This window comes from Vogesella perlucida (genome assembly GCF_979366545.1).
The window spans coordinates 55,547-110,789 of record NZ_CEETRO010000004.1 but is presented as its reverse complement, the minus strand read 5'-3'; the positions used below and the strand labels follow the sequence as shown (position 1 = coordinate 110,789).

Genomic DNA, 55,243 nt, shown 5'->3' with positions numbered 1-55,243 from the left:
CAGGGGCCAACACGAGGAAGAAACATCTCGCCGGCGAGGGGCCGACACGATGCTTCGAGGGGCTAACACCACAAAAACCTTTCGGCTTGAGTGCAGTGCACAATTTAACGCAATTGCTCTAGATTGTCCATGGCTTTATTGGGGTATTAGCAATAAGTTCACTTATTGAATGATCGCCAAGCAACAGAAAAGCCCCGCCGCGTCACCACACGCTGCCTGCCATAACGCCCTCCACCGATGCATGCCCCGGCAAATCATCAAGCTCGCGGCCGGCTTTGTCTTAGCGCACAGCACTCGCAGGGGTTAGTTCTTCACCGGCCGTTTGGCCAGCATGCGCTGCAGGGTACGACGGTGCATGTTCAAAGCGCGGGCGGTGGCCGACACATTGCCGTCGTGCTCGGCCAACACACGCTGCAGGTGCTCCCAGCTCACGCGTTTGAGCGACATGGGCTGCGCGGTCACATCCTGCGCAGGGTTGGCCGCCACCTGGCCCAGCGCATTCAGGATGTCATCCACCCCGGCCGGCTTGGCCAGATAGTTCACCGCGCCCAGTTTCACCGCCTCTACCGCCGTGGCAATGCTGGCGTAGCCGGTGAGCACCAGCACGCGCGCTTGCGGTGCTTTTTCCAGCAGCTGCGGCAGCAGGCGCAGGCCGCTTTCTCCGGCCAGGTTCAGGTCCAGAATCACCTGTGGCGGTGGCGCCGCCATGACCTCGGCCAGCGCGGCGTCAGGGTTGGCCGCATGGCGCACGCTGTAGCCGCGCCGGGTGAGGCTGCGCGCCAGTACTCCGGCAAAAGCGGTGTCGTCATCAATAATCAGCAAGTCGTTCATGGTGTATCCAGTGGCAGGCGCAGGGTGGCGCGCACACCGCCCTGCGGGTCGTTATCCAGATTCAGTTCGCCGCCCAGGTGCGACAGCGTCACGTGCGACAGCATCACCCCCAGACCCAGGCCGGCGGGCTTGTTGCTGTCCAGCGGGGCCAGGCCGGCACGCGCCAGCTGCGCGTCGCTCAGGCTGCCACGGCGGTTGTGGATGTGCAGCGTGAGCCAGCCTGCGCTGCTGGCCACGGTCAGCTCCACCTCGCCGCCGCCGGCTTCGGCAGCGTTATTGAGCAGGTTGAAAAACGCCGGCCAGAAGCGCGGGTCGAACGCCACCAGCGGGCCACCCTGTAGCAGGCCATGACGCAGCAGTTTTACGTCCGGGCGGCTGGAGTACCAGCCCTGCAGGCGCTCGTCCAAAGCCTCGCACAGCGGCTGCGGGGCCGGTCGGCTTTCGGCACCGGCTTTCAGCCTGGCCAGCGCGTTACGGCATACCGCCAGCTGGCTGTGCATCAGCTGCAGGTCGTCGATCAGCGCGGGCGGCGTGGTGTAGCTGGCCAGCATGTCGTCGCACAGCAGGGTCAGCGTATTGAGCGGTGTGGACAGCGTATGCGCGGCACCGGCAGCCTGCACCCCCAGCGCCACCAGCTGCTCGTCGCGCAGCTGTGCCTCGCGTGCCACCGCCAGCGCCGCTTCGCGCTGCGACAGCTGCCAGGCCAGATAGGAGACAAAGCCGGTTAGCAGCGTGACGGACACGGCAAAGGTGATCCACATGCCCACCAAGTGCAGCTGGAAAGCATACGCGGCATCGCTACCGGCCAGCGGCCACGGCAAATGCCAGACAAACAGCAGGCCGTACGCCATCAGGCTGATGATGGCCAGCGCCCACGCCCGCGCGGGGGGCAATAACAAGGCACCAAACAAGACCGGCGGCAGGTAAAGCGAGGCCAAAGGGTTGGCCGCACCGCCGGTAAAGGCCAGCATTTCGGTGAGCACCACCATATCGGCCAGCAAGCCCAGGCTGATCAGGCTGCGGACCTGCCAGCCCTGCGCCGCCAGCCATGGCGTCGCCAAGTTCAGCAGCGCCAGCGTCAGCCAGGCTTGGCCCAGCAATAGCAGAGGCAGCACCAGGCCGGCCAGCTGGCCCAGTACGATCAGCAGCAACGCCGCCAGCAGCATGGCCCAGCGCAGCTGCAGCAGGCGCTGGTGAACCAGGTCGAGGTTGGCCGCAAACAGGGCCGGAAACACAGTAGGCATCATGGCGGCACTTTACCATCCGGCATGCCGGCCGGCGCAGGGCTGCGGCATTTTGTCGCGCCCCAAAAAGAAAGCCGCCCTCTTGGAGCAGGGCGGCATCAAGTGTTCTATTCGCAAGCAGGGGCGCCCCCCTGCCAGACACAATGTAGCGCACGGCAAGCGGTGGCGGAATGCGACACCTTGTCGCAGGGGCTAGAGCGCGGCGATCACCGCATCGCAGAAAGCCGCCGTGCCGGTGCTGCCGCCCAGGTCTGGCGTGCGTGTGCCGCTGGCCAGTACGCGCTGCACGGCTTGCTCCAGCTGCGTGGCAGCGGCAGGCAGCTGCCAGTGGTGGCGCAGCAGCAGGGCCAGCGACAGCAGGCTGGCGACCGGGTTGGCCACGCCCTGCCCGGCAATATCCGGCGCGCTGCCGTGTACCGGCTCGGCAATGGCCACGCCCTGCCCCAGGTTGAGCGACGCTGCCACGCCCAGCCCCCCGGCAAACGCGGCGGCCAAGTCCGACAAAATATCGCCGTACAGATTGGGTGCCAGCAACACGTCAAATGCCTGCGGTGCCTGCGCCAGCTTCAGGGCCGCGGTATCCACCAGCAGCTCGTCCATCGCCAGTTGCGGGTAGCGTGCCGCCACCTCGCGCGCGCAATCGCGAAACAGGCCATCGGTCAGCGGCAGGATATTGGCTTTGTGCACAATGGTGATGCGCTGGCGCCCGCTGGCCGCTGCCAGCGCAAAAGCGGTGTCGGCCACGCGCAGCGAGGCAGCGCGGGTAATGCGCTTGATGGCGGTAGCGGTGTGGCCATCGCTGTGCTCTTCCCCTACGTACAGGTCTTCGGTGTTCTCGCGCACGATCAGCATATCCAGCCCCGGCAAGCCACAGCCGGGCAGGCTCAGGGTTGGCCGCAGGTTGGCGTGGCAGCCCAGCAGACGGCGCAGCTGCACAATGGGCGAGCGGTAGCCCGCCACCGCCCGCGCCGGCGAGCTTACCGCGCCAAACAGCACCGCGCCGCAATCACGCGCAGCGGCCAATGTGGCATCCGGCAGCGCCGTGCCTTGTTGCTGAAAGGTGGCCCAGCCGGCGTCGGCTGTCACCGTTTGCAGCGCCGGCAGCATGTTCTGCAGCACGCGCACCGCCTGCGGCACCACCTCTTGGCCGATACCGTCACCCGCGATGACACACAGTTTCATCGTGCTTTCTCCCTGTTGTTGTTGCAGGGCAACATAGCGCGCAGCGTGTAGGCTGGCAACTACAAGCTGTCGGACACCCTGACAGCCCGATGAAACCTGCTTATCGAGAACTCATGTCATTATATAAATTGATTAATATCAAAAAATGCAATAAAGACAGAACCTTTCCGTCCAAGCAGTTATTTGCCAGCTGCGGTAGAATACCCGCTTGATGATTTTTGCCTGTATTCAAAGACAATCCACATGGCTACTCTTTCGACCGAAACCGTCCTGTCCGTCCATCACTGGAACGACACCCTGTTCAGCTTCACCTGCACCCGCGACCCGGGTCTGCGCTTCATCAACGGCCAGTTCGTGATGATCGGTCTGGAAGTGAACGGCAAACCCCTGATCCGCGCCTACTCCGTGGCCAGCGCCAACTGGGAAGAGCACCTGGAGTTCTACTCCATCAAAGTGCAAAACGGCCCGCTGACCTCGCGCCTGCAGCACCTGCAGCCGGGTGACAAGGTGGTGATCTCCGGCAAACCTACCGGCACCCTGGTACAGGACAACCTGCTGCCGAACGCCAAGCACCTGTTCCTGCTGGCGACCGGCACCGGCCTGGCGCCGTTCATGTCCATCATCAAGGACCCGGAAGTCTACGACCTGTACGACAAGATCTTCCTGATCCATGGCGTGCGCTGGGTCAGCGAGCTGGGCTACCACGACTACATCACCAAAGAGCTGACCGAGCACGAGTTCCTGGGCGAGATGATCAGCGAGAAGCTGGTGTACTACCCAACCGTGACCCGCGAGCCGTTCCGCAACCAGGGCCGCCTGACCGACCTGATCAAGAGCGGCGAGCTGGCCAAACAGCTGGGCATCCCGCAGCTGAACCCGGAAACCGACCGCGCCCTGCTGTGCGGCAGCCCGGCCATGCTGGAAGACACCTGCCACATTCTGGAAGACCTGGGTTTCAAGGAATCGCCACGCATGGGCGAGCCTGGCCACTTCGCGATCGAGCGCGCCTTCGTCGAGAAGTAAGCGCCGGCCGGCGGCCAACCCTGCACACCCCGCCACGGCGGTAATGCCAGTCAGTTAACGCTGACTGGCGTTTTTTGTTTAGGGGTTTGTTGCGTTGAAATGCGCTAGTGTGTCCGCTATGCAGACAATAATTAGATGCCGGTTCCGCCCGTGACCGAGCGAGGCAAGCGCAGCGTCGCGAGGGAATAAGACGGGAAAGGGGGCGGGTTGCCGCCCCCTTTTCATTCCCCCGCAACCCGGGGCTGCTCGAAACCCCGGTCAAAACGGCACGCCCCAGGCGCCGCCGAACTCGCATCGCTGAGCAAATCAGAGATTTGCACGCAGATCGCTAACGGCTCGGAGCTCAAACAAATCGGCGTCTTGCGCGTGCGAATCTTCGATTCGCTCAGCACAACCCTGGGGCGCACCATTTTGCCCGGCTCGCGCCAACGGGATGGGGCACTTCACTCACGTCCCGCTACTTGAAAAGCAAGCACATTCGCTTAACTGAATGGCATTACGCCACGGCGGGGTGTTTTGCTTTGTGCTGCCGCGGTCAGCCCGCCGGCACGCTGGCAGCGCCGTAGCCCTGCTGCGTGGCGACCCCAAGCAGGAAATCCACCACCGCCCGCACCCGTGCCGCGCGGTAGCGGTCGGCGTGGTAGACCAGCCAGCTGGTGCCCTGATAGCGCCCCAGCAGCTGCCAGGCCGGCAGCACCGCCACCAGCGTGCCGGCGGCCAGCGCCTGGCGGGCGGTAAAGTCCGGCAGGCTGGCGATACCCATGCCCCACTCCGCCGCCTCGCGCCGCATCTCGCTATGGTTGCTGGCGTAGCGGCCACGTACGTTTACCACCACGCGTTCGTTGTCGCGCACCGCGCACCACTCGTCGTCGCCAGCTTGCTCGGCTAGGTGCAGGCAGCTGTGGCGTACCAGCTCGGACGGGTGCTGCGGCGTGCCGTGCTCGGCCAGATAGGCCGGTGCCGCGTACAGCTTGGTGCGTACCACCATGAACGGCCGCGCCACGTAGCCAGCCGGTGGGTCGCCCAGGCGCAGCGCGATATCCACCCCGTCGGCAATCAGGTCGGCCGGCTGGTCGCTGACCTGCAACTCCAGCGTCAGCTGTGGATAAGTTTGCAAAAGCGCTGGTAGCTGTGGATGAATAATCTGCCGCAGCGCCGCCTTGGGTGCGGCCAACCTGACCCGCCCGGCCACGGTGCTGGCGTGGCGCGCGGCGCCATCACAGGCCGCCCGTGCCGCGTCGAGCATGCTGCGGGCGTGGCGTACCACCTCTTGCCCGCCGCTGGTCAGGCGCAAACGGCGCGTGCTGCGCTCCAGCAGCGTCAGCCCCAGCGCGGCCTCCAGCCGCGCCATCTGGCGGCTCACCGCTGATGGCGTACTCCCCTGCAGCCGCGCGGCCGCGCTGAATGACCCGGCCTCGACCACATCTACCAGCACCGCCAGGTCTGGCAGCAGCGGCAGCAGTTCATTTGTTCTCATGGCGCACAAATCCTTTGCCTGAACGGCCCATTATCAGCCTGTACGAACAGTTTCATACTGGGCCACACACAAGACAAGGAGAAATCATGCCCACCCGCCGCCCACTGCCGCCCGAGGGGCTGTTGCTGCTCACCGCCGTGATCTGGGGCAGCAGCTATAGCATGGTGAAAACCGCACTGGCCTACTACCCGGTGGCCGGCGTCATCGCCATCCGCTTTTTGCTGACCGCCGCCCTGCTGCTGCCCTACTGGCTGCGGCTGCCTGCGGTGCAGCGTGCCGCCACGGTGCGGGTGGCGCTGCCCACCAGCGTAGGCCTGCTGGCGATCTTTCTGGCCGAAACCGCCGGTGTGGCGCACACCAGTGCCGGCAAAGCGGCGTTTCTGGTGAGCCTGTGTCTGCTGCTGACGCCACCAGTGGAATGGCTATGGCTGGGCAAACGCCCGGCAGCCAAGCTGTGGCTGGCCGCCATCGTGTCACTGCTGGGTACCTGGCTGCTCACCGGCATGGCAGGCGGCGGGCTGAACGACGGCGACGCGCTGATGCTGTTGGCCGCACTGATCCGCGCCTTCCAGAGCTGCCTGGCCACGCGGCTGACGGCGGGCAAGAGCATCGACATGCTGGGGCTGACGGCGGTGCAAGGCTTGCTGGTGGGCGCTGCCGCGCTGGTGCTGGGCGTGCTGCAGCCAGGCGGGCTGCCCGGGCTGCCGCTACAGGCCGGCTTCTGGCTGCCGATGCTGTTTCTCACGCTGTGCTGCACGCTGTTTGCGTTCTGGGCGATGAACCACGCGCTGGCGGCCACCAGCCCCAGCAAGGTGGCCCTGCTGCTGGGTAGCGAGCCACTGTGGGGGGCGCTGTTTGCGGTGAGCTGGCTGGGCGAGCCACTGGCCGCCAGCGGCTGGCTGGGCGGGCTGATGATCGCCGGTGCGGCGCTATGGCTGGCGTGGCCGGCCAGGCAGCAGGCCGCCAGCTGAACAGTTGCGCAGGCTCAGTCCTGCACTGCCGGCAGCAGTGCCTGGCGTACGGTGTCTTCGTCCAGCGCGGCCGAGCACAGCTCGATGAAGCGGTAGGCGTAGCTGCGCAGGTAGTGGCCGCGGCGGATGGCGACGCGGGTGGTCTGGTGGCCGAACAGCGGCGTGCCTTCTACCACGCGGACCTGGCTGTCGCGCTGCGCGTCTACCGCCATGGAGGCGATGATGCCTACGCCCAGCTCCAGCTCCACGTAGGTCTTGATCACGTCGGCGTCCAGCGCGGCCATGACGATGTCCGGCGCCAGGCCGGCGTCGGCAAAGGCGCGGTCGATCTGCGCGCGGCCGGTAAAGCCCTGGTGGTAGGTGACGATGGGGTACTCGGCCAGGGTGTCCAGCGAGAGCGGCTGGCTGTGCAGCGGGTGCGCGGGCGGGGCGATGACGGCGTGGTGCCAGCTGTAGTAGGGGAAGGACACCAGTTCCGGCACTTCGGCCACGGCTTCGGTGGCGATGCCGATGTCGGCGTCGCCGGCCAGCAGCAGGCGTACCAGCTCGTCCGGGCTGGCCTGGTGCAGCACCAGGTGTACGCGCGGGAAGGCTTGCTTGAAGGCGGTGACGACTTTGGGCAGGGCGTAGCGGGCCTGGGTGTGGGTGGTGGCGATGGTGAGCTGGCCTTCGTCGCGCTGGCTGAATTGTTCGGCCAGGCGCTTGATGTTGCCGGCGTCCAGCAGCATGCGTTCGACGATGACGAGCAGCTCTTTGCCGGGGTCGGTCAGGCCCAGGAAGCGTTTGCCTTTGCGGATGAACAGCTCGACGGCCAGTTCGTCTTCCAGGTCTTTGATGTGTTTGGATACGCCGGATTGCGAGGTGAACAGCGCGTTGGCGACTTCGGTCAGGTTGAAGTTTTGCCGGACGGTTTCACGAATGATGCGAAGTTGCTGGAAGTTCATGCGGCACCTGCGGTGTCGGGTTGGGCAAACACGCGGACCTGGCGTGGTTGCAGGCGCACGGTCTGGCCTGCGGCCAACTGTGCCACAAGCGGGTTGGCTGCGTGTAGCTCTACGTCAAAGTGCTGGCCGGCTACGTCGGCCTGGCCTTCCAGCTCCACGCGGGTGAGCGCGCCCAGCGTCAGCACGCGGCTGATGCGGGCCGGGATGCCGCTGGCGTCCGCCTGCAGGATGATGTCCAGCTCGTGCGGGCGCACGAAGGCCACGACGTTGCCGTGCTCGGGCTGCGCGTCGCCGGTGAGGGTGCTGGCGCCTACGGCGATGCCGCCGGCGCTGCTGCTGCCTTCAAAGCGGTTGGCCGCACCCAGAAAGCCGTAGACAAACGGCGTGGCGGGCTGGCGGTAGACGTCGGCCGGGCTGCCGATCTGTTCGACGCGGCCGTGGTTCATCAGCACCACGCGGTCGGCCACTTCCAGTGCTTCTTCCTGGTCGTGGGTGACAAAGATGGAGGTGATGTGCAGCTCGTCGTGCAGGCGGCGCAGCCAGCGGCGCAGCTCTTTGCGCACTTTGGCGTCCAGCGCGCCGAACGGCTCGTCCAGCAGCAGCACGCGCGGCTCGACTGCCAGGGCGCGGGCCAGGGCAATGCGCTGGCGCTGGCCGCCGGACAGCTGCGCGGGAAAGCGGTCGGCCAGCCAGTCCAGCTGCACCAGGTTCAACAGCTCGTGCACTTTGCGCTTGATCTCGGCTTCGGACGGGCGTTGGCCGCGCGGTTTCATGCGCAGGCCGAAGGCGACGTTGTCGAACACGGTCATGTGGCGGAACAGCGCGTAGTGCTGGAACACAAAGCCTACCTGGCGCTCGCGCACGTGGGTGTCGGAGGCGTCTTCGCCGTCCAGCAGCACGCGGCCGCTGTCGGCTTGCTCCAGCCCGGCGATCACGCGCAGCAGCGTGGTCTTGCCGCAGCCGGACGGGCCCAGCAGGGCCACCAGCTCGCCGGCGGGGAAGTCCAGCGTCAGATTGTCCAGCGCGATGAAGCTGCCAAACGCTTTTTGAATGTTCTGTACCTGAATGCTCATGCTCTATTCCTCCACGCCCACGGTTTGGCTGGCGCGCCATTCCACCCAGCTTTTTACCGCCAGCGTTACCAGTGCCAGCAATGCCAGCAGGGAAGCCACGGCAAAGGCCGCAGCAAAGTTGTACTCGTTGTAAAGAATCTCGACGTGCAGCGGCAGGGTGTTGGTTTCGCCGCGGATATGGCCGGATACCACCGACACCGCGCCAAACTCGCCCATGGCGCGCGCGTTGCTCAGGATCACGCCGTACAGCAGCGCCCAGCGCACATTAGGCAGGGTCACGTACCAGAACACCTGCCAGCCGCGCGCGCCCAGCACCACGGCGGCTTCTTCTTCCTCGCGCCCTTGCGCCTGCAGCAGCGGGATCAGCTCGCGTGCCACAAACGGCACGGTGACAAAGATGGTGGCCAGCACGATGCCGGGCACGGCAAAGATCACCTTGATGTCGTGCTCGGCCAGCCACGGGCCAAACCAGCCGTGGCTGCTGAATACCAGCACGTAAATCAGGCCGGCGACCACTGGCGACACCGAGAACGGCAGGTCGATCAGCGTAATCAGCAGCTGCTTGCCGCGAAAGTCAAAGCGGGTAATGGCCCAGGCGGCGGCCACGCCGAACACCAGGTTCAGCGGTACCGAGATGGCCGCGGCCAACAGCGTGAGCTTTACCGCCGACAGCGCATCCGGCTCCACCAGCGCGGTGAGGTAAGTCTCCCAGCCCTTGGCCAGCGCCTCGACAAACACCACCACCAGCGGCAGCAGCAAAAAGACGGCAAAGAAGCTCAGCGCCACGGTGAGAATGGCCGCCTTCACCCACGGCGCCTCGCGCGTGGCCTGGCGGCTTTCCAGCAGCCCCGCCTTGTCGTGCTGTACAGACAGCGAAGAAACAGCCCCGGCCATCACGCACTCCTTCCGTTACGGCGTGCCTGCCACGCCTGCAAACCGTTAATCGCCAGCAGCAACAGGAACGACGCCACCAGCATCACACTGGCAATAGCGGTCGCACCGGCGTAGTCGTACTGCTCCAGCTTGCTGATGATCATCAGCGGGGTGATCTCCGACACCATCGGGATATTGCCCGCGATAAAGATCACCGAGCCGTACTCGCCCACCGCGCGGGCAAACGCCAGCGCAAAGCCGGTCATCAGCGCCGGCTGCAGCACCGGCAGAATCACGTGGCGGAAGGTTTGCCAGCGGTGCGCGCCCAGGCTGGTGGCGGCTTCCTCCAGCTCCGTTTCCATGTCCTCCAGCACCGGCTGCACCGTGCGCACCACAAACGGCAGGCCGATGAACACCAGTGCCACCAGCACCCCCAGCGGGCCAAACGCCACCTTGATGCCCAGCGGCTCCAGGTACTGGCCCAGCCAGCCGTTACCGGCGTACAGCGCGGTCAGCGCAATACCGGCCACCGCGGTAGGCAGCGCAAACGGCAAGTCCACCAGCGCATCCACCAGCTTCTTGCCGGGGAAGCGGTAGCGCACCAGCGCCCACGCCAGCAACAGGCCAAACACGGTATTAATGGCCGCGGCCAACAGCGCCATGCCAAAGCTCAGGCGGTACGACGCCAGCACGCGCGGCGCGGTGACGGCGTCCCAGAACGCCTCCAGCGGCATGCTGCTGGCGCGAATGAACACGGCTGACAGCGGAATCAGCACGATCAGCGACAGATAAGACAGCGTATAACCCAGCGACAAACCGAAGCCGGGCAGTACGCGTGGCAGCGTAGCGGCACGGCTCATGCGGCGTCTCCTTGCGTAGGGTGGTTCATGAGGCATCCTGTGGGCGATATAACTGCCCACAGGATATTGACCGCGCTGTTATTCCAGAAATAAGGATTTCTTCGTTGCTTATTCAATAACCAGAAAAGGTGATGAGGTGCTGTTGATATAAGCAAAAGTATGGAAAGCAGCCTTAGCACTCGCCGGCCAGCGGCTGCGCCGCCAGCACGGCCAGGGCGGCCAACAAGGGGGACAGCTCGGCCAGCACATCGTGGCCTTGCAGCAGATGCAGACGCGCCTGCCACGCTGCTGCCAGCGAGGCGGCTTGTGTGAGGCGGGGGTAACGGGCGTCGGGACGGTGGCAAACCACCAGGGCAGGAAACGCCAAGGCGCGCTCGTAGCGGGCATCGCCATCGGGTGAAAGCAGCAAGGCGGCGCGGCAACGTGCATCATCGCGCACCGCTTGCAGGGCGGGCAGGCAATAGCTGCCGTGCGCCAGCAAGATAAAAGGGGGTGTACTACCGGGAGGCAGGTGCAGCGGCAGCGATGGCGCAGGCGTCTCCTGCCCTGCTGCTGCCAGGGTACCATCCAGCAAAACACCCTGCCGGCGCGCCAGCGCCAGCAGGGTGTTGCCATCTGGCTGGCGACTATCCGCCAGTACCAGCAGAGGCAAGGATGGGGGCATTAGCGCACCTGGATCTGGTCGAATATGCCGCCATCGTCAAAGTGGGTTTTCTGTGCTTTAGTCCAGCCACCGAATACCTGATCGATGGTGAACAGCTTCACTTTGCTGAACTTGTCGGCGTACTTGGCAGCGACTTTGGCATCACGCGGGCGGTAGTAGTTGGCCGCTGCGATCTCCTGGCCTTCCGGGCTGTACAGGTACTGCAGGTAAGCCTCGGCCACTTTGCGGGTGCCACGCTTGTCTACCACTTTGTCCACCACGCTGACGGGTGGCTCGGCCAGAATCGACAGCGACGGGGTAACAATGTCGAACTTGTCCGGGCCCAGCTCTTTGGTAGCCAGGTAGGCTTCGTTTTCCCATGCCAGCAATACGTCACCAATGCCACGCTGGGTAAAGCTTACCAGCGAGCCGCGGGCGCCGGAGTCCAGCACCTTGACGTTCTGGAATACTTTCTTCACGAAATCCTTGGCCTTGGCGTCGTTACCACCCGGCTGTTTCAGTGCGTAGCCCCAGGCAGCCAGGTAGTTCCAGCGTGCGCCACCGGAGGTTTTCGGGTTCGGGGTGACCACTTCTACGCCCGGTTTGATCAGGTCGTTCCAGTCCTTGATGGCCTTGGGGTTGCCCTTGCGCACCAGGAACACGATGGTGGAGGTGTACGGTGCCGAGTTGTTCGGCAGACGTTTTTGCCAGGTCGGCGGAATCAACTTGGCTTCGGTATTCAGCGCATCCACATCGTAGCCCAGCGCCAGCGTCACCACGTCGGCTTCCAGGCCGTCAATCACGGCACGTGCCTGCTTGCCGGAACCACCATGCGACTGCTTGACGGTAACGGTTTCGCCAGTCTTGGCTTTCCACTGTTTGGCAAAGGCGGCGTTGAAGTCCTGGTACAGCTCGCGGGTCGGGTCGTAGGACACGTTGAGCAGGGTGACATCGGCCAGGGCATGGCCGGCCAGGGCAAACAGCAGCGTGGTAGCAGTAGCAAGGCGAGTAAGGCGCGTCATGGTGTATCCCCATCAATGAGAGTGCGATGGGGGAAATCTAGCCAAGGTGGCGGTCAGCCAGAACCAAGAAAAACTGCTTTGCTTATCAAACATTCTTCGATAAGCAATGCAGCTATCGACCTATCTGGCTGCCAGCAAGGCCGGGAGCGCCGCCATGCTGTCCAGGTAATGCACCGCCGCGATCTGGCCGCCTTGTAACGCCAGCACGGTAAGCTTGCCCGGCTCGCGCGGCAGCATGGCCACGTTGGCCGCATCGCGCGCCAGCCACACCGCAAACGGCAGCTCGCGCATGGCGGGCACGGCAAACAGCCGCGACACCAGCGCCGGCATGCGGCTGATGTCGGCCACGTACACCACACCGTGGCGCTGCGGCGGAGTGAGCTCGGCCAACACGGGGTGCAGCGCGTCGCTGGTGGCGCGATCGTGGCTGAACAGCAGCCAGCGCGTGTCGCTGCCCAGGGTGTGAGGCTTGTCGAACTGGTCGGCCAGCGCCAGCGGCGGCACGGCGTCCCCCACGGCAAGGTTGGCCGCAAAAGCGGCAGGGGTCAGCAACAGGCACAGCGACAACAAGGCAAACAAACGGCGCAGCATGGCAAGGGCTTTCAGATGAGAATATCTCTCATCATAACGCCAAGCCATACAGGCTGGCCATGCGCCATAGCGCGGCCAGCAGTGCCAGCCACATGGCTGGCGCACTGAACAAACCGCGCGGCAGCCAGTGGCGCGGGGCAAACCCCACGCCCCGCACCAGCGCCGACGACATGGCCCACATCAGCAGCATGGCGGCCGGGTGGTCTGCCACCCCGGCCGGGGTGGCCAGCCACTGCGGCTGCAGGCTGACACCCAGCATCAGCCCTACCCCCAGCAGCAAGGCCAGCGGGCGAATACCGGGGGCCTCAGACACCGCCCTGCTCCGGCGGGCCTGGCAGCACGCGGTCTTGCTCGTACTCGCCCCACATTGCGTTCAACACCCCCAGCAGCACAGCAAAGCCGATGCCCAGTACCCAGGCGAAATACCACATGATGTTTCCTTTCGATCCAGCGTTTTAATCCAGTGAATGGCACAGCTGCTTACCCGGCAGCGCAACAGGCTGGCACTGCCCGGCCAGCCAGGCAGCCACCGCCAGCAGCGGGTCGCGCTCCTGCGTTTGCGCCAGCGTGATGCCGGCTGCGGCCAACCTTTGCGCCAGGCCCAGCCCGCCACCTGCGGCCAGCAGAACATCGTAGCCGGCTAGCGGGTGGCCGTGCAGGCTGGCCTGACGCAGCATGGCGCTGGCCGGCTGCAGCAGCTGCTGTGGCTCGGCCAGGCCGCGGCTGTCCACCAGCACAAAGTGGGTGCACTTGCCGGGGTGGGCGCTCACATCGCGCCCGTTCTGGCAACACACGGCTATCTTCATGGTGGCGGCCTCAATAAGCGCTATGGCTGTTTTCACGCACATACGCGGCGGTAACCTTGCCGCCCATCACGCGGTACGCCCAGCGTGTGTACAGGATGATGATGGGCATGAAGATCACGGTGGCCCCCAGCATCAGGCCCAGGGTCAGCTGGCTGGACACGCTGTCCCACACCGTCAGGCTGGACGCCAAGTGGCTGGACGACGGCATGATGAAGGGGAACAGCGACATGCCGGCGGTGCCGATAACGCCGGCCAGCCCCAGTGCACTGGCCCAGAAACCGGCAAAGGTGCGGCCAACCCTGGCCAGCAGTACCGCGCCGATCAGGCCGGCGTAGCCCAGCAGCGGCAGCAATAGGGTGAGCGGCCAGCGCTGGTAATTGGCCAGCCAGGCACCGGCTTCACGCGCTACGGTCTTGGCAAGCGGGTCCGGCAGCGCACTGGTTTGTACCACCGAGGTGATGGCGTAGCCGTCTATGCCCTTGGCTAGCCAGACACCCGCCGCAGTGAAGCCCAGCAGCGCCACCAGTACACTGCCGTGCAGTGCGCGGCTGGCGCGGGCCTGGATATCGCCCTCGGTACGGTGCATCAGGTAGATGGCGCCGTGGGCGGTGATCATGGCGCTGGACACCACGCCGCACAGCAGGGCAAACGGGTTTAGCAGCGCCCAGAAACTGCCTTCGTAGTACGGCACCAGATTGTTATCGAAGTGGAACGGCACGCCCTGGAACAGGTTGCCAAAGGCCACGCCGAAGATCAGCGGCGGCACGAAACCGCCGATGAACAGGCCCCAGTCCCAGACATTGCGCCAGGTGGGGTGGTCGATCTTGCTGCGGTAGTCAAAACCCACCGGGCGAAAGAACAGCGCCCACAGCACGGCCAGCATCGCCCAGTAGAAGCCGCTGAATGCGGTGGCGTACACCAGTGGCCAGGCGGCAAAGATGGCACCGCCACCGGTGATGAACCATACCTGGTTGCCGTCCCAGTGCGGGCCCACGGTATTGATGACTACGCGGCGCTCTACGTCGCCCTTGCCGACAAAGGGCAGCAGCGTGCCCACGCCCATGTCGTGGCCGTCCATGATGGCGAAGCCGACCAGCAGCACGCCCACCAGCACCCACCAGATGATTTTCAGGGTTGTGTAATCCAGCATGATGACTCCTTAGTGAGCGGGGGCTTCGTTGGCGTAGCGGCCGGTACCCAGGCTGCCGGGGCCCTGGCGGGCAAAGCGCACCATCAGGTACATCTCCACGCACAGCAGCACGGTGTAGAAACCGACAAAACCGGCCAGCGAGCCGTACAGCGAGGCTTCAGACAAGGTGGACACCGACAGCCGCGTGGGCAGTACGCCGTAGATGGTCCACGGCTGGCGGCCATACTCGGCCACAAACCAGCCCACTTCGCAGGCAATCCACGGCAGCGGCAGGCTGTACAGGGCGAACTTCAGCAAGCGACGGTTGGCCGCAAAGCTGCCACGTATCGACGCCCACAGCGCCCAGCCAAACAGGCCTAGCATGGCCATGCCCAGTGCCACCATGAGGCGGAAGCTCCAGAACATCGGCGCCACTTTGGGGATGGTGTCGCGCGCGGCGGCATCGATCATCGCCGGGGTGGCTTGCGCCACATTGGCGCTGTATTTTTTCAGCAGCAGGCCAAAGCCCAGGTCGGCCTGGTGCGCTTTCAGCTGCGCCTGGGCGGCGGCGTCGTGGCGGTTGGTGCGCAGCGTGTCCAGCGCCACCACCGCCTGCTGGCCGGAGACGATGCGGGCACGGTTGGCTGCCACGATCTCGTGAATGCCGGGGATTTCCTTGCTCACCGAGCGGGTGCCGATCAGGCCCATGACCCACGGCACTTCGATGGCCCAGTCGTTTTTCATCTCGGCTTCGTTCGGCCAGGCAATCACGTTAAACGACGCCGGTGCCGGCTCGGTGTGCCACATGGCTTCCATGGCAGCCAGCTTGGTCTGCTGTGATTCGCCCACCGAATAGCCGGACTCGTCGCCCAGCACAATCACCGAGCACACGCTGGCAAAGCCGAATGCCGCAGCAATGCGAAAGCTCTTCTTGGCAAACTCCACGTCACGGCCGCGCAGCAGGTACCAGCTGGAAATCGACAACACAAACATGGCACCGGTCACATAGCCTGCCGACACGGTATGCACGAACTTGGCCTGCGCCACCGGGTTGAACACCACCGCCCAGAAGTCGGTCATTTCCATGCGCATGGTGTGGTAGCTGAACTCGGCACCTACCGGGTTCTGCATCCAGCCATTGGCAATGAGGATCCACAGCGCCGACAGGTTGGTACCAATGGCCATCAGCACGGTCACCAGCAAATGCTGCTTGCGCGACAGGCGGTCCCAGCCAAAGAAGAACAGGCCGATCATGGTGGATTCCAGAAAGAACGCCATCAGGCCTTCGATGGCCAGCGGGGCACCAAAAATATCGCCCACGTAGTGCGAGTAGTAGGCCCAGTTGGTACCAAACTGGAATTCCATGGTGATGCCAGTGGTCACCCCCAGCGCAAAATTGATGCCGAACAGCTTGCCCCAGAACTTGGTCATGTCCTGGTACACCTGCTTGCCGGTCATTACCCACACGGTTTCCATCATCACCAGCAGCCACACCATCCCCAGCGTGAGCGGCACAAACAGAAAGTGGTACATGGCTGTGGCGGCAAACTGCAGCCGCGACAAGTCCACAACATTATCGATCATGTTCTTCTCCTGATTGACGGGCGGCAGGTACCTGCGCGGCCATGGCATTGGCCATGGCTTGCGTGTCTACCTGTACCCGCAGCGGGGCGATGAAGGCGTGCCACAGTGCGTACAGCACCGCCAGTTTCAGCACCACCACCCATAACAATTCACGGCGCAAGCGTCGGTCTTCCGGTAACAAGATGCCGCCCTCCCTGAGCAAAAGCCGCCGGCAAGCCATGCCGGCAACAGGGTTAAAGTGTGCGCATGCGGCCAACATCACGGAATGTGACACGTTGCCGCAGCCTGCCCGCCTTACTGCAAGCGGCATGCCATGCCATAGCCGGTAAAAAGTGGTGTATACAGGCCTGTTAGCCGCATAATCCACGCATACCGTCATGTCAGGACTGACAAAAATGTCACCCATCCAGCCGCAATCCACGCTGGCCACCATCGCCGCCATGCTGGATGCCGTACCCGACCCGCGCATCGTCATCACCCCCGACTACCGCATTCGCCACGCCAACCCGGCCTACCGCGCCACCTATGGTGACGACGCCGTTGGCCGCGCCTGCTTCGCGGTGTCGCACGGCTACAGCCGGCCATGCAATGAAGAAGGGGAAAGCTGCCCGCTGCAAGCCACACTGGCCAGCGGCCAGCCCGAGCGCGTGCTGCACATCCACCGCACCCTGCACGGCGACGAGCACGTGGACGTGGAGCTGTCACCCATGTCAGATGTCAGCGGCTACCCGGTACTGTTTATCGAGAAGATGAAACCGCTGGCGCTGGCCAGCAGCCAGGCGGTGCCGGACCGCATGGTGGGCCGCAGTGCGGCGTTTCGCCGCATGCTGCTGCTGGCACAGCGCGCTGCGCCGTCGGGGGTGGCGGTGCTATTGCAGGGGGAGTCGGGTACAGGTAAAGAAGGCCTGGCGCGGGCGATTCACGATGGTGGTGGCGCGGCACGGCCCTTTGTGGCGGTAGACTGCGCCAGCCTGACGGAAACCCTGCTGGAGAGCGAGCTGTTCGGCTACGAGAAAGGCGCGTTCACCGGCGCCACGCAGCGCAAGCAGGGCCTGGTGGAAGCGGCCAACGGCGGCACGCTGTTTCTGGACGAAATCGGCGACTTGCCCCCCAGCCAGCAGGTGAAACTGCTGCGCCTGCTGGAAACCGGCACCTTCCGCCGCGTGGGCGGTATCAGCAGCATCCCGGCGCGCTTTCGGGTGATTGCCGCCACCCACCGCGACCTGGCGCACATGGTGCGCGAAGGCAGCTTCCGCGCCGACCTGTACTACCGGCTGGCGGTGTTTCCGCTGCGCCTGCCACCGCTGCGCGAACGGCAAGAAGACATCCCGCTGCTGGCCGAGGCGCTGCTGGCACGCGTTGCGCCAGGGCGCAGGCTGGTGCTGTCGGCAGACGCGCTGGCCTGGCTGCTACAGCATCCCTTCCCCGGCAATATCCGCGAGCTGCGTAATATGCTGGAACGCGCCAGCCTGCTGTGCGACGGTGACTGCATCCAGCCGGAACACCTGTGGCTGGATACGCTGGCGGCGCCTGCGGCCAACCCTGGTGCCGGTTTCCATAGCCCGCTGCTACCGCTGGCCGGGCTGGAACAGCGCTATCTGGCGTGGGCACTGGCCAGCCACCAGGGCGACCGCGCCAGCCTGGCCGTGGCACTGGGCATAACCGAACGCACGCTGTACCGCAAGCTGGCCACGCTGCAGCAGGGCAGCGCTGGCACGCCAGATGCTACGCCTTGAGGGCATACCTCCAAGTTTGCGTTCGCCCGCCATGACCCGGCGGGCATTTTTTTGCCTGACCCTGCCCGCTCAGCGCGGGTTGCGGCAGCGGGCAAACATATCCAGCGGGGCTTCGTACACGGCGGTTTTCACCCCCATCAGTCCCAGTACGCTATGGAACAGGTTGTCCTGGCTGTAGCGCTGCTGGCTGCCCTGCTGCAAACAAGCCTGCTGCATGCCGGCGGCCTGCTGCCAGGCCGGCGAGAACCACGCCACCATGGGGATGTGCTTTTGCGCGTCGGGTGCAAGCAGATACGGCGTGGCGTGCAAATACATATTGTTTTCGCCCAGCGATTCGCCATGATCGGACAGATAGATCATGCCGCCAGCCACGGCGGGCTCGGCTTGCAAGGCGGCGATGGTCTTGGCCAGGATGGCATCGGTGTACAGGATGGTGTTGTCAAAACCGTTGATGATGTCCTGCTGGCTGCACTTTTGCAGCTCGCTGGTGCGGCAGACCGGGGTAAAGCGCTCGTACTCTTTCGGGTAGCGCTTGTAATAGGCCGGGCCATGGCTGCCTTTCTGGTGCAGCACTATCACGGCATCGCCTTTGAGCGCCTTCAGCCGCTGCGGCAAGCCATCCAGCAAAATGTCGTCAAAACACTCGCCATCTGCACAGAAAGCCGGGTTCTTGTCGCCAAACACTATCTCCGTGGGCACGCGGTTACACACTTCTTTGCAGCCGGAATTATTATCGCGCCAGCTGACCTGTATGCCTGCCCGCTGCAGGATATCCAGCAGGTTCTCGCGGTGCTTGGCCTCGTCGGCGTCAAACTTTTCGCGCGGCAGGGACGAGAACATGCACGGCACGGAGATGGCAGTTTCGGTGCCGCAAGACCAGGTGTCGGGGTAGTTGATCAGGCCAGGGATGCGCGCCAGCTGCGGGTTGGTCTGGCGCGGGTAGCCATTGAGCGAAAAATGGTCGCCACGGGCGGTTTCCCCCACCACCAGCACCAGCACGCGCGGCTTGCTACCGGCGGGCCACGGCGCGGTACGGCTGGCATCCTCCCCTACTTTTTGCAACACAGCCGGCTTGGCGGTAACGCGCTTGATATACGAGCTAGTGGCTTGCAGGTAGTTGGTCGGGGTCAGTGCAAAGCGCAGCTCGCGGTTATTACGGAACAGCGAAGCAAAATCCTGATACCCCACCATGGCCACCGCCACCAGCACCCCGGCGCTCACCAGCAGCGCCACCACCCGGGCACCCAGCTCGCGCAGCGGCGGGCGGTACAGCACCGGTGTTTTCCACAACCAAAGGCTGGGCAGACCGCCCAGCAGCAAAACGGTGAGCACCATCTTGACCGTTAGCAGGTCGCGCACCTCGGCCCCGTCGGTTTGCATGGCGTTGCGCACCATATTCATGTCGATCAGCACACCGTACTGACTCATGAAATAACTCACGCCCGCCGTGGTCAACAGCAGGGCTGTCAGCAAGGGCTTGCCTACCCAGGGCCACACCAGCAGCTGCAGTAGCAGGCTGAAAAAGGCGGTGAGCAGCACAAATGCCAGGCCCAGCATCTTCACGCCATGGCCATCCAGCGGGCTGACGATGGCAAACAGGCGCTGCCAGAAGGGCATATTGAAAAACAACACTAGCAGCAAGGCCACGCCAGCCGCCAAAACCTCGGCGCGCAGGGGGCGAAATACGCTTGTTTTCATTTGTATTTTATTGATATTTCATATTGTGGGCAGCAGGATACCCAAGATCACGGCAGTGAAACAAATCAATCTTAAGTGCGGCTTACGCCACGCCAGAGCGGCCTGCTCTTTATGCCTGCCAGCGCGTCATTACGCCGTCACCAGACACACATCTTGCTGTCACATGCAGCACGCAGCATGGCGCTATCTGCTACGCCGGAGCGCACCATGAGCCACCGCTACCGCACTATCTGGCTATCTGATGTCCACTTGGGCACCAGTGGCTGCCAGGCCAGCTTTCTGCTGGATTTCCTCAAACACCACGAGTCGGACACGCTGTATCTGGTGGGCGACATCATCGATGGCTGGCAGCTGAAAAAATCCTGGGGCTGGAAGCAAAGCCATAACGATGTGGTGCAAAAGGTACTGCGCAAGGCGCGCAAGGGCACACAGGTCATCTACGTACCCGGCAACCACGACGAGGCGGCACGGCAATACTGCGGCCTGGACTTTGGCGGCATTGCCATTCGCCAGGAAGCCGAACACCTCACGGCAGATGGCAAACGCTTGCTGATCATCCATGGCGACGAGTTCGACGGCGTGATCCAGCACGTGAAATGGCTAGCCTATGTGGGCGACAGCCTGTACACGGTGATCCTGCACCTGAACCGCTACTACAACTGGCTGCGGCAAAAGCTGGGGCGGCCGTACTGGTCGCTCTCGCAATACCTGAAGCACAAGGTGAAGAACGCGGTGAACTTCATCAGCGACTTCGAGCAGATTCTGGCCGACGAAGCCCGCCGCCGTGGCTTTGACGGCGTGATCTGCGGCCACATCCACAAGGCCGAGGTCAAAGACATTGGCGGGGTAATCTACGGCAACTGCGGCGACTGGGTGGAAAGCCTGTCCGCACTGGTAGAACACGCCGACGGCCGGCTGGAAGTGGTGTACTGGACCAGCCAGGCCAGTGCCGCCGCCGTACCGGCCACGATCTCGGCCCAGCCGGTACGCGAAGGCACGCTGGAGGAGGCTGAAACATGCGCATCATGATCGTCACCGACGCCTGGTACCCGCAGGTTAACGGCGTGGTACGCAGCATAGTAGAAACCGTACGCGAGCTGCGGGCGCTGGGTCACCAGGTGGCCATGGTCACGCCGCAAGGCGGCGAACACGACGAGGGCGATGGTTTTCTTACCCTGCCCTGCCCCACCTACCCGGATATCCGCCTGTCGCTGCTGCCCTACCGCAAAACCGCCGCCCGCCTGGCCGAGTTTGCCCCGCACGCGGTGCACATTGCTACCGAAGGCCCGCTGGGCATGGCTGCTCGGCGCTGGTGCCGCCGCCGCGGCCAACCTTTCACCACCGCCTATCACACGCGCTTTCCCGAATACATCCACGCACGCACGCGGCTGCCGCTGGCCATCAGCTACGCCTGGATCCGCCGTTTTCACAACGCTGCGCAGGCGGTCATGGCGCCCACACCCGCCATCGTGGCCGACCTGAAAGCCCGTGGCTTTCACAATGTCGTGCTGTGGAGCCGCGGTGTAGACACCCTCACCTTCAGCCCCGGCGAGCGCGAGCGGCTGGACACGGCGCCACCGCGCTTTGTCTACGTTGGCCGCGTGGCGGTAGAAAAGAATATCGAGGCGTTTCTGCAGCTGGACCTGCCCGGCAGCAAATGGGTGGTCGGCGAAGGCCCGCAGCTGGCCGAGCTGCAGGCGCGCTACCCGGCGGTGCACTTTGCCGGTGTGTTCCCGCAGGCCGAGCTGGCACGCATCTACCGCGCAGCAGACGTATTTGTGTTCCCCAGCCGCACCGACACCTTTGGCCTGGTACTGCTGGAAGCCATGGCCTGCGGCACCCCGGTAGCGGCCTACCCGGTAGCCGGCCCGCTGGACGTGGTGGGCAATAGCGGTGGCGGCGTGCTGCACGACGACCTGAAAACCGCCTGCCTGCAAGCGTTGTCGCTAGACCGCCAACACGTGCGCCGTGTGGCAGAGGGCTTCTCCTGGGCCGCCGCCACGCTACAGTTTGAGGCACAGCTGCACGCCCGCCCGGTAGGAGAGCAGGAAGGCATGGCCTTTACCAGCGGCGGGCGCTAGCCGCATATGAAAAAACCGGCCACACCGGGTGGATACCCGGGTGAGCCGGCTTAAAGGTTGGCCGCAAAGGCTGGCCGCAGCGCTAGTACTCCAGCCCCAAGTTAAAGTAGCCGGTGAGCTGGCCTTGCTTGCCATGCCCCACGCCCATGAAAACCGGCCCCAGAATGGTATCGGCCCCCACAAATAGCGAGCCGGCAGGCAGCCAGCGGGTATCTTGCGCCAGCGGCAAGGTCGCCCATACCCGCCCGACCTCGGCCGATGCGCCCACGTACAAGCCGGAACCCAGCGCGGATGGCAGGCTGGACACCCGCCACGACACCATGCCACGGGCAAAAGCCATCTGGTGCCCCAGCAGCTCGCCGGGCTGATAGCCGGACACGTTACGGAATCCCCCCAGCTCGAACACTTCGGCCGCGTCGTTCTTGTCGCTGTAACCACCACGCAGGGTAAAACGCCAGCTGATATCGCGACGATCGGTGGTGACGGTATCGATCATGAACGACGCACTGGGTTGCGGGTTGGCGTCGTCGGTGCGGTGCAGCGGCTTGCGCGCTTCTAGCTGCACGGCAAAACCATTGCGTGGCCAGCGCGGGTTATCCAGCTGGTCCAGCACCAGCTTGCTGCGCAAACCTTGCTCACGGGACTTGGCGTCGCTCAGGTCCAGCATGCCGCCCAAACCGGTACCCAACGCCAGGCTGTCGCGGCTGGCGTACCAGCCATTACGCCACTCGCCCAGCTTGCCCAGGCTCAGGCCGGCATCCAGGTTAACGGTATTGGTCTGCCGGATCAGCTCTGCCGTGGGCTGGTGGCCATCGACATACAGGCTGTAGCGCTTCTCGCGCCGGCTACTGCCCAGGCTCAGGAAAACGGGCGAGTTGGCATTCAACGGCTGCTGCCACTCGGCGCGAAAGGTCGGCTCCTCGCCCAGTTTGGCCTCGCCCAGCAAGCTGCCACCGCGGCTATTGAGCCAGCTGCGTCTGAACTCGCCCAGCAAGGAAAAAGTCGCATCGCCCTGCGAACTGCTGCGCAGTTCCAGGCCGCCGCGCACGTAGTTTGGCCCGGTATGGCGCTCTTGCAGATGCACATCGGCCACGTGCTGGCCTTCCTGCTGGCGCAGCGTGTAGTCCAGCTTGTCCAGGTCGCCTTCAGCAAACACTTCGCCCAGTTTCTGGTGCAATGCACCCAACCCCAGGCGGCTGCCAATCGACAATTTTTGCTGCATGGCCTGCGGGTCGACAAAGTCAAAACTGCCGGCCACATTAATGCGGTCGATACGCGGGCGCTCACCCTGTGCCCGTGTCTGCTGCCAGGCGGCGTACTGGTCGGGGGGGCTGGCCAGGGCCGCCAGCTGGGGGGCAATGGCTCGTGCGGCCAACCTGCCTGCCTCGATGATCGCCGCGTTATCGCCAAAGTCGGCAGGCGACACGCCATCCAGCTGCGGGCGAATCAGGATATCCTGCGGCCCCAGCTTGGCCAGGGATTCGCGGCTGTTGCGCGCCACCATCAGGTAGGTGGTCTGGTCCAGCACATCCAGAAAGTTACCCAACTGCTCGCGCGCTACCGGCGGCGTACCCACGTCGATCACGATCAATACATCGGCGCAGCGGCCTTTCAGCTCTTCCACCGGCAGCTGGCGCGCCATGCCGCCATCTACCAGTATGCGATCGTCGGCCTCTACCGGTGCAAACATGCCCGGCACTGCCATGCTGGCACGCATGGCCAGGCTCAGGTCGCCACGGTCAAACACCACGGCATCACCGGTCTCCAGGTCGGTCGCCAGGGCGCGAAACGGAATGCTGAGCCGGTCAAAGCTGGCTTCGTTGCGGGCACGGGTCAGCTGGCGAATGAACAGGTCAATGCCCTGGGCGTTGATCGCCGCCTTGGGCAGCCGCCATTTGCCATCGCGAAAGCCCACGGTGAGGTCAAAGTAATTGCGGCTGTCGCTCTGCTTACGGTTGTACGGCACGTCCTGACGGCGCGGCCGGCCGGAGAGCAGGGTTTCCCAGTCGGCCTCGGCAAACTGCCGCTCCAGCTCGGCCAGCGGCTGCCCGCTGGCGTAAGCACCGCCGATCAGCGCCCCTGCCGAGGTGCCCGCCATACAAGCGATGGGGACATGTAACTTTTCCAGCTCCTGCAGCACGCCCAGGTGGGCAAAACCCCGGGCGCCGCCGCCGCCCAGTACCACCCCGATACGCGGTGCTACCGGCTCGGCAGCCCAGACCTGCAGGGTCTGCAGACAAAGCCAGGCGGCCAACAGTGCTTTCATCGTGCTTCTCATGGTGGTCAACGTACGCTGCGTACCAGAATATCCGGCTGGCGGCAGCTGCGGCGCTCGCTGGCCAGTACATCATCACCGCACGGCCGGCCCTGGCGGCCCTGCTTGTCGGTACACAGATAGATTTCTTTCAGGAAGCGGCCACCGCCGCTGCACGATACCGCCAGCGCACGCGTACCCAGCCAGGGGTTGGCCGCCTGCAGCTCGGTTTTCAGCTCGGTCAGGGTTTTACGCAGCGGCTGTACCGGTGCCTGATAGGCTGCTGGCACCACCAGCCGAGCTTTCAGTCCTGCAGCCAGCTGGTGATAGGCCGCCTGTCCCAAGCCACTGCAGGTGCCGTGCTTTTCCCACTCGTGGCGGTATAGCTTGCGGCTGGGGTACAAGCCGGCAAACTGCTGCTGCATGCCCTCATCAAAACGCTCGCGGCTGCAGTCTGCCGGGTAGCCGCGCTGGTACTGCGGCCACAGGCCATGCAAGACAAAACCATATTGGCGACTACACTGCTCGCGGTCGTCCGGACGCGCCGCGCAGTAATCGGGCGACCACGACAGGGCCATCACGTAATAGTCGAACTGCCCTGGCGTACCTGCCGCGTGGGCAGCGGGGGCAAGCAAGGCAGACAACAAGGCAATCAGGAAAACGCGCATGGGTAGCTCCGGCAGGCTGGGGCAAAGTGGCCCCTTGGGCAAGCCTACAGTGTAACGGCCTGCCCGCGTACCATGCCATCAGCTTGATGGCACGCGGGGCACAAAATCACGGGCACAAGGAGCAAGTGTAGGGGCATAATTGTGAAAAACACCTTAAACCCCATGATTTTTAAAGGAAAACCATAGAAATGCGTGCAAAACTTCGCAAGGCAGGCATGACGCTACTGGGCTTGTTTGCCCTGGGCGGCAGCCTGCTACTGGACTACTACCTGCCCGAATACGCCATTACCACCATTACCGGTGTAGAGGTCAAACTGGCGGACAAAGACGGCCCCATCAGCAAACAGAACCCGGCCGACCAGCCTGTACGCGATATGTACCTGATCTATACCCAGCACGCGATCGACGATGTACGCGTTTACCGCAACGAAGACACCGGCTGGGGCTGGCCGCTGTACTTCAAGTTTGATGCATCCGACGTACAAGCCACGGCACGGGCACTGGAAAACGCCCGCCAGCCCGCCCATATCTCGTCGTATGGCTGGCGCATCAATATGTTCTCGCTCTACCCCAATATCACCAGCATCCGCCTGGCACAGGCCGACGACAGCACCTGGAGCGCGATCCGCTGGCTGGCGTTTAGCCTGTGGGGTGTGCTGCTCATCCTGCTGGCACGGCTGACCTGGCGCTGGACCCGCCCGGTAGTCAAAGATAGCGACCTGATAAGCTAAGCGCTGCAAACCACGCCAACGCCACCAGCCGGCGTTGGCGACAGACATGAAAAAAGCCCCGCAAGCGGGGCTTTTTTTATTGCCAGCAAAATGGCAACCGATATTACATCGGCTGGATTTTGGTAGCTTGTGGGCCTTTTTGACCCATGCCGGATACGTAGCTTACTTTCTGACCTTCAGCCAGGGATTTGAAGCCGTTGCCCTGGATTTCGGAGAAGTGAGCGAACAGGTCGTTGCCGCCTGCGTCCGGAGTGATGAAGCCAAAGCCTTTTGCATCATTGAACCATTTAACGGTACCGGTTTCCATTTTGTCTTCCTTTTGAAAAAACGTAAAAAATTAGGCGAAATGCCTGTCAGCGAAATAATCAAGAAGGGACCGGATGAAACAATGGAGTACCGCTTTTGAAGTGGAACAACTCTGAACTTTGGATCAACTAGCTTGAAATCTTGCTTCAGCACGTTATACGCACTAAGCCTGTGCCCGGCAAGCGATTTCGGTTTTTTATTTTTGGCCACGGCCCGCTATGCATTTTAAAACCATACATCACGGGCCATGGCTGCAACACCTTTCGCCATGACACCCGCCACACGCCAGGGCAGGCTTACGCCAGTGTCAGCACCACCGGTGTGTGGTCGGACGGGCGCTCCCATTTGCGCGGGGTTTTGTCGATCACGCAGCCAGTGGCGCGCGACTTCAGGCTGTCGGTAATCAGGATATGGTCGATACGCACGCCCATATTGCGGCGGAACATCATGGCGCGGTAATCCCACCAGCTGTATTGCTTGTCTTCCTGGTTGAATAGCCGAAAGCTGTCCGACAAACCCATGCCAATCAGGCGGCGGAAGCTGTCGCGCTCTGGCGTAGTGCACAGCACCTGCTCGCGCCAGCCTTCCGGGTCGTATACATCGCGGTCTTCCGGGGCGATGTTGTAGTCGCCCAGCAGGGCAAAATCCGGATAGCGGGCCAGCTCGCTGGCCACGTAGCCTTCCAGTGCGGCCAACCAGCCCAGCTTGTACTGGTACTTGGGCGAATCCACTGCCTCGCCATTCACGAAATAGGCACAGATCACGCGGACACCATCAATGGTGGCGGCAATCACGCGGCGCTGCTCGTCTTCATAGCCAGGGATGCCCTGCACCACATCACTGATGGTGCGGCCATTTTTTACCAGGATGGCCACACCGTTATAGGTTTTCTGGCCAAACCACACAGCCTGATAGCCCGCAGCTTCGATATCGGCCAGCGGGAATACCGGGTGGTCCATCTTCAGCTCTTGCAGGCACAGTACATCGATGGGGTTTTCCGCCAGCCATTGCACCACATGCGGCAGGCGCACTTTCAGCGAATTGACGTTCCAGGTGGCTAGTTGCATGGGGCTCTCCCTTTGATAACAGGCCGACACCTTAGCGCGTGGCAAGCAGGCTGGCAACGCGGCTAATATTACAAACACACCACACCATCATCGCCAATAAAAGCAGCTACTTACCGGCACTGCCTGATTAATAAAATAGACACAAAACTTGCCAGCACAGCAGTAGCCCGCCTAGAATGGCCCCATCGTCATCACCGGAAGCAGAAATTGTTTTCCAAAAAACCGCGCCAAACCGCGCAAAACCCGGGCTCGCTGTGCCCCACCAATGCCGCCCACCGTGGCCGCCTTGCCCCGCTTGCCCAGAGCTTTGCCCTGCGCACCCCCAGCTTCGCCCACCGCCATAGCCTGACCCCTGCCGACGAACCGGACACCCAGTCCGAGCCACCCCGTTAGCGCCCCTCGCTTCTGCCCTCTTTCCCGCAGTAACGATTGAATCATGGCCTGCCGCCGCGCCTGTTGCACGGTAGCAGCCAGTAACGCCTTGCCGCCCGCACGCTAGCTGCACGCCCACACACCACGGTACACGCTGTGGCGACGTTGGCCGCATGCTGCCTGCGCACGCCAGGGCAGACGAGTATTGGCTATGGATTTCCACAACTGGATCATGTACCTGGGCACCATTGTGCTCTTGATGCTGGCACCGGGCCCCGGCCCGCTGCTAACCCTGTCGCACGGCGCGCAGCATGGCGCCCGTGGCGGCGTACCCAACGCGCTGGGCTTTTCTGCCGGCGCGCTGACCCTGATGGCACTGTCTGCACTGGGCATTACCGCCCTGCTGTTTGCTTCGCCGACAGCATTCAATATCGTGAAGATGCTGGGGGCCGGCTACCTGGTATGGCTGGGTATCACCCTGTGGCGCAAGCCATTCAAGCTGGGCCAGGCACAGGGTTGTAGTGCCAGCCCGCTATGGAGCGGTTTTCGCCCGGCATTTTTGCTGGCCGTCAGCAACCCGGAAGACACGGTGTTTTTCTCGGCCTTGCTGCCGCGCTTTCTGGACACCAGCCGCGAGCTGTGGCCGCAGTACCTGACCATGGCCGCCACCTGGGTGGTCACCGATATGGTGGTCGCTGTGGGGCTGGCCGCTGCCGGCGGCCGCCTGGGGGGCTGGCTGGCGCACGGCCAACGCCTGCAGCGTTTCTCGCGCACCTCGGGCGGGCTGTTTGTGCTGGCCGGGGTGATGCTGGCTGCCGTGCAGCGTTAAGCCGGTAGCGTTAGCTGCAACAAGGGCCTTTCGCATGGCGAAAGGCCCTTGTTTCGTTTGATACCGCCACACTGGGCTGGGGACAAAAAAATGCCCCCGCACCGGGCGGGGGTCAACACAGTCAAGTTCGCTCACTGTTGTGCCTGCTAGACAAACAGTCATGGTGTGAGTCCGCCAGATGTGCTTGGTTCCCGCAGCGGGAAAAAACATGTCATGCCTGCGGCGGGTACACGCTGATTTCGATCAGGTTCTGGTCCGGGTCCAGCAAGTACACCGACTGGATGGTGCCCTGCGCACCGGTCTTGGCCACCGGGCCCTCGACAATCGCCACCCCCTCGGCCTGCAGATGGGCCGCCACCTGTGGCAACGGCCAGTGCGTGATCAGGCACAAGTCGCCAGCGCCCACGCCGGCACGGTTGCGCGGCTCCTGGCCCAGCAGCTGCAGGTTGATCTTCTGGTTGCCGAAGTGCAGCGCGCGGCGGCCGTTGGCAAAGGTGACCGCTTCCATCTGCAAGACGCGGCAGTAAAAGGCTACCGACGCTTCGATATCGGTAACAGTAAGGACAACGTGGTCAATGTGGCTGATCATAATGGCCTCCCAAAGCAAGCAAACGTCATGCTAGCGCACCGGCGCGGGCTTGGCTCGCCCTCCCTGCGCACAGACTGTTCAGCAAGCATCAAGGCCGTGGCGGCAAGCCACTGAAAAACGCCCACATCACGTCATTGGCCTCCAGCGCCTGGCCAGGGCCAGCCTTACCGATACGGGTACGGCCGCCCCCCGGCCAACCATGGCCACCTTGCTCGGTAACACACAGCTGTAATGCGCTACCAGCGGCACAGCCGGTATACCGCTCGCAATAGGCACCCGCTACGGTCAGGCTACGCACCGGCTGCGGGCGGCACTGGTTGTGCACCTGCCACTGCGCCATGGTTGCGGGTACCGACGTGAAATCGGTGACCTTGCGCTCGTCGCGGAACGCCCCTGGCCCGGCACCGCCATCAAACAGAACATGGTCGTCATCCCGCGCGTGGATATGCAACACCGCTAGCGGCCGCGCTGGCTGGCAAGCCAGCGTGTTATCGGTACCGGCGACCGAGGCGATGCCGGCAAACACGTCCGCCGCCTCGCACGCCAGCCGGTACGCCATCATGCCGCCATTGGACATGCCCACCGCGTACACGCGCTCTGCCGCTACCGTGTAGTGCTGCTGCACCCAGGCCACCAGCGCGCGGGCAAAGGCCACGTCATCTACCGCTTCGTCGCGTGCCTTCCCACAGCAGCGCCCGGCGTTCCAGGTAGCCAGTTTGTCACCCAGCGCACCCGTGCCATTGGGCACCGCCAACAGGTAGCCGGCCTGATCGCTGTGGCTGATCAGCCCGTAATGACGGTCATTCGCCATGAATGCCATACTGCCGCCTCCGCCATGCAAAGCCAGGACTAGCGGCAAGGGCTGCCCGGGCTGATAACGGCGCGGCACATGCAGCAGGAAGCTGCGCTGCCGGCCGGCGAGTGGCAGTGTCACGGTCAGCGTGCGCGCCACCGTGGCCGGTGATAGCTGCCGCTGCATCACCGCATCACGTAGTGGTCCGGCATGGCTTGGCACGCCAGGAAAGAAACCGGCCACGAGCAACGCAAGCGGCAGGGTCATACCGTGAAGCAGACGGAGAAAAGCGGTCATGATGGCAAGCCGGGCAATATTTACCCAGCCATGCTGACACCCGCAGCGACCCATTTCAAATGGCAGTCGTTAACAAATGCAAAGCTGTCCGTGAATAAAACAAAAAAGCGGCCTGCAAAACACAGGCCGCCAAGATGGTGTCACGCCAAGCGTGCCGGGCAATGTCACCACGCAACACACCAGGCTTAAGGCGTCACACAATAAAAGCCGCCCCCTGCTATCGCTTGGCCTTGCTCATTCTGTGCCGACGGATGGTAACCCAGCGCACGGAAAGTCTGGCTAGCGGTATTCAGCTTGGCGCATACTGCCGCGCCTTTTGCCGCCATGGATTGCGGCACCGGCCCGAAAGCGCCCGGATTATCCCAGGCCAGGCCGCCACCTACCATGCGGACAAGCTTGGGTGGTGTCGAAGACGGGTACTGACCAATGGCGGTCATGCTGCTACAGGCAGTAGCCAGCAACGCGGCCACGATGACAAGGCTGATCGATTTCATGGGTGCATCTCCTGTTTCCATACCGTAAATGGCATCCCGGCGACACACCCGTGAAGACAGATGCGCCCGGAACGGAAACACCCTATCGCAAGCCTTTTTTACCAATAAAACATATCGCTACTGTTTATTTATCAGGTATCGATAGCAGCCCATATATCGATAAACCAGCCCATCACCATGATGCCTATCGCTGACACATGCGGGTTAGCACAGCCTGTATCCCCGGCGGCCACTGTCATTCCTGGGCTTCAACGCACAAGGGCAAGCCGTATGGCTTGCCCTTGTGCGTTAGCGCTACGCTGCGGCCAACGTTGGCCGCAACACTTTGGCGAGGCTCAGGCGGCGACCGGCTCGCTCATGCCGCTGTGGCGCAGCAGCGCGTCGATCTGCGGGTCGCGGCCACGGAAGGCGCGGAACGACGCCAGCGCCGGGCGGCTGCCGCCCACGGCCAACACCTCGTCCCAGAACTTGTGGCCTACTGCCGGGTTGGCCCCACCGGCTTCTTCGAAGGCGGCGTAAGCGTCGGCAGACAGCACTTCTGCCCACTTGTAGCTGTAGTAGCCCGCTGCGTAACCGCCGGCAAAAATGTGGCTGAAGCTGTTGGGGAAGCGGTTGTACGCTGGCGGGCGGTTTACCGCCACCTCGTCGCGTACCTGCTCCAGCAGCGCCTGCCAGTCCACTGAGTCAGGGTTGGCCGCGGTGTACAGCTGCATATCGAACAGCGAGAACTCCAGCTGGCGTACGGTTTGCATGCCGCTCTGGAAGTTCTTGGCCGCCAGCATCTTGTCGTACAGCGCCCGCGGCAGCGGCTCACCGCTGTCCACGTGGGCACTCATGCCCTGCAACACGTCCCACTCCCAGCAGAAGTTTTCCATGAACTGGCTAGGCAGCTCGACCGCGTCCCACTCCACGCCGCTGATGCCGGACACGCCCAGTTCGTCCACGCGGGTCAGCAAATGGTGCAGGCCGTGGCCAAACTCATGGAACAGCGTGGTGACTTCGTCGTGCGTGAAGGTGGCCGGCTTGTCGCCCAGCGGGCGGGTAAAGTTGCACACCAGGTAGGCTACCGGGGTCTGCACCTGGCCTGCCTTGACGCGGCGGCCGCGCACATCGTCCATCCAGGCACCTGGACGTTTGCCGTCACGGGCGTACAAATCCAGATAGAAGCCACCCAGCAGCGCGCCGTCTTTGCGGATCTGGTAGTAGCGCACATCCGGGTGCCAGGTTTCGGCGTCTTGCTGCGTTACCGTAATGCCGTACAGCTTGTGCACCACGCTGAACAGACCGGCCAGCACCTTGGGCTCGGGGAAGTACTGTTTGACTTCGTGCTCGGAAAACGCATAACGCGCCACGCGCAGTTTTTCCGCGGCGTAGCTGATGTCCCATGCCTCCAGCGTGTCCAGCCCCAGCTCGGCGCGAGCAAAGGCTTCCAGCTCGGCGCGATCCTGCTGCGCGTAGGGCTTGGCGCGGGCGGCCAGGTCGCGCAGGAAGTCAATCACCTGTTGCGGGGTTTCGGCCATCTTGGTGTACAGCGACAGCTCGGCGTAGTTGGCAAAGCCCAGCAGCTGCGCCTCTTCGGCGGCCAGCACCAGGCGTTCGCGAATCAGCGCGGTGTTGTCCTGCTCGGCCGGGCCAAACTCGCTGGCGCGCTTGGCGTTGGCTTCGTACAGCTGCTGACGCAGCGCACGGTTGTCGGCGTATTGCAGCACCGGGAACAGCAGCGGAAACTGCAGGCCCAGCTTGTATTTGCCCGGCTGGCCGTCGGCCTCGGCCATGGCGGCGTACATGGCCAGGCTGTCTTCCGGGATCCCGGCCAGCTCGGCGGCGTCGTCGATCAACAGGCTAAAGCTGTCGGTGGCGTCCATCACGTTTTGCGAAAACTGGCTGGACAACTCGGCCAGGCGGCTGGAGATCTCGGCAAAGCGCGCTTTCTGCGCGTCCGGCAGCTCGGCGCCAGACAGGCGGAAGTCGCGCAGGTCGTTTTCGATGATCTTCTTGCGCGCGGCGCTGGCATCGGCGAAGGCAGGGTTGGCCGCCACCGCCTTGAAGCGGGCAAACAAGTCCAGGTTTTGCCCCAGCTCGGTAAAGAAAGCAGAAATACGCGGGATTTCGGCGTTATACACCTCGCGCAGGCCCTCGGTGTTGCCCATCACGCTATTGAGGTGTCCCACCACGCCCCAGGCGCGACCCAGCCGCTCGGTGGCGTCGGATAGCGGCTCAGACACGCTGTCCCAGTCGTCGCCGCCCGCGGCGATCACCTGTTCTACTGCAGCACGGGCCTCGGCCAGCAGCACGTCCAGCGCCGGGGTCACATGTTCGGGTTTGATCGCGGCAAAACGCGGCAGATCGCTAAAGTCCAGTAGCGGATTCGGGGTCATGTTTGGCATCCTGTTAAGAGTGGCGCCGCAGCGTGCGCGCAGAAACGTATTCTAGATAAGGACAAATCCGTGAATCGCAATATCCGTTCCTATGATGGCCACCACCCGCAGATCGACGCCAGCTGTTATATCGACGACGCAGCCGTGGTGATCGGCGAAGTCAGCCTGGCGGCCAACGTGTCAGTCTGGCCCTGCGCCGTGGTGCGTGGCGACGTGAACAGCATCAGCATAGGCGAAGGCAGCAATGTGCAGGATTTTGCCATGCTGCACGTGAGCCACCGCAAAGACAGCGACCCGCAAGGCGCGCCGCTGGTGATTGGCCGCCATGTCACCATCGGCCACCACGTTACCCTGCACGGCTGCACCATCGGCAACGAAGTGCTCATCGGCATCGGCAGCATCATCCTGGACCGCGCCGTCATCGAAGACCGTGTGCTGATCGGCGCCGGCAGCCTGGTACCGCCCAACAAACGGCTGGAAAGCGGCTACTTGTACCTGGGCAACCCGGTAAAGCAAGTGCGGCCACTGACCGAGGGCGAGCTGGCGTATTTCAAATACTCCGCCGAGCACTACGTGAAGGTTATGGACAAGCACAAGGCCAGCATCGCGGCCAGCTGATGTCTTTAATTATTCACAGATTCTTAACGAACGGCGCCTAGTCTACCAACTAGGCGCCTTTTTCATGTACCCGATGGGCTAAAACCGGCCACGGTTACACCCATGCGTCATTGTGATGAATTGTCATCTGTCAGTAATGTTGACCCCCTAAACTGCGGCCAGCTTTGATAAGGATGGATTTAAAATGACGCTTGTTAAACGGCTGTGGCTCACCGTTATCCTCACACTTGGCTGCCTGCTGGCGGTGGTGCTGCTCAGCAGCCAGCAGCTGTGGTCGCTGCGCGGTGACTTCGACCAGTACCGTAGCCGGCAGCTGCTGTCGGCCAACCTGCAAACACTGAAAGCCGAAGTACTATCGCTATCGCGTGCCGACCCGCTGCTGCCCGACACTGCGACCCAGCTGGCCAGTGTGGATAAAAGCAGCCGCCAGCTGATTGCCGCCATCGCCAGCGCGCTGCCCGCAGCAGAGCGCGACAGCTTTGCCAAACAAGCCAGCCAGCACTGGCAGGGGTACCACACCAACCTGCTGTCGGCCATCAAGATTGCCGAAACCTCGCCAGAAGACGCACTGTCCATCCCCGAAGAAGCCTACAAGATGAGCCTGCAGCCCCTGGCAAGCCTGATCGACCAGCGCCTGGTATCGGAACGCCAGCTGCTGGCACAGGCCGAAACCGCCATGCAGGGCGCACTCAGCCGGCTGGTGATGCTGGTACTGGGCCCGCTGGGCCTGGCCAGCGTGATTGTGGTGCTATCGCAAATCCTGCTGGCACGCCGGCTGAAAGGGCAGATTGCCGCCATGCAGCGTGCGGCCGACCAGCTGGGCGAAGGCGACCTGGCCGCCCGCCTGCCGGTAAGCGGTGCCGACGAGCTGTCGCAAGCCGCCCGCCATATCAACCGCTTTCTGGACAAGCTGGCCACCCTGCTGGCCACCGTGCGCAGCACGGCAGCGCAGAGCGAGCACGAGGCGCGCAGCATTCTGGCGCTGACCGGCCAGGTGATTACCGTGACGCAGCAGCAAGCCGACAAGGCAGAAAACACCCGCGCGGCAGCAGGCCAGATAGCCGGTAGCAACCAGCGCATCAGCCAGGCGCTGCAGCAGGCCGTGAGCCAGGCAGATAGCGGCAGCGAGCGCACCGGCCACGCCCGCAGCTTGGCCACCGGCACTGCCGACACCCTGCACAAGCTGTCCGTGCGCCTGCAAGGTGGCGTCAACGACGCCGAGCAGCTCAAAACAGCCATCCGCGACATTGCCCAGATCAGCACCCTGATTCGCGATGTGGCCGAGCAAACCAACCTGCTGGCGCTGAACGCCGCCATCGAGGCCGCCCGCGCGGGCGAAGCAGGCCGCGGCTTTGCCGTGGTTGCCGACGAAGTGCGCAAGCTGTCCGAGCGCACCGAAAGCGCCACCGCACGCATCTTCGACACCCTGTTGCGGGTCGAGTCCGCCAGCCAGGCGCTGGCCGCTACCATGAGCGAAGCCCACCTGGCCGGCGAGCAGAGCATTGGCGCACAAGAAACACTGAACAACGCGCTACTGCAAGCCGACCAGGCCATGTCGGCTTTCCGCCAGGCCATGAAAGACATCGAAGAAGCACGCCAGGCGCAGCACACGGCCAGCGACAATATCGTGAGCCAGGGCGACGAAGTGGCCACGCTGGCCGCCGGTATCTTTGGCCAGATGCAAACCCTGGTCCCAGCCATGGGTCGCCTCACCGACGCCTCACAGCAGCTGAACCAGGACCTGGCGTGGTTCCGCACCCAGCCGCAGGCCCAGGTTGGCCGCACACAGCCCCCTGCCCTGCCGGGCGATCGCCACGCCCTGGGTGCCGCCGCTTGAGTCACCCACCTTGACCTGCACAATAAAAAAACCGGCCAGCGCAAGCTGACCGGTTTTTCGTCTTGGCGACCTGGCTGTCTTACAGCACGGCCAGCGCGACGTCGTAGTTCGGCTCGTCGGCGATCTCGGCGACCAGCTCGCTGTGCAGCACCTGATCGTTTTCGTCCAGTACCACCACGGCACGGGCAGTCAGGCCGGCCAGCGGGCCGGAAGCCAGCTTCACACCGTAAGCCTCGGCAAAAGCCGGGTTGCGGAAGGTAGACAGGTTGGCCACGCCCTCGATGCCCTCGGCACCGCAGAAACGCTTCTGCGCAAACGGCAGGTCGGCAGAAATGCACAGCACCACCACGCCATCACGGGCGGCGGCTTTTTCGTTGAACTTGCGTACCGAGGTGGCGCAGGTCGGGGTATCTACCGACGGGAAAATGTTCAGGATCTTTTTCTTGCCGGCAAAGGCCGCCAGGCCCACGTCGGACAGGTCACCAGCGGTCAGGGTAAAAGCCGGGGCGGCGCTGCCCGCAGCCGGCAGGGTACCGGCTACGTCTACAGGGTTGCCTTTCAGGGTAACGGTTGCCATTGCATGTTTCCTTTGGGTAAGAACAGTGGGTAATGCCCAGAGTGTGGGGCAAGATGGCAAAAATTCAACCCCGCTGACAGCAGGGTTGGCCGCATTGGCCTTGCAGCGCGGCCGCCTGGCATCTGGCACGTTGCCCTGCCAGCGCAATCGTTAAACGACCTTGCACCGGCGCTTAGGGCTGCGCCTCGTCCGGCAGGGACAAGCCCAGCTCGGCCAGCACCTCGCGTGCGGCACGGAAAGCCTCTACCGCCGCCGGCGCACCGGCGTACACCGCGCAGTGCAGCAGTGTTTCGCGGATTTCCACCAGGCTGGCGCCGTTATTGATGGCGCCGCGGATATGGCCTTTCAGCTCCTGGCTGCGGCCCAGTGCGGCCAACATGGCGCAGGTCAGCAGGCTACGGGTTTTCAGGTCGATACCGTCGCGCTGCCAGGTGCTGCCCCAGGCGTGTTCGTTCAGCCAGTCTTGCAGCGGGCGACTGAAACCGTCCAGATCGCTCATCGCCCGCGTGGCAAACGCCTCACCCATCACCTGGGTGCGCCGCGCCAGCCCGGCCTGTTTGTCTTGCTCGCTCATGGTTTCACTCCTGTTAACAGAGGGGCTACTTGCCAGCCCGCGTGGCCAGCACCACGCCCGATAGTATCAGCCCGATACCGGCCAGGTGGTACCACTGCAGCGCCTCGCCCAGAAACAACATGGACAGCACGGCACCGAAGCCGGGCATCAGGTGGATGAACATGCCGGCACGCGCCGCGCCCACGCGGGCGACGCCCAGGTTGTAAAAGTAGTAGGCCGCCACCGACGGCAATGTGCCGACGTAGGCAAAGGTGGCCAGTGTGCCGGTGGTCAACGGGGTGTGGCGGCCGCTGGCCAGCTCGGCAGCAAACAGCGGTGCAATGCCTAGCAAGCCGATAGCCACCAGTACGGTCAGCAAGCCGATGCGGTCCAGCGTGGCAGGCAGCGGCTTGAGCAGCAGGGTGTACAGCGCCCACGCCACCATGGCCAGAAACACCACCGCGTCGCCACGGTTGATATCCAGTGCGGCCAACCTGTGCCAGTCGCCGTGCGCCACGATGAACAGCACGCCAATAAAGGAAATACCTACCGCCAGCGCCTGGCGCCGGCCGATCTTCATGCCGAAAAACAGCGCGCCAAACAGCACGATCAGGATAGGAATAAAGGAATTGAGCAGCACCGCATTGGTAGCGGCGGTGTACTGCAGCCCCCAGTAAGCCAGCGAGTTGAAGCCGGTCACCCCCAGCAGCGCCAATAACAGCAGGCGGCGCCAGTGCGGCAGCCACAGCGCACGCTGGTGCCAGGCCGGGCGCAGGCCGAACGGCAGCAGCAGGCACAGGGCAATGGCCCAGCGGGCAAAGGAAAGGGTCATCGGGGCGACACTGGCGTGCATGGCGCGGGCCAGCACAAAATTGCCCGACCAGAACAGGGCGGTCAGCGTCAGCAGCAGGTACGCAATACGAGGTGATGTCGTTTTCATGAAAGCACCATGCCATGCGCCGTGCCACCAGACAAGCCGGGGCGGCGCAACAAACTGTTCCCATAAAAAAACCGGGGCTGGTGCCCCGGTAAGACAATGGCCAGGCCGCACAGCCCAAAGCGACGGTCCCCTGCTGTGCGGCTGGTAAAACGCGTTACCCTGCCTGCGTTTGCGGCTGGCTGGTGCTGTGCTTGAGTGTATGCTGCGGCGCGACAAACTGCGGCAGCAGCGAACCCAGCAGCATACCCAGCACGCTCATCAACAAGCCCGCCAGCTGGGGTGGCCAGAAATCGGTATCCGCGGCAGTCAGCTCCAGTGGAATCCAGGTGCCCAGGCCCAGGATAATCGCCAGCATGGCGCCCTGCGTGGTGGCACGCTTCCAGAACAAGCCAGCAGCCAGCGGCACAAAGGCCGCCACCAGGGTGACTTTGTAAGCATTACCCACCATTTCGTAGATGGATGCATCGGAATACAGCGCAAACAGCGTGGTACCCACCGCACACACCAGAATGGCACCGCGGGTGGCCAGCAGGAACTCGCGGTCGCTCATCTTGGGCTTGAAGTGCTTGAAGATGTTTTCCACAAAAATCACCGACGGTGCCAGCAGCGTGCCGGATGCGGTAGACATGATGGCCGACAGCAGCGCGCCAAAGAACATCACCTGGGCGAACAGCGGGGTTTCTTCCAGAATCATGCGCGGCAGGATCATCTGCGAATCTTCCGCCAGCCATTTTTGCACCAGCGCCGGGTTGATCATGGAAGCCGCGTAAATCAGGAACACCGGCAGCAGGCAGAACGTCAGGTAAAACACGGCGCCCACGATGGTGGCGCGCACAGCGATTTTTTCGCTCTTGGCCGACATCACACGCTGGAACACGTCCTGCTGCGGAATGGAGCCGAACATCATGGTGACGGCGGCCCCGATAAAGGCAATCAGGTCACGCGGCTCGGTGCTGGTAATGAAAGTGAACTTGCCCTCGCCAGCGGCCTTGGCAATCACCTTGTCGGCACCGCCAGCCATGCCGCTGAACAGCCATACCAGGTACAAGAGGCCACCGACGATGATCACCATCTGGAAGAAGTCGGTGAGCGCCACCGACCACATGCCACCAAACAGCGTATAGATCACCACAATGCCGGCGCCGATCAGCATGCCCTGGGTGGTGGTGATGCCACCATCAGACAACACGTTGAACACCACACCCAGCGCCGTCAGCTGGGCGGCAATCCAGCCCAGATAGGACATCATGATGACCAGACTGGTAATCACCTCTACCGTACTGCCATAACGCTGACGGAAGAAGTCACCCATGGTCAGCAGGTTCATGCGGTACAGCGGGCGGGCAAAAAACAAGCCGACCAGCATCAAGCAGGTAAACGAACCGAATGGGTCTTCCACAATGCCGTGAAAGCCTTCTTCGATAAAGGTAGACGGGATACCCAATACCGCCTCGGAACCAAACCAGGTGGCAAACACCATGGCCGCGACGATATGGAATGGCATGCTACGGCCACCGGCCGCAAAATCTTTTGCGTTTTTAACGCGTGTAGATGCGTACAGGCCAATACCGACAGTAACGGCCAGATACATGACGACGAACCAGACAAGCATGTCTGAGTCTCCTTCTCCCAATGCAGTGTTTCGGCAAGTGTGGCCCCAGCCAGCCCGGGGCAAGCAAAACGGCCACGCTCAATCGGCTTGTTACTTTTGTTGTGGCGGCCATTATAGCCAGCCCACAACACAAACCGAGCAATTTATTAAACACAACGAAAACCGGACGGCAGCACAGCTGCCACCGGCCACGCCACAAAACCGCCAAAGCGCTGCTTAGTACGCCCGTCATAAATCTTTAAAAAACAAGGCAATAAGCTAGCTATTACAACCAAAAAGCCACAGCACTGCAGGGGGGATCCCCCTCGCAAAACTGTGGCTTATTGTGCCGTAAACGTGCGTTTAAGTGTCGTAGAATATGTTAAACATACGCCACACTTTTCCACTGGCATAAGAAAAAACCGCCAGGTCAAAACACCCCGTCCACGGCATGGCCAGACCGCAAAAAAGCACCCTAGCTATCCTGCCGCCGCAAGCTGCCCTGCCCTGCCATTACCGAAAAGCGCTGCTTTTGCGCGTCGTACAGGACCGGGGCACAGGCCACGGCCGGGTCATGGGTAAAAAACAGGCGGCCATGCACACCCGCCAGGCGCTGCAGCAGGCTGCGTTTTTCGTCGATCAGCTGCTCGGGAAAGCGGTCATAACCCATGGTGATGGGCACGTGTACCCACGGTGCACCGGGGATGAGGTCGGCGGCAAACACCACCGGGCCATCCGGCATGGGGATCTCGGCCAGCAGCATGCCCGGCGTATGGCCGTGCGACACGCTAAAGCGCCAGTCCGGCGGCAGGCAGGCCGGTGGCTGCTCGCCGTCCACCAGCACCAGACGGCCACAGCTTTCCAGCAACGCCACCAGCTCCGGCACAAACGATGCGCGGTCGCGCGGGTGCGGGTTCAAGGCCCGCTGCCAGGCCTCTCGGCCCACCACAATCTGCGCATTGGGGAACAACAACCGCGCCGGCTCGCCATCCCATGCGGCCAACAAGCCGCCAGCGTGGTCGAAATGCAGGTGCGACAGCACCACCACGTCGATATCCTCGTGGCTTAGCCCGTGCGCCGCCAGCGAATCCAGCAGCACGTGGTTTTCTTCCATCACGCCGTAACGCTCGCGCAGCTTGGGGGCAAAAAACGCCCCGATGCCGGTTTCCAGCAAAATGCGGCGGCCATCGGCCTCTTCTACCAGCAGGCAGCGACAGCATAGCGGCACGCGGTTTTGCTCGTCCGGCGCCAGCCAGCCGGCCCACACAGCACGCGGTGCGTTGCCAAACATGGCACCGCCGTCCAGTTTTTGTGAATTGCCCAGCAAGGATGTCAGGGTACGCATCGAAATCTCCCGAATCGGTAAGCCGCCATTGTCAAGCAAGTGCTTGATTATGTCATGTGCGCTATCGATAAAAAAACAGCCCGCCGTAGCGAGCTGTTCCGATGACAACACCGGGGATTACTTGATCAGCTTTTCTACCTTGTCGGCGCGGTCGCCCGCGGCAGGGTGGCTGGACAGCAGGCTGCTGTCGTTGCCGTACAGTGCGGCCAACTTGCGCAGCGCAGACGGGGCAGCGTCCAGCTTGTAGTTATGGCGCTTCAGAAAGTCTACTGCGTAAGCATCGGCATCGCTTTCCTGCGACTGCGAGAACTGCGCGTGCAGGATTTGCTCGCTCAGCTCACCCATTTCCGACTCGGAAAACGCGGCCACATTGGCGTTACCGCTACCAGCAGCGGCCTTGCGCGCGGCAGACGCCGCGTAAGCCACTTGCATGGCTTTCTTGCTGTGGCCCAGCTTCACGTGACCGATTTCGTGGCCGATGACATAGCGCACTTCGTCGTCGGTCATCTTGTCCAGCAGGCCGCTGTACACGCGTACGGTGCCGTCTGCCATGGCGAAGGCGTTTACTTCTTTATCCAGATACACCTTGAAGTTCAGCTTCAGGCCGTCTTCGCTGGTAAGGCCGCTCACGATCTTGGCCAGGCGTTTGGCTTGCGGGCTACCTGCGGCGGCGACCTTGGCCTGCTTGTCCATCACCTTGCTGGACTCGGCAGCCATGGCCTGTACTTCGGCATCCGACAGGGTGGCGGACTTTACCAGATCGGTACCGGCACTGAGCAGGCTGTTCAGGCCAAATGCCTGGGCAGGGCCGCACAGCGCCAGGGACAACAGGGAAACAAGCGCGAGCTTTTTCATGATTTTATGCCAAAGTCAAAAAAGAACGGCATTCTATTAACATGATTGATGAATGTCTATGCATTCATTATCAAATGCAGCATAAAAAAACCCGGCCAGGCCGGGTGGGGTGTTTACGACGCGGCATCCACGCGACGCCGGGTTTGCAAAATGGGCGGTGCCCACTGCTCGCCCGGGCGCTTCTTGCGCGTGGCCAGTGTCAGGCCGGACGGCGCAAAGATATTGATGTTGTGCGTGTTGGGCGTGGTAATCAGGTACTGCGCCTCGGTGGCTTTCAGGAAGCCGGCCACGCGGTCGATGTTGAAGATGTCAAGGTGGGCAAACGGCTCGTCGATGAACACAAAGCCGGACGGGTTGCTTTCGTCCATCATCAGGCCGATCAGCATGATCAGCGACTTCATCACTTGCTGGCCGCCGGATGCCTCGCCGTCGTTCAGGCCCATCAGGCCTTTCTGGTCGAAGTTGAACTTCAGCACCAGGCCCGCCTGCGCCAATAAGGCGTCGTCGTTGGCCAGCGTGGGCAGCTCCACCTCCACGCCAATACCGGCCAGCTCGCCCAGCCGCTTCACGTTGTGGCCGTAGGCGCGCACGGTGGCGCGCAGCTTGCCCAGGTAGGCATCGCGCGCGTCGCTGGTCAGGCCGGCAGCGCGTTCCACTTCGGCCTGGCGGCGCTGGCATTCGCGCGTCAGGCTGCTCAGGTCTTCCTGCAGTTTGTCTTTCAGCTGCAATACCGCGTCGTCGCGCTCCCACTCGCCTGCGGCCAACCTTTCTTCCAGATAGTTGATCTCGTGGCGCACGTCGGCGGCAGATTCGAACTCGTCGGCCAGCTGCGCCACAAAGGCGGCGTCCTGCGCGGCGGCCGGCAGGTGGCTGCGGCAGTCGCGCAGCTCGGCCAGATGGCGGCGGATGAGGCGGCGCGCCTGCGCCAGCTCGGCCTGCGCCTTGTGCTCGCCCTGCAGGCTGTCTTGCTCGCGCTGGCATACGCGGTCGTGGGCGATGCGGGCGTCGCTGTAGCGCTGCTCGGCGGCGTCGCGCTCGGCCTGCGCAGCGGCCAACCTTTCGCCCGCCTCGGCGACTGCCTGCTTCAGGCTGTCGGCCTGCGCCGCCAGCGCGGCAAATTCTTCGGCGCGGCTATCCAGCAAGCGGATGGCGTCCATACCGGACAGGTATTCCGCCAGCTGCGCGGCCTCGCGGCTCGCGGCGACCAGCTGCTCTTCGTGGCGCAGCATGGCCACGTTCAGCGCTTTCAGGCTGTCGCGCAGCGCCTGCAGCCGCGTCTGGCGTGCCGCTTCGCCAAAGGCAAAATCGTGCGCCGGCACGCCGATATGGCGCGCGCCACGGCGTTCGCGGAAGTAACCTTCCGGCGTGATCCAGTCGCCGTCTTCGCCGGCGCCGTCGGCCACGCTGGCCACGCGGCTAACGCGGTTCATTTGCTGGTACAGCCAGTCCGGCGCGTCGGCGGCAAAGCGCACCACTTCCAGCAGGCTGCCGCTGCGCGCACGCGGTGCGGCAGCGGTTTCCGGCACCACAAAGTGGCGGTAACGCAGCTTTTCACCCAGCTGCCAGGCTGCGCGGCGGTCGGCAGCGTCTTGCAGCAACACCACGTGGCGATAAGGCTTGAGCAGCGCCTCGACCGCGCCCTGCCAGCGGCTGTCGGTCACTTCGATAATATCGGCCAGCATCTGGTGGCCGATGCCAGCTTCGTCCAGCGCGGCGCGGAAATGGCGCACGTCTTCCGGCGCGCGCGGCTTGCCGCCTTCCAGTGCGGCCAGCTCGGCGCTGTAGCCATCGCGCTCGACTTTTTGTGCTTTCAGCGAGTCGCGCAGGCGCTCGTTGGCGTCGCGCAGTGCGGCCAACTTGTGGCCCAGCGTGGCGGCATCTTCGCCGTATTCGCGGCTGGCCAGCGCTTGCAGGCGGTCGCGTTCTTTCAGCTGGCTGGCGATATCACGCTCGGCGTCACGCGCCTGCATGAAGTCGTCCTGCGCCTGCTTGCGCACGGCCTCGGCGGCATTACGCGCCGCCAGCGCGCTGCTTTCGGCCTCGCGCAGTGTGGCGACCAGCTGCAGGGTGTCACGGTGCTGGCGGCGTATGCCCAGGTAGCTGCCCTGCAGGCGGCGGTAGTCTTGCCACAGTTTGCCGGTGGCGGCGCGGCCGTCGATCAGGCCCAGTACCGGCAGCGCTTCGTCGCGCAGGCGGGTGATACGCTTGCTCAGGCCGACCCACTCCAGGTAGCGGCTGGCGCGGCTTTTCATCATCTCTACGCGGCCTTGCAGCGCCTCTTCCTGGCGGCCCAGCGCGGCCAGCTCGGCCTCGGCGGCTTTCTGTTCGTCGCGGGCGTGCTGGTAGTTGGCCAGCACGTCTTTATCGCCAAACACCTGGAATACCAGGTCCAGCAGCTGCTTGGGGCTATATTCGGTGAGCTTGTCGGTGTCGCCCTGCTCCAGCGCCAGCACTTCGGCCACGGCGGCGGTAAGGCCGGCGGCTTCTAGGCGGCGGCGGTATTCCTGCACGCCCAGCCACGGCACGGTGTTGTCGCCAATGGCGTGGTCCAGCGCGACGTCGCCTTCCAGAATGGCGTAGTGGCGCACCCAGTCACCGCCCTGCTTCTTGATACGGCATAGCAGGGTGACTTCCGGCTGCAGCAGCGGGAAGAACGGCGTGGGGTACAGGCCGCCTTGCAGGCGGCGCGGGTTGTCGACAACGCCTTTCAGGAAGGCATACGGTTCGCGGTTGTTGCGCACGTAACGCTTGTAGTCGCGCTTGCCGGAGCACTTGATGGCCAGCAGCGTGCGCATGGCGTCCAGCAGGGTGGTTTTGCCGGAGCCGTTGGGACCGATGATGGTGACGATCTGCGCGTCCAGCGGCACGGTGAGGCGTTGCCAGAAGTCCCAGTGCACCATTTCTACCGATTTCATCTGGAACATCAGGCTTGCTCCTCGTGTGGCTTGTCTGTTTCTGCGCTGTCTGCGGCCAACCCCGGCGGGCCGTCCTGCAGCTGCTGCGCGGTGAGGTGCTGCGATAGCTGGCCGCGGCGCGACAGCACTTCGGCCAGCGCGCCTTCGATGATGCGCGGCGCCAGCTGGCTGTAGTCGATCATCACGTCCAGCAGCGGGCCTTCTACCAGCCAGCGGTTACGGCGTTGCAGGAAACCCAGGTTCACCAGGCGGCCCAGGTTGGCGTTAAAGCGCGTGCGCCCGCCCAGCTGCTTGCCAAAATCGGCGTACAGCGCATCTTCCGACACGCCGACCGACACGGTGTCGCCGGTTTCCAGTGGCTTTTGCGCGCCAAACATATCGTGCTGGCCTTCGTTGCCAGCAGCTACGCGCGACACCTGGCGTTCGCGCTTGGGCAAAATAATCAGCGCCCACACGATCACCAGCAGCGCCACGCCGTCACGCGGCAGGCCCAGGTTGTTGTTGAGCCAGGCTTCGCCGCTGCCGAATACCGGCTCGGTGAGCGCCGGCAGCAACGCCACGGCAATGTGCTCGGCGTAGGGGTTTTCTACCAGCTGCAGGCCGGCTGCGGCCAACCTTTGGTCCAGCTCCAGGCGGAAGGTTTCGTCCAGCAGCGCGCGGCGCGCCAGGGCGTCGCTGCGCGGCAGCACGCGGTGCGCCAGCAGGCGCGCAATCAGGGTGGTCAGTTGCTGTTCCATGCTCAGGGTTTCTGCGCTATCAGCCGCGCATCGGACAGCGAGGCGACTTCGGGGTGATCGGGGGTGATGATGCTATGGCCGCCAGTAAGCTGCAGCGGCAGGCGCGCCAGCGACGCTATCACGCTCTGGTCGCTGCTGCTTTCCGGGTCGCCCAGCAGCGACAGCAGCGACAGGCGGTAGGCGGTTTCGTTGTAGCTATCGGCCAACACTGCGTCGGCAATCGGGTAGCCCTGCTCGCCCGGAGCACCGTCCAGCCCCAGCTGCAGCAAGCTGTCGAACAGTGCCTCGGCTTCCAGCAGGCGTTCCATCTCGGGCGCGTCGGCGGCTTCGGCACTGGCTGCTTGCGGCAGCGCCGTGTTGGCCGCGGCCAACCTTTCGCGGCCCAGTAGCTCGAACTCGGCCACGTCGCCCAGCTCGGGGGTCGTCAGAAAAGCCGGCTCCACGCCGTAAGACAGCGCATTGCCCAGCAGCGCGGCCAGCGTGGCCCCGCCCTGGTGGCGCAGCCAGTCGGCAATATCGGTAGAGGTCAGGCCGGAGCTGCCCAGGTGCACGCGCTGCGCGGCCAGCTGCGCCAGGCGGCGCTCAAAGGTGCCTGCCAGCGCCAGCATGCGGCTTTGCGCCAGCGCAATGGCCTGCGCCTGGTTAAGCGTAGTGAGCGTAAGCGTGTCGTCGCGGGTCAGGTTGCGTATCACCTCGGTAGACTTGCCCACCCAGCGCCACACCGACTCCAGCCGGTGCTGCGCGGCGCGGATGCGGAACTCGGACTGGCTTTCCAGCGCGTCGGCAAACTCGGCGTGCAGCTCGTTCAGGCGCGCCAGCAGGTGCTGCATGGCTTCGTCCGACACCTGCCCTACCGACTGCCCGGCGGCCACCTGGCTGGTGAGATAGCCCAGCTCCACGTCGTCGCCGGCAAAGTCGATCAGCGTGGCCAGCGCGGCCAGCGCCACGCGGGCGCCTTCGCTTAGCGCGTAGTGGCCGCTGTCGCTGTCGTATACCAGCAGCTCGCCCTCGCGCAGGCGGCCCAGGATGGTGCCAAGCTTGGTGTCGTTCAGGTAGGCAAAGCGCTGGGCAATGTCTTGCGGCGTCCAGTACGGTGAATCGGCGCGGCTACCGAGCTCGCGCAGCACCAGCAGGCGCATCAGCACTTCTTCGTCGCCACCGCGAAACAGGGTGACAAACACCGCCAGGTAAGGCCAGGCTGCACTCAGGCGCGATAACGCCGGCAGGCTGTCCGGGGCCATGCCCGGGCGGAAAAATTCGGAAAGGGAATCCAAGGAAACAATCCGGTCTGCAGGAAACAGACCGGATTGTCAGAGGTGGGGTCTTACTCGTCAATGGCGACGGTATCGCCAGCGGCATCGGCAGCGGGCGCTGCGTCATCGGCCGGGGCCGGCTGGATCACCGCGGCGGCAGCTTTGGCCAGCTTGGCAGCGCGCTCGGCTTCTTCGGCTTGCTGGCGGGCTTTACGCTCTTGCTCGCGCAGTACCTTGATGTATTCGTTCATGGCGAATACCAGGTCGCGGGTACCTTCACCTGTGAGGCCGGAGATCACAAAGTAACGCTGCGCGTTCATGTCAAAGCCGAAACGGTCGTCCGGCTGCTGCTGCGGCCAGTCGTAGGCTTCCAGGAAGGCTTTCACCTTCTCGTCGCGCTCTTCTTCCAGCAGCATGTCGACTTTGTTCAGCACCAGCCAGCGCGGCTTGTGGTACAGCTCTTCGTCGTACTTTTTCAGCTCTTCCACAATGGCGCGGGCTTCGCTTACCGGGTCCACGGCTTCGTCAAACGGTGCCAGGTCCACCAGGTGCAGCAGAATGCCGGTACGCTGCAGGTGCTTCAGGAAGCGGTGGCCCAGGCCAGCGCCTTCTGCCGCGCCTTCGATCAGGCCGGGAATATCGGCAATCACGAAGCTGGAGGTATCGTCCATGCGCACCACACCCAGATTCGGGTGCAGGGTGGTAAACGGATAGTCGGCCACTTTCGGCTTGGCGGCAGACACGGCGCGGATGAAGGTGGACTTGCCCGCGTTCGGCATGCCCAGCAGGCCCACGTCGGCCAGCACTTTCAGTTCCAGCTTCAGGTTGCGGATATCGCCTACTTCGCCACGGGTAAACTGGCGCGGGGCGCGGTTGACCGAGCTCTTGAAGTGGATATTGCCCAGGCCGCCCTTGCCGCCTTTGGCCAGCACCACTTCCTGGCCGTTGAAGGTGAGGTCGGCGACCACTTCTTCGCTATCGGCATCGATAATCTGCGTGCCCACCGGCATGCGCAGGTACACGTCTTCGGCGCCCTTGCCGTAGCAGTCGGCACCGCGGCCGTTTTCGCCGTTGCCACCCAGGTACTTCTTCACGAAGCGGTATTCCACCAGGGTGTTGATGTTTTCGTCGGCCACCGCAATCACGCTGCCGCCACGGCCACCATCACCACCATCCGGGCCACCGCGCGGAATGAATTTTTCACGACGGAAACTGCAGCAGCCGTTACCGCCTTTACCTGCACGTACTTCGATACGTGCTTCATCAATAAACTTCATGGAACCTCCAGTATTACCGAGGAGTCAGGCGCAAACAGCCGCCAAAACTGCACTGCCAGGGGTTGGCCGCAGCCGCTTGCGCCTCACGCCTCAGAGCCAACGCGATTAGCTTAAACAAAAAAGCCCTATCACAAGATAGGGCTTTTTTTCGTCAACGCGAGATTACTCGGCGTCAACACCGGTGTACGGAACAACGGTAATGGTCTTGCGGTTGAACGAGCCTTTAACAGCGAATTCAACATAGCCGTCCACTTTCGCGAACAGGGTGTGGTCCTTGCCCATGCCAACGTTTTCGCCAGCGTGGAACTTGGTACCGCGCTGACGCACGATGATGGAACCAGCCGGGATCAGTTCGCCGCCGTAAACCTTAACGCCCAGGCGTTTGGCTTCGGAGTCACGACCGTTGCGGGAGCTACCGCCTGCTTTTTTGTGTGCCATGTCTGTTTATCCTTACTTGGAAATCGCGTCGATGCGGATTTCGGTGAAGTTTTGACGGTGACCCTGGTGCTTCTGGTAGTGCTTACGACGACGCATCTTGAAGATACGTACCTTGTCGCCACGACCGTGGGAAACAACAGTAGCCTGCACTTTTGCGCCAGCTACCAGCGGGGCGCCTACGGAAACCTGATCACCGTCCACAACCATCAGCACTTCTTCCAGTACGATTTGGCTGTCGATGTCTGCAGGTATCTGTTCTACTTTGAGTTTTTCACCAACGGCAACTTTGTATTGTTTACCGCCAGTTTTTATGACCGCATACATTCGTATAGCTCCTAATATTCTGTCAACGCGCGATGTGCGCGAAGAACGCAAGACTATACGCAAGTGATTGTTTGTTGTCAATTTTCTCGTCAAAACAACACTGTGTAACCGGGCGACCATGGCAAGAGTGCGGCCAACTCTGCTAATATCGCGCGGTTTTCCAGCCAATATCCCTATAAAGAACCCGGTCGCGATGTCATCCACTCCGCTCTTTCGCACGCTTACCGCCGACGACATGAACACCGTCGATCAGGCTATCCGCACCCGTCTGCATTCCGATGTTGTCCTGATCAGCCAGGTAGCCGAGTACATCATTTCCGCCGGCGGCAAACGCCTGCGCCCGATGCTGACCCTGCTGGCAGGCCGTGCGCTGGGCTACGGTGACAAGCACCTGTTCGAGCTGGCCGCGATGATCGAGTTCATCCACACCGCCACGCTGCTGCACGACGATGTGGTAGACGAGTCCGACATGCGCCGTGGCCGCCAGACTGCCAACGCCATGTTCGGCAACGCCGCCAGCGTGCTGGTAGGCGACTTCCTGTACACCCGCGCCTTCCAGATGATGGTCTCCACCGGCAGCATGCGCATTCTGGAAGTGATGGCCGACGCCACCAATATCATTGCCGAAGGCGAAGTGCTGCAGCTGCTGAACATCGGCAATGTGGACGTGAGCGAAGACGACTACCTGAAGGTGATCCAGTACAAAACCGCCAAGCTGTTCGAAGCTGCCACCCGCGTAGGCGCCATCATTGCGGATGCCACACCGGAGCAAGAGCAAGCGCTGGCCGACTACGGCATGCACCTGGGTACGGCCTTCCAGATCATCGACGACGTGCTGGACTACAGCGGCGACGCCGCCACCATCGGCAAGAGCCTGGGGGATGACCTGGCCGAAGGCAAGCCCACGCTGCCGCTGATCTACACCATGCGCCAGGGCCCGACCGAGGCCGCCACCGTGGTGCGCGAATCGCTGGAAGCCGCCAGCCGCGAGCGTTTCAATGAGGTGCTGACTGCGGTACAATCCTGCGGCGCGCTGGACTACGCCCGCGCCGAGGCCGAAAAAGCGGCCGAACGCGCCGTGGCGGCGCTGGCAGCCCTGCCCGACAGCGAGCACAAAACGGCCATGGCCGAGATTGCGCGCCTGTCCGTGGCACGCAACGCCTAGTACCAAGTTTCTGGCTGTCCCTGTAGTTAAATGGATATAACGGCCCCCTCCTAAGGGGCAGTTCTGGGTTCGATTCCCGGCGGGGGCGCCACCCCGACCTGCACGCCACCCTAGCGGGTGGCGTTTGTCTTTCCGAATGCGGAGTAATACACATGAACCTGCTGCAACGCCTTGCCCTGCTCGCCGTCATCGGCGTGGTGCTGTCTGTCGCCATCCACCACCTTACCCGCCCGCAAGCTGCGGCCAACGTCTCCGCCAGCCAGGCACAGTAAACCCGCGCCATGCGCATGATTGCCCAGGGCTGCCTGCCCACCGGTTTTACCCCGTGGCCGGCGCACCCGCTATACCGCAGCCTGGCACCATGGCAGGCGCTACAGCCGCAAGGTTGGCCGCAACAGGCCGACTTCGACCGCCTCACCGCCCACGCGCGGCAGCTAGGGCAGGCGCTGCCGCCGGGCCTGCGCTTTGCCTGCGACCTCGACCCCACGCTGTACTACGAGATGCACATCGGCGCCCACGGCGAGGTGCCCACCCGCACGCAAAACTGGCACGACTGGTTTGGCGCGCTGGCCTGGCTATCGTGGCCGCGCAGCAAAACCGCGCTGAACGACCGCCATGTACGCGCCATCGCGCGCGGCGAGGTGGGCCGCGGCCCGTTTCGTGATGCAGCCACGCTGCTGGATGAATGCGGGGTGATCGTGCCGGTGGCCGACCCGGCGCTGGCGGCGGCACTACAGGGCATGGACTGGCAGACACTGCTGGTAACGCACGCCGACGCCTGGGGCACACGCATCGATACCCATGTGCTGGGCCACGCGCTGTTCGAGCAAGGGCTGGCCATGCACATCGGCTGGTGCGGCAAAGCCCTGCTACTGCCGGTAGCCGCCGGTTTCTTTACACAGGGCTACGCAGAACGCCAGCAGCAGCTGGATGCCCGCCTGGCCGCCCTGTTGCAGGACGATACCTGGCTGGTACGCCCGCGCGAGCTGCTGCCGCTACCGCTACTGGGTCTGCCCGGCTGGTGGCCGCAGCAGGATGCGGCCTTCTACGCCAATACCGCTTATTTCCGCCCCACGCGGCGGGCAAACGCCGCCACCGAGACTTCGCCCAGCTGAGCCATGGTGCTGCCCAGCAGCGCTTCTACCTCGGCGGCGATCTCGTCGTCCTGCGCGTGCTGTTCCGGCCGGTACACAAACAGGCGGAACAGCTCGGCCAGGTCGATGTGCTCGGCACGGCGCAGTAGCGCCCAGCTGTCCCGCGAGCCGCGCTGCACGTAGCCGGCTTGCGCCAGCCGGTCCAGCACGCTGCCCAGCTCGTCGTAGCCCACTTTTACCTCGCGGCGCAGGTCTTCCGGCCGCAGCGCCTGGCCTTGTTCCTGGGCGCGGTCCAGCATCACCAGCACCTCGACTGCGTCCAGAAAGCGGCGGCGCGGCTCGTTACGGCGCTGCCAGGCACCGCCTTCCCAGTACGAAAACGACGCTGTCAGCACTGCGCCGGCCAGCACCACCAGCCACAGGCAAAACAGCCACAGCAGCAGGATGGGTACGCTGGCAAACGCGCCGTACACCAGCTGGTAGCTGGCGATCTGGCCAATATAGAAACCAAAACCCAGCTTGGTCGCCTCCAGCAAAATGGCCGTGAGCAGGCCGCCCAGCATGGCGTGCTTTACCGGCACATAGCGGTTGGGCACGATGCGGAACACCAGCGCCAGCACCAGCATGGTGAGCGTGACGCTGCCTACCGACTGCAGGGTTTCGTCCAGCAGCGGCGAAATGCGCTCGATATGCGTCAGCTTGAACAGCAGGCGCCAGCCCAGCAGGCCGCCACCCAGCGCCAGCGGCCCCAGCGTCAGCACCGTCCAGTACACCATGCTCTGCTGCAGCCACGGCCGCGCGCGGCGCACGCCCCAGATGCTGTTGAAGGTGCGCTCTACGGTGGCCATCAGCATCAGCGAGGTCGCGCCCAGCATCACGATACCGGCGGCGGTCAGCTTTTCGGCGTTGTCGGCAAACTGGCGCATGTACACCGAAATCACCTTGCCGGCAAACTCTGGCACCAGGGTGGACAGCAGCATCACCTTGAAGCGGGTGCTGTAGTCGGAAAACACCGGAAACGCCGACATCACGGTAATGGCGATCGTCAGCAGCGGCACCAGCGCCAGCAGGGTGGTAAAAGTCAGGCTGCCGGCTACCTGCATCACGCGCTGCTGCGCCAGGCGGCGGCGCAAAAAGGCGGTAAAGCCCCAGAAAGACAATGGCTTGATCACGATAAGTGGGGAATGTCAGGTAAAATTTTCAGATTCGCAATGTTAACCGATAGGAATGGCCATGCAGGAAATTCTGGTGCTCTACTACAGCCAGCACGGCGCCACGCGCGAGCTGGCACGCTTGATCGCCCGCGGCATCGATAGCGTGGACGGCTGCCGCGCCCGCCTGCGCACCGTGCCCAAGGTGTCTACCGTGTGCGAAGCCACCGCCCCGGCGGTACCGGACAGCGGCGCGCCCTATGTAGAGGCGCAAGACCTGGCCGAGTGCAGTGGCCTGGCGCTGGGCAGCCCTACCCGCTTCGGCAATATGGCCGCCGCCATGAAGTACTTTCTGGATGGCACTGCCCCGCAGTGGATGCAGGGCACGCTGGCCGGTAAACCGGCCTGCGTCTTTACCAGCAGCAGCACCCAGCACGGCGGCCAGGAAAGCACCCTGCTGACCATGATGGTGCCGCTGCTGCACCACGGCATGCTGCTGGTGGGCCTGCCCTACAGCGAGCCGGCGCTCAGCCACACCACCACCGGCGGCAGCCCCTACGGCGTGACCCACGTGGCCGGCAGCAACAATGCGCCGATCAGCGACGACGAGAAAAAGCTGGCCATCGCCCAGGGCAAGCGCCTGGCCGAAATGGCGAAAAGGTTGGCCGCGTAAACCAGCCGACCTTCGCACCATGGCAAGCCACTACCAGGCACCATACGCAGGGTAGTGGCCTCTGGCACACCACCTTACTGTCACGCAGTACCGGGCAAGAAAATGCCGCCCGAAGGCGGCAGGGTGTCACGCTAGCCCAAGCAGGCCTGCTAATCGTCCAGCGCCACCGGCCCCTTGGGCACATCCAGCGCCTGCACCCGCGCCTTCAAGCGTGCCAGCATCAGCAAGCCCGGCACCGCCGCGGCGGTAGAAAACAAAAAGAACGCCGGCCAGCCCACGCTTTCGGTGAGCACGCCAGACAGCGGCCCTACCCATACGCGGCCAACTGCGGCAAAGGCCGACAGCAGCGCAAACTGGGTAGCGGTGAACTTCTGGTTGCACAGCGCCATCAGGAAGGCCACAAAGGCCGCGGTGCCCATGCCGCTGGACAGGTTTTCCACCGCCACGGCAAACAGCAGCAGGTAGTCCACATCGCTGCTGTCTTTCAGCGCCACGATCAGCCAGTCGAAAGCGGGCAAGGTAAAGCTGCCCCACGCGCCTTTGCCCGACACGGCCACCAGCCAGAAACCCAGGTTGGACAGCAGCTGCAGCACGCCAAAGGCCATCAGCGAGCGGTACAGGCCCAGACGCAGCATCAGCGCGCCGCCGGCCAGCGCGCCGACGATGGTGAGCCAGATGCCGATCACCTTGTTCACCACGCCGATCTCGGCCTGAGCAAAGCCCACGCCTTTCAGCAAAAAGGTTGTGGTGAGCGCACCGGCAAAGGCGTCGCCCAGCTTGTAGAGGATGATCAGTGCCAGAAACGCCCCGGCGGCTTCCATGCTGAAATAGTTGCCCAGCGAGCGGTTCAGCGTATCAAACCTGGCCTTCTGCGCCGCCCACCACGCCAGCGGCAAAGTGAAGGCCATGCCCATTAGCAGGGATAGCAGATCCACCCACTTCTTCTGGTTCGGATGAGCCTTCTTGTCGCCCTTGTCTGCCGCAGGTTTGGCGGCGTCCGTTACTTTGGCAGCCACCGCGCTGGCTACCGGCGCTGCCGGCGCAGGGTTGGCCGCAGGGCTGGCAGGCGCATCGGCCACCACGGGGTAAAACGGCGCCACCACACGCTCGGCCAGCGGGGCGGCTACGTGGGCAGTGAACTGGTAGCCGATAACCACCGCCAGCAGCACGGCGGCAAAGCCTTTCAGGTCGTTGCGCGCGTCGCTTACCGGCGCCACATTATCTTTGGGTACCGGTGGCACCAAGAGCAGCGAGATGACCGCTGCGGCCAACATGATGCCGGCCATCACCTGATACACGGTACCCCAGCTCCAGCCGTTGCCATTGAGCGGGTCGGCCCACACCATGGCAATGCCACCGGACAGCACCATGGCCAGGCGGTAGCCGAACACGCCCAGCGACGACGCCAGGCCGCGCTCGGCAGGCTGCACCACGTCGGTACGGTAGGCGTCGATCACCACGTCTTGCGACGCCGACAGAAAAGACAGCAGCACCGCCAGCAGCGCAAAGCCTTGTACATCACTGGCCGGCTGCATACCGGACATGGCCAGCAGCACGGCAGCCAGGCCCAACTGGCTAAGCACGAGCCAACCACGACGGCGGCCCAGCCACGGTGGCTCGAAGCGGTCCATCAGCGGCGCCCACAGGAACTTGAAGGTATAGGGCAGCCCCACCAGGCTCAGAAAACCGATGGTGGCCACGTCGATACCGTCCAGCGTGAGCCAGGCCTGCATGGCGGTACCGGACAGCGCCAGCGGCAAACCGCTGGCAAAGCCCAGCACCCAGATCATCAGCATGCGCCACGCGCCCAGCTGCCGGATATCGCGCATGCGCGCCTCCCGTTTTGTTGTTATCGATAAAAAATGGCGCCGAAGCGCCATCACTGCTGCGGCCTTAGCCGCGCGTCACGCGGTAAAACGCCAGACTGCCGCGCAAATTGGGCAGGAAGTGTACACGCCGCCCGCCGGTCATCACCACCCGCTCTACGACGCGCAGGCCGTTTTTGGCGCACAGCGCGTCAAAGTCGCCCAGCATGCACCAGTGGATGTTGGGGGTGTTGTACCACTGGTAAGGCATGTCGTCGGATACCGGCATGCGGCCTTTCAGAATCTGCCAGCGGTTTTCCCAGTAACCGAAGTTGGGGAAGGTCACAATGGCTTCGCGGCCAACGCGCAGCATCTCCAGCAAAATCTGCTCGGTGTTGTGCATGGCCTGGATGGTTTGCGACAGCACCACGTGGTCGAAACGCTGGTCTTCGAACTCGGCCAGGCCGGCTTCCAGGTCACCCTGGATGGCGTTAACGTTGGCCGCCACGCAGCGCACCACGTTGTTCACGTCGAAATCCACACCATAGGCAGACACCTGTTTATGGGCCTGCAGCCAGGCCAGCAGGTCGCCTTCGCCGCAACCCAGGTCGAGTACGCGGCTACGCGGCGTGACCCAGTCGGCGATCATTTGCAGGTCGGGGCGCAGGCTGGCGGGGGCGCTCATGCTGCCACCTCCTTCGCCACGCGCTGCAGGTAGGCACGCATCAGGTTCATATAGGGTTCGTCGGTCATCAGGAAGGCATCGTGGCCGTGTACGGATTCGATTTCGGCGTAGGACACGCGCTTGCCGGCGGCGATCAGCGCCTTCACCGTTTCACGCGAGCGTTCGGGCGAGAAGCGCCAGTCGCTGGTAAAGCTGGCCACCATGAAGCTGGCGGTGGCGCGCTGCAGTGCGGCCACCAGGTCGCCGTCGTAGTCTTTTGCCGGGTCGAAGTAGTCCAGCGCCTTGGTCATCAGCAGGTAGGTGTTGGCGTCAAAGTAGTCGGAGAACTTGTCGCCCTGGTAACGCAGGTAGCTCTCGATCTCGAACTCCACGTCGTAGCCGAACTTGTACTCGCCCGAGCGCAGCATGCGGCCGAATTTCTCGCCCATGCCGTCGTCGGACAAATAGGTAATGTGGCCCAGCATGCGCGCCAGGCGCAGGCCGCGGCGCGGGATGGTGCCCTGGGCGTAAAAATCGCCGCCGCAGAAATCGGGGTCGGTAATGATGGCCTGACGCGCTACGTCGTTAAAGGCGATGTTCTGCGCCGACAGCTTGGGCGCCGAGGCAATCACCAGCGCGTTGGCCACGCGGTCGGGGTAGTTGATCGCCCACTGCAGCGCCTGCATGCCACCCAGGCTACCGCCGATCACTGCCGCCCAGCGCGCCACGCCCAGGCGGTCGGCCAGGCGGGCTTGCGCGGTGACCCAGTCGGGCACGGTGACCACGGGAAAGCGCGAGCCCCAGGGTTGGCCAGTAGCCGGGTCGATACTGGACGGGCCGGTACTGCCGTGGCAGCCGCCCAGGTTATTGACGCCCACCACAAAA

General features: G+C 63.4%; 55 protein-coding genes and 1 tRNA gene (1 of these 56 only partly in view). 14 read left to right on the top strand and 42 right to left on the bottom strand.

The window, feature by feature from the left end:
- Nucleotides 1-303 precede the first annotated feature (303 nt).
- The 3 genes from ACZ9XP_RS07195 to ACZ9XP_RS07185 form a co-directional block, all read right to left on the bottom strand.
- Nucleotides 304-831, bottom strand: a complete 528-nt coding sequence (locus tag ACZ9XP_RS07195; RefSeq protein ID WP_147688626.1) for a response regulator transcription factor — start codon at nucleotides 829-831, stop codon at nucleotides 304-306.
- Nucleotides 828-2,078: an ATP-binding protein gene (locus ACZ9XP_RS07190; RefSeq protein ID WP_438698472.1), complete on the bottom strand. Its 1,251-nt coding sequence runs from the start codon at nucleotides 2,076-2,078 to the stop codon at nucleotides 828-830. Before ACZ9XP_RS07190 ends, ACZ9XP_RS07195 begins: the two co-directional genes overlap by 4 nt.
- A 189-nt stretch (nucleotides 2,079-2,267) precedes the next feature.
- Nucleotides 2,268-3,257 (bottom strand): isocitrate/isopropylmalate dehydrogenase family protein, encoded by a 990-nt coding sequence (locus ACZ9XP_RS07185; RefSeq protein WP_465188213.1) that lies wholly within the window; start codon nucleotides 3,255-3,257, stop codon nucleotides 2,268-2,270.
- A 243-nt stretch (nucleotides 3,258-3,500) separates the two neighbouring features.
- Between ACZ9XP_RS07185 and ACZ9XP_RS07180 the strand changes: the two genes are divergently transcribed.
- Nucleotides 3,501-4,280 (top strand): ferredoxin--NADP reductase, encoded by a 780-nt coding sequence (locus ACZ9XP_RS07180; RefSeq protein ID WP_438698474.1) that lies wholly within the window; start codon nucleotides 3,501-3,503, stop codon nucleotides 4,278-4,280.
- Nucleotides 4,281-4,815: 535 nt separating this feature from the next.
- Here the strand turns inward: ACZ9XP_RS07180 and ACZ9XP_RS07175 are convergent.
- Nucleotides 4,816-5,757: a LysR family transcriptional regulator gene (locus tag ACZ9XP_RS07175; RefSeq protein ID WP_147688618.1), complete on the bottom strand. Its 942-nt coding sequence runs from the start codon at nucleotides 5,755-5,757 to the stop codon at nucleotides 4,816-4,818.
- 86 nt (nucleotides 5,758-5,843) lie between these two features.
- Here ACZ9XP_RS07175 and ACZ9XP_RS07170 point away from each other — a divergent pair, with 86 nt between their 5' ends.
- A complete protein-coding gene (locus ACZ9XP_RS07170; protein WP_147688616.1) occupies nucleotides 5,844-6,728 on the top strand; it encodes a DMT family transporter in 885 nt (294 codons plus the stop codon).
- A gap of 14 nt (nucleotides 6,729-6,742) precedes the next feature.
- Here ACZ9XP_RS07170 and ACZ9XP_RS07165 read toward each other — a convergent pair whose 3' ends face one another.
- The 13 genes from ACZ9XP_RS07165 to cydP all read right to left on the bottom strand — a co-directional run bounded on the left by ACZ9XP_RS07165 (nucleotide 6,743) and on the right by cydP (nucleotide 16,659).
- Complete coding sequence (locus tag ACZ9XP_RS07165) at nucleotides 6,743-7,672, bottom strand: CysB family HTH-type transcriptional regulator (RefSeq protein ID WP_147688615.1); 930 nt, start codon at nucleotides 7,670-7,672, stop codon at nucleotides 6,743-6,745.
- Nucleotides 7,669-8,745, bottom strand: coding sequence for a sulfate ABC transporter ATP-binding protein (locus ACZ9XP_RS07160; RefSeq protein ID WP_147688613.1), 1,077 nt, complete (start codon nucleotides 8,743-8,745; stop codon nucleotides 7,669-7,671). The genes ACZ9XP_RS07165 and ACZ9XP_RS07160 overlap by 4 nt, the downstream gene beginning before the upstream one ends.
- A 3-nt stretch (nucleotides 8,746-8,748) precedes the next feature.
- The gene (gene cysW, locus ACZ9XP_RS07155) at nucleotides 8,749-9,639 is read right to left on the bottom strand and encodes a sulfate ABC transporter permease subunit CysW (protein WP_438698051.1); all 891 of its coding nucleotides are present in this window, start codon (nucleotides 9,637-9,639) and stop codon (nucleotides 8,749-8,751) included.
- Nucleotides 9,639-10,478 (bottom strand): sulfate ABC transporter permease subunit CysT, encoded by an 840-nt coding sequence (gene cysT, locus ACZ9XP_RS07150; RefSeq protein ID WP_147688609.1) that lies wholly within the window; start codon nucleotides 10,476-10,478, stop codon nucleotides 9,639-9,641. The genes cysW and cysT overlap by 1 nt, the downstream gene beginning before the upstream one ends.
- Nucleotides 10,479-10,650: 172 nt before the next feature.
- Nucleotides 10,651-11,142 carry a hypothetical protein gene (locus ACZ9XP_RS07145; protein ID WP_465188212.1) on the bottom strand — a complete coding sequence of 164 codons (492 nt, stop codon included), beginning with the start codon at nucleotides 11,140-11,142 and terminating at the stop codon, nucleotides 10,651-10,653.
- Nucleotides 11,142-12,143 (bottom strand): sulfate ABC transporter substrate-binding protein, encoded by a 1,002-nt coding sequence (locus ACZ9XP_RS07140; protein WP_465188211.1) that lies wholly within the window; start codon nucleotides 12,141-12,143, stop codon nucleotides 11,142-11,144. Before ACZ9XP_RS07140 ends, ACZ9XP_RS07145 begins: the two co-directional genes overlap by 1 nt.
- Nucleotides 12,144-12,263: 120 nt before the next feature.
- Nucleotides 12,264-12,734 (bottom strand): hypothetical protein, encoded by a 471-nt coding sequence (locus tag ACZ9XP_RS07135; protein WP_465188210.1) that lies wholly within the window; start codon nucleotides 12,732-12,734, stop codon nucleotides 12,264-12,266.
- 31 nt (nucleotides 12,735-12,765) lie between these two features.
- The gene (locus tag ACZ9XP_RS07130; RefSeq protein WP_465188209.1) at nucleotides 12,766-13,047 is read right to left on the bottom strand and encodes a cyd operon YbgE family protein; all 282 of its coding nucleotides are present in this window, start codon (nucleotides 13,045-13,047) and stop codon (nucleotides 12,766-12,768) included.
- Nucleotides 13,040-13,165 carry a cytochrome bd-I oxidase subunit CydX gene (gene cydX / locus ACZ9XP_RS07125; protein WP_147688601.1) on the bottom strand — a complete coding sequence of 42 codons (126 nt, stop codon included), beginning with the start codon at nucleotides 13,163-13,165 and terminating at the stop codon, nucleotides 13,040-13,042. Before cydX ends, ACZ9XP_RS07130 begins: the two co-directional genes overlap by 8 nt.
- Nucleotides 13,166-13,189: 24 nt before the next feature.
- Nucleotides 13,190-13,540 (bottom strand): NifB/NifX family molybdenum-iron cluster-binding protein, encoded by a 351-nt coding sequence (locus ACZ9XP_RS07120; RefSeq protein ID WP_465188208.1) that lies wholly within the window; start codon nucleotides 13,538-13,540, stop codon nucleotides 13,190-13,192.
- A 10-nt stretch (nucleotides 13,541-13,550) separates the two neighbouring features.
- The gene (gene cydB, locus ACZ9XP_RS07115) at nucleotides 13,551-14,690 is read right to left on the bottom strand and encodes a cytochrome d ubiquinol oxidase subunit II (protein ID WP_465188207.1); all 1,140 of its coding nucleotides are present in this window, start codon (nucleotides 14,688-14,690) and stop codon (nucleotides 13,551-13,553) included.
- A 9-nt stretch (nucleotides 14,691-14,699) separates the two neighbouring features.
- Nucleotides 14,700-16,253 (bottom strand): cytochrome ubiquinol oxidase subunit I, encoded by a 1,554-nt coding sequence (locus ACZ9XP_RS07110; RefSeq protein WP_465188206.1) that lies wholly within the window; start codon nucleotides 16,251-16,253, stop codon nucleotides 14,700-14,702.
- Nucleotides 16,243-16,659, bottom strand: coding sequence for a cytochrome oxidase putative small subunit CydP (gene cydP / locus ACZ9XP_RS07105; RefSeq protein WP_147688592.1), 417 nt, complete (start codon nucleotides 16,657-16,659; stop codon nucleotides 16,243-16,245). Before cydP ends, ACZ9XP_RS07110 begins: the two co-directional genes overlap by 11 nt.
- Between cydP and ACZ9XP_RS07100 the strand changes: the two genes are divergently transcribed.
- Nucleotides 16,649-17,989 carry a sigma-54 interaction domain-containing protein gene (locus ACZ9XP_RS07100; RefSeq protein WP_465188205.1) on the top strand — a complete coding sequence of 447 codons (1,341 nt, stop codon included), beginning with the start codon at nucleotides 16,649-16,651 and terminating at the stop codon, nucleotides 17,987-17,989. The two genes, cydP and ACZ9XP_RS07100, sit on opposite strands and share 11 nt — an antisense overlap.
- A 69-nt stretch (nucleotides 17,990-18,058) precedes the next feature.
- Here ACZ9XP_RS07100 and ACZ9XP_RS07095 read toward each other — a convergent pair whose 3' ends face one another.
- On the bottom strand, nucleotides 18,059-19,687 hold the full coding sequence (locus tag ACZ9XP_RS07095) for a phosphoethanolamine transferase (RefSeq protein ID WP_465188204.1): 1,629 nt from the start codon (nucleotides 19,685-19,687) through the stop codon (nucleotides 18,059-18,061).
- 207 nt (nucleotides 19,688-19,894) lie between these two features.
- On the opposite strand from ACZ9XP_RS07095, the gene ACZ9XP_RS07090 reads away from it, so the two are divergent.
- Nucleotides 19,895-20,716, top strand: a complete 822-nt coding sequence (locus tag ACZ9XP_RS07090; RefSeq protein WP_465188203.1) for a UDP-2,3-diacylglucosamine diphosphatase — start codon at nucleotides 19,895-19,897, stop codon at nucleotides 20,714-20,716.
- Nucleotides 20,704-21,768: a glycosyltransferase family 4 protein gene (locus ACZ9XP_RS07085; RefSeq protein ID WP_438698790.1), complete on the top strand. Its 1,065-nt coding sequence runs from the start codon at nucleotides 20,704-20,706 to the stop codon at nucleotides 21,766-21,768. Before ACZ9XP_RS07090 ends, ACZ9XP_RS07085 begins: the two co-directional genes overlap by 13 nt.
- Nucleotides 21,769-21,850: 82 nt before the next feature.
- On the opposite strand, the gene ACZ9XP_RS07080 is transcribed toward ACZ9XP_RS07085, so the two are convergent.
- Nucleotides 21,851-24,034 (bottom strand): patatin-like phospholipase family protein, encoded by a 2,184-nt coding sequence (locus ACZ9XP_RS07080; RefSeq protein ID WP_465188202.1) that lies wholly within the window; start codon nucleotides 24,032-24,034, stop codon nucleotides 21,851-21,853.
- Nucleotides 24,035-24,051: 17 nt separating this feature from the next.
- On the bottom strand, nucleotides 24,052-24,690 hold the full coding sequence (locus ACZ9XP_RS07075; RefSeq protein WP_147688579.1) for a ribonuclease T2 family protein: 639 nt from the start codon (nucleotides 24,688-24,690) through the stop codon (nucleotides 24,052-24,054).
- 188 nt (nucleotides 24,691-24,878) lie between these two features.
- Between ACZ9XP_RS07075 and ACZ9XP_RS07070 the strand changes: the two genes are divergently transcribed.
- Nucleotides 24,879-25,421: a DUF1523 family protein gene (locus ACZ9XP_RS07070; protein ID WP_170253759.1), complete on the top strand. Its 543-nt coding sequence runs from the start codon at nucleotides 24,879-24,881 to the stop codon at nucleotides 25,419-25,421.
- A gap of 103 nt (nucleotides 25,422-25,524) precedes the next feature.
- Here ACZ9XP_RS07070 and ACZ9XP_RS07065 read toward each other — a convergent pair whose 3' ends face one another.
- Both ACZ9XP_RS07065 and xth read right to left on the bottom strand, forming a co-directional pair.
- Nucleotides 25,525-25,728, bottom strand: a complete 204-nt coding sequence (locus tag ACZ9XP_RS07065) for a cold-shock protein (RefSeq protein WP_017508689.1) — start codon at nucleotides 25,726-25,728, stop codon at nucleotides 25,525-25,527.
- Nucleotides 25,729-26,023: 295 nt separating this feature from the next.
- Nucleotides 26,024-26,794, bottom strand: coding sequence for an exodeoxyribonuclease III (xth, locus tag ACZ9XP_RS07060; protein ID WP_147688577.1), 771 nt, complete (start codon nucleotides 26,792-26,794; stop codon nucleotides 26,024-26,026).
- A 207-nt stretch (nucleotides 26,795-27,001) separates the two neighbouring features.
- On the opposite strand from xth, the gene ACZ9XP_RS07055 reads away from it, so the two are divergent.
- Nucleotides 27,002-27,187, top strand: a complete 186-nt coding sequence (locus ACZ9XP_RS07055) for a hypothetical protein (RefSeq protein WP_147688575.1) — start codon at nucleotides 27,002-27,004, stop codon at nucleotides 27,185-27,187.
- Between the two features lie 190 nt (nucleotides 27,188-27,377).
- Nucleotides 27,378-27,995: a LysE family transporter gene (locus tag ACZ9XP_RS07050; protein ID WP_147688573.1), complete on the top strand. Its 618-nt coding sequence runs from the start codon at nucleotides 27,378-27,380 to the stop codon at nucleotides 27,993-27,995.
- A gap of 211 nt (nucleotides 27,996-28,206) precedes the next feature.
- On the opposite strand, the gene ACZ9XP_RS07045 is transcribed toward ACZ9XP_RS07050, so the two are convergent.
- The 4 genes from ACZ9XP_RS07045 to ACZ9XP_RS07030 form a co-directional block, all read right to left on the bottom strand.
- Nucleotides 28,207-28,584 carry a VOC family protein gene (locus tag ACZ9XP_RS07045; RefSeq protein WP_147688571.1) on the bottom strand — a complete coding sequence of 126 codons (378 nt, stop codon included), beginning with the start codon at nucleotides 28,582-28,584 and terminating at the stop codon, nucleotides 28,207-28,209.
- An 88-nt stretch (nucleotides 28,585-28,672) separates the two neighbouring features.
- Nucleotides 28,673-29,674 (bottom strand): alpha/beta hydrolase-fold protein, encoded by a 1,002-nt coding sequence (locus tag ACZ9XP_RS07040; protein ID WP_206211447.1) that lies wholly within the window; start codon nucleotides 29,672-29,674, stop codon nucleotides 28,673-28,675.
- Nucleotides 29,675-29,859: 185 nt separating this feature from the next.
- Complete coding sequence (locus ACZ9XP_RS07035; protein ID WP_147688569.1) at nucleotides 29,860-30,168, bottom strand: hypothetical protein; 309 nt, start codon at nucleotides 30,166-30,168, stop codon at nucleotides 29,860-29,862.
- Between the two features lie 335 nt (nucleotides 30,169-30,503).
- The gene (locus ACZ9XP_RS07030; protein WP_465188201.1) at nucleotides 30,504-32,546 is read right to left on the bottom strand and encodes a M3 family metallopeptidase; all 2,043 of its coding nucleotides are present in this window, start codon (nucleotides 32,544-32,546) and stop codon (nucleotides 30,504-30,506) included.
- Nucleotides 32,547-32,615: 69 nt separating this feature from the next.
- On the opposite strand from ACZ9XP_RS07030, the gene ACZ9XP_RS07025 reads away from it, so the two are divergent.
- Nucleotides 32,616-33,164, top strand: a complete 549-nt coding sequence (locus ACZ9XP_RS07025) for a gamma carbonic anhydrase family protein (protein WP_147688565.1) — start codon at nucleotides 32,616-32,618, stop codon at nucleotides 33,162-33,164.
- 184 nt (nucleotides 33,165-33,348) lie between these two features.
- Nucleotides 33,349-35,001, top strand: a complete 1,653-nt coding sequence (locus ACZ9XP_RS07020) for a methyl-accepting chemotaxis protein (protein ID WP_147688563.1) — start codon at nucleotides 33,349-33,351, stop codon at nucleotides 34,999-35,001.
- A gap of 79 nt (nucleotides 35,002-35,080) precedes the next feature.
- Here the strand turns inward: ACZ9XP_RS07020 and tpx are convergent, their stop codons facing one another.
- The 12 genes from tpx to rplU form a co-directional block, all read right to left on the bottom strand.
- Nucleotides 35,081-35,578 (bottom strand): thiol peroxidase, encoded by a 498-nt coding sequence (tpx, locus tag ACZ9XP_RS07015; protein ID WP_465188200.1) that lies wholly within the window; start codon nucleotides 35,576-35,578, stop codon nucleotides 35,081-35,083.
- A gap of 172 nt (nucleotides 35,579-35,750) precedes the next feature.
- A complete protein-coding gene (locus tag ACZ9XP_RS07010) occupies nucleotides 35,751-36,152 on the bottom strand; it encodes a carboxymuconolactone decarboxylase family protein (protein WP_147688559.1) in 402 nt (133 codons plus the stop codon).
- A gap of 25 nt (nucleotides 36,153-36,177) precedes the next feature.
- Entirely contained in the window at nucleotides 36,178-37,071 is an 894-nt protein-coding gene (locus tag ACZ9XP_RS07005; protein WP_147688558.1) for a DMT family transporter, read from the bottom strand.
- A 154-nt stretch (nucleotides 37,072-37,225) separates the two neighbouring features.
- Entirely contained in the window at nucleotides 37,226-38,683 is a 1,458-nt protein-coding gene (locus ACZ9XP_RS07000) for a high affinity choline transporter 1 (RefSeq protein ID WP_147688556.1), read from the bottom strand.
- A gap of 454 nt (nucleotides 38,684-39,137) precedes the next feature.
- On the bottom strand, nucleotides 39,138-40,007 hold the full coding sequence (locus ACZ9XP_RS06995; RefSeq protein ID WP_147688554.1) for an MBL fold metallo-hydrolase: 870 nt from the start codon (nucleotides 40,005-40,007) through the stop codon (nucleotides 39,138-39,140).
- Nucleotides 40,008-40,124: 117 nt separating this feature from the next.
- Nucleotides 40,125-40,862, bottom strand: a complete 738-nt coding sequence (locus tag ACZ9XP_RS06990) for a M48 family metallopeptidase (protein WP_438698444.1) — start codon at nucleotides 40,860-40,862, stop codon at nucleotides 40,125-40,127.
- Nucleotides 40,863-40,975: 113 nt separating this feature from the next.
- The gene (locus ACZ9XP_RS06985; protein WP_465188199.1) at nucleotides 40,976-43,786 is read right to left on the bottom strand and encodes an ATP-binding protein; all 2,811 of its coding nucleotides are present in this window, start codon (nucleotides 43,784-43,786) and stop codon (nucleotides 40,976-40,978) included.
- A complete protein-coding gene (locus ACZ9XP_RS06980; RefSeq protein WP_017508671.1) occupies nucleotides 43,786-44,514 on the bottom strand; it encodes a hypothetical protein in 729 nt (242 codons plus the stop codon). Before ACZ9XP_RS06980 ends, ACZ9XP_RS06985 begins: the two co-directional genes overlap by 1 nt.
- A gap of 2 nt (nucleotides 44,515-44,516) precedes the next feature.
- Nucleotides 44,517-45,788 (bottom strand): hypothetical protein, encoded by a 1,272-nt coding sequence (locus ACZ9XP_RS06975; RefSeq protein ID WP_465188198.1) that lies wholly within the window; start codon nucleotides 45,786-45,788, stop codon nucleotides 44,517-44,519.
- Nucleotides 45,789-45,838: 50 nt separating this feature from the next.
- Entirely contained in the window at nucleotides 45,839-47,044 is a 1,206-nt protein-coding gene (obgE, locus tag ACZ9XP_RS06970; RefSeq protein WP_147688546.1) for a GTPase ObgE, read from the bottom strand.
- A 162-nt stretch (nucleotides 47,045-47,206) separates the two neighbouring features.
- Nucleotides 47,207-47,482: a 50S ribosomal protein L27 gene (gene rpmA, locus ACZ9XP_RS06965; RefSeq protein WP_017508668.1), complete on the bottom strand. Its 276-nt coding sequence runs from the start codon at nucleotides 47,480-47,482 to the stop codon at nucleotides 47,207-47,209.
- 12 nt (nucleotides 47,483-47,494) lie between these two features.
- A complete protein-coding gene (rplU, locus tag ACZ9XP_RS06960) occupies nucleotides 47,495-47,806 on the bottom strand; it encodes a 50S ribosomal protein L21 (protein ID WP_017508667.1) in 312 nt (103 codons plus the stop codon).
- 193 nt (nucleotides 47,807-47,999) lie between these two features.
- On the opposite strand from rplU, the gene ispB reads away from it, so the two are divergent.
- From ispB to ACZ9XP_RS06945, 3 genes are all read left to right on the top strand, one after another.
- The gene (ispB, locus tag ACZ9XP_RS06955) at nucleotides 48,000-48,971 is read left to right on the top strand and encodes an octaprenyl diphosphate synthase (RefSeq protein WP_147688544.1); all 972 of its coding nucleotides are present in this window, start codon (nucleotides 48,000-48,002) and stop codon (nucleotides 48,969-48,971) included.
- Between the two features lie 16 nt (nucleotides 48,972-48,987).
- Nucleotides 48,988-49,062, top strand: a tRNA-Arg gene (locus ACZ9XP_RS06950).
- Nucleotides 49,063-49,252: 190 nt separating this feature from the next.
- Nucleotides 49,253-50,086, top strand: a complete 834-nt coding sequence (locus ACZ9XP_RS06945) for a DUF3025 domain-containing protein (protein WP_147688542.1) — start codon at nucleotides 49,253-49,255, stop codon at nucleotides 50,084-50,086.
- Here the strand turns inward: ACZ9XP_RS06945 and ACZ9XP_RS06940 are convergent.
- Nucleotides 50,032-51,237, bottom strand: a complete 1,206-nt coding sequence (locus ACZ9XP_RS06940) for a YihY family inner membrane protein (protein ID WP_147688540.1) — start codon at nucleotides 51,235-51,237, stop codon at nucleotides 50,032-50,034. The two genes, ACZ9XP_RS06945 and ACZ9XP_RS06940, sit on opposite strands and share 55 nt — an antisense overlap.
- Nucleotides 51,238-51,298: 61 nt before the next feature.
- Between ACZ9XP_RS06940 and wrbA the strand changes: the two genes are divergently transcribed.
- Complete coding sequence (gene wrbA, locus ACZ9XP_RS06935) at nucleotides 51,299-51,889, top strand: NAD(P)H:quinone oxidoreductase (protein WP_147688538.1); 591 nt, start codon at nucleotides 51,299-51,301, stop codon at nucleotides 51,887-51,889.
- 149 nt (nucleotides 51,890-52,038) lie between these two features.
- Here the strand turns inward: wrbA and ACZ9XP_RS06930 are convergent, their stop codons facing one another.
- The 3 genes from ACZ9XP_RS06930 to metX all read right to left on the bottom strand — a co-directional run.
- Nucleotides 52,039-53,718, bottom strand: coding sequence for an AmpG family muropeptide MFS transporter (locus ACZ9XP_RS06930; RefSeq protein WP_465188197.1), 1,680 nt, complete (start codon nucleotides 53,716-53,718; stop codon nucleotides 52,039-52,041).
- A 64-nt stretch (nucleotides 53,719-53,782) separates the two neighbouring features.
- Nucleotides 53,783-54,379 (bottom strand): methionine biosynthesis protein MetW, encoded by a 597-nt coding sequence (gene metW / locus ACZ9XP_RS06925; RefSeq protein WP_438699006.1) that lies wholly within the window; start codon nucleotides 54,377-54,379, stop codon nucleotides 53,783-53,785.
- Nucleotides 54,376-55,243 carry the 3' portion of a homoserine O-succinyltransferase MetX gene (metX, locus tag ACZ9XP_RS06920; RefSeq protein ID WP_147688532.1) on the bottom strand. The gene runs 275 nt beyond the window's last position, so 868 of the gene's 1,143 nt are visible here — the last part of the coding sequence; its start codon lies beyond the right edge, outside the window — the gene reads right to left on this strand; the stop codon is at nucleotides 54,376-54,378. The genes metW and metX overlap by 4 nt, the downstream gene beginning before the upstream one ends.

Coding starts and splice junctions, on each gene's coding strand:
- ACZ9XP_RS07145 (WP_465188212.1), bottom strand. CDS start 11,142: ATGCCCCCATCCTTGCCTCTGCTGGTACTGGCGGATAGTCGCCAGCCA.
- ACZ9XP_RS06980 (WP_017508671.1), bottom strand. CDS start 44,514: ATGGAACAGCAACTGACCACCCTGATTGCGCGCCTGCTGGCGCACCGC.
- ACZ9XP_RS06930 (WP_465188197.1), bottom strand. CDS start 53,718: ATGCGCGATATCCGGCAGCTGGGCGCGTGGCGCATGCTGATGATCTGG.
- cydB (WP_465188207.1), bottom strand. CDS start 14,690: ATGCTGGATTACACAACCCTGAAAATCATCTGGTGGGTGCTGGTGGGC.
- rplU (WP_017508667.1), bottom strand. CDS start 47,806: ATGTATGCGGTCATAAAAACTGGCGGTAAACAATACAAAGTTGCCGTT.
- ACZ9XP_RS07100 (WP_465188205.1), top strand. CDS start 16,649: ATGTCACCCATCCAGCCGCAATCCACGCTGGCCACCATCGCCGCCATG.
- ACZ9XP_RS07120 (WP_465188208.1), bottom strand. CDS start 13,540: ATGAAGATAGCCGTGTGTTGCCAGAACGGGCGCGATGTGAGCGCCCAC.
- ACZ9XP_RS07110 (WP_465188206.1), bottom strand. CDS start 16,253: ATGATCGATAATGTTGTGGACTTGTCGCGGCTGCAGTTTGCCGCCACA.
- ACZ9XP_RS07170 (WP_147688616.1), top strand. CDS start 5,844: ATGCCCACCCGCCGCCCACTGCCGCCCGAGGGGCTGTTGCTGCTCACC.
- ACZ9XP_RS07085 (WP_438698790.1), top strand. CDS start 20,704: ATGCGCATCATGATCGTCACCGACGCCTGGTACCCGCAGGTTAACGGC.
- wrbA (WP_147688538.1), top strand. CDS start 51,299: ATGCAGGAAATTCTGGTGCTCTACTACAGCCAGCACGGCGCCACGCGC.
- cydP (WP_147688592.1), bottom strand. CDS start 16,659: ATGGGTGACATTTTTGTCAGTCCTGACATGACGGTATGCGTGGATTAT.
- rpmA (WP_017508668.1), bottom strand. CDS start 47,482: ATGGCACACAAAAAAGCAGGCGGTAGCTCCCGCAACGGTCGTGACTCC.
- cysT (WP_147688609.1), bottom strand. CDS start 10,478: ATGAGCCGTGCCGCTACGCTGCCACGCGTACTGCCCGGCTTCGGTTTG.
- ACZ9XP_RS07185 (WP_465188213.1), bottom strand. CDS start 3,257: ATGAAACTGTGTGTCATCGCGGGTGACGGTATCGGCCAAGAGGTGGTG.
- ACZ9XP_RS07040 (WP_206211447.1), bottom strand. CDS start 29,674: ATGACCGCTTTTCTCCGTCTGCTTCACGGTATGACCCTGCCGCTTGCG.
- ACZ9XP_RS07010 (WP_147688559.1), bottom strand. CDS start 36,152: ATGAGCGAGCAAGACAAACAGGCCGGGCTGGCGCGGCGCACCCAGGTG.
- ACZ9XP_RS07090 (WP_465188203.1), top strand. CDS start 19,895: ATGAGCCACCGCTACCGCACTATCTGGCTATCTGATGTCCACTTGGGC.
- ACZ9XP_RS07195 (WP_147688626.1), bottom strand. CDS start 831: ATGAACGACTTGCTGATTATTGATGACGACACCGCTTTTGCCGGAGTA.
- ACZ9XP_RS06990 (WP_438698444.1), bottom strand. CDS start 40,862: ATGAAAAAGCTCGCGCTTGTTTCCCTGTTGTCCCTGGCGCTGTGCGGC.
- ACZ9XP_RS07165 (WP_147688615.1), bottom strand. CDS start 7,672: ATGAACTTCCAGCAACTTCGCATCATTCGTGAAACCGTCCGGCAAAAC.
- cysW (WP_438698051.1), bottom strand. CDS start 9,639: ATGGCCGGGGCTGTTTCTTCGCTGTCTGTACAGCACGACAAGGCGGGG.
- ACZ9XP_RS06985 (WP_465188199.1), bottom strand. CDS start 43,786: ATGTTCCAGATGAAATCGGTAGAAATGGTGCACTGGGACTTCTGGCAA.
- metW (WP_438699006.1), bottom strand. CDS start 54,379: ATGAGCGCCCCCGCCAGCCTGCGCCCCGACCTGCAAATGATCGCCGAC.
- ACZ9XP_RS07045 (WP_147688571.1), bottom strand. CDS start 28,584: ATGATCAGCCACATTGACCACGTTGTCCTTACTGTTACCGATATCGAA.
- ACZ9XP_RS07175 (WP_147688618.1), bottom strand. CDS start 5,757: ATGAGAACAAATGAACTGCTGCCGCTGCTGCCAGACCTGGCGGTGCTG.
- ACZ9XP_RS07000 (WP_147688556.1), bottom strand. CDS start 38,683: ATGCTTGTCTGGTTCGTCGTCATGTATCTGGCCGTTACTGTCGGTATT.
- ACZ9XP_RS07050 (WP_147688573.1), top strand. CDS start 27,378: ATGGATTTCCACAACTGGATCATGTACCTGGGCACCATTGTGCTCTTG.
- ACZ9XP_RS07080 (WP_465188202.1), bottom strand. CDS start 24,034: ATGAAAGCACTGTTGGCCGCCTGGCTTTGTCTGCAGACCCTGCAGGTC.
- ACZ9XP_RS07135 (WP_465188210.1), bottom strand. CDS start 12,734: ATGCTGCGCCGTTTGTTTGCCTTGTTGTCGCTGTGCCTGTTGCTGACC.
- ACZ9XP_RS07030 (WP_465188201.1), bottom strand. CDS start 32,546: ATGACCCCGAATCCGCTACTGGACTTTAGCGATCTGCCGCGTTTTGCC.
- ACZ9XP_RS07095 (WP_465188204.1), bottom strand. CDS start 19,687: ATGAAAACAAGCGTATTTCGCCCCCTGCGCGCCGAGGTTTTGGCGGCT.
- ACZ9XP_RS07070 (WP_170253759.1), top strand. CDS start 24,879: ATGCGTGCAAAACTTCGCAAGGCAGGCATGACGCTACTGGGCTTGTTT.
- ACZ9XP_RS07180 (WP_438698474.1), top strand. CDS start 3,501: ATGGCTACTCTTTCGACCGAAACCGTCCTGTCCGTCCATCACTGGAAC.
- ACZ9XP_RS07065 (WP_017508689.1), bottom strand. CDS start 25,728: ATGGAAACCGGTACCGTTAAATGGTTCAATGATGCAAAAGGCTTTGGC.
- ACZ9XP_RS06995 (WP_147688554.1), bottom strand. CDS start 40,007: ATGCGTACCCTGACATCCTTGCTGGGCAATTCACAAAAACTGGACGGC.
- xth (WP_147688577.1), bottom strand. CDS start 26,794: ATGCAACTAGCCACCTGGAACGTCAATTCGCTGAAAGTGCGCCTGCCG.
- ACZ9XP_RS07140 (WP_465188211.1), bottom strand. CDS start 12,143: ATGACGCGCCTTACTCGCCTTGCTACTGCTACCACGCTGCTGTTTGCC.
- ACZ9XP_RS07075 (WP_147688579.1), bottom strand. CDS start 24,690: ATGCGCGTTTTCCTGATTGCCTTGTTGTCTGCCTTGCTTGCCCCCGCT.
- cydX (WP_147688601.1), bottom strand. CDS start 13,165: ATGTGGTATTTCGCCTGGGTACTGGGCATCGGCTTTGCTGTGCTGCTG.
- ACZ9XP_RS06945 (WP_147688542.1), top strand. CDS start 49,253: ATGCGCATGATTGCCCAGGGCTGCCTGCCCACCGGTTTTACCCCGTGG.
- ACZ9XP_RS07035 (WP_147688569.1), bottom strand. CDS start 30,168: ATGAAATCGATCAGCCTTGTCATCGTGGCCGCGTTGCTGGCTACTGCC.
- ACZ9XP_RS07020 (WP_147688563.1), top strand. CDS start 33,349: ATGACGCTTGTTAAACGGCTGTGGCTCACCGTTATCCTCACACTTGGC.
- ACZ9XP_RS07160 (WP_147688613.1), bottom strand. CDS start 8,745: ATGAGCATTCAGGTACAGAACATTCAAAAAGCGTTTGGCAGCTTCATC.
- ispB (WP_147688544.1), top strand. CDS start 48,000: ATGTCATCCACTCCGCTCTTTCGCACGCTTACCGCCGACGACATGAAC.
- ACZ9XP_RS07190 (WP_438698472.1), bottom strand. CDS start 2,078: ATGATGCCTACTGTGTTTCCGGCCCTGTTTGCGGCCAACCTCGACCTG.
- tpx (WP_465188200.1), bottom strand. CDS start 35,578: ATGGCAACCGTTACCCTGAAAGGCAACCCTGTAGACGTAGCCGGTACC.
- ACZ9XP_RS07005 (WP_147688558.1), bottom strand. CDS start 37,071: ATGAAAACGACATCACCTCGTATTGCGTACCTGCTGCTGACGCTGACC.
- obgE (WP_147688546.1), bottom strand. CDS start 47,044: ATGAAGTTTATTGATGAAGCACGTATCGAAGTACGTGCAGGTAAAGGC.